This is a genomic window from Prevotella sp. HCN-7019, assembly GCF_037890215.1.
Taxonomy (GTDB): domain Bacteria; phylum Bacteroidota; class Bacteroidia; order Bacteroidales; family Bacteroidaceae; genus Prevotella.
Map to the genome: position 1 here is coordinate 57672 of NZ_JBBKBO010000001.1, position 57671 is coordinate 115342.

Sequence of the window (57671 nt, forward strand, 5' to 3'; positions counted from 1 at the left end):
GGCGCGGTGGTTCCGCTGTCCACTCTGCTGTCCAACATGATTATAAGCAAGGGGCGTTCGGGCACGTTCTTCTGGTGCACGTTCTCGCTCGGCGTGGCGCTCATAGTACTCATGCTGCTCATCTGGCCGCTGGGCATACGCGCGATGGTCATAGGCTACGTGTGCCTCAACGTGGCGTGGCTGTTCGTGTGGCTCTTCTTCGTGCGCCGGCTTTCTGGCTACGGCGTACTGATGTTCCTGCGCGACACCGTGCCTTTCGCGCTTGCGGCGGGCGGAGTGATGACGCTGGTCTATGTGGTTACGTCGCCCATAAGCACTCTGTGGCTGCTGCTCGTGGTGCGCATAGTGCTGGCTGTGGTGATATACTACGCCGTGATGAAGATTGCGAGAGTGAAGATACTAGACGAATGTATGTCGTTCGTACTGTCAAGAATAAGGAAAAAACACTGAACAACATGACTGAAGGCAAGACGGTGGCAGTGGTGATGTGCACCTATAACGGCGAGAAGTTCCTGCGCGAACAGCTCGACTCCATACTGCAACAGACCTATCCCATAAACGAGATAATAGTGCAGGACGACTGCTCGACGGACAGCACCGTGGCGATACTCCGCTCTTACGCTGCCCGCGACGGCCGTGTGAGGGTGATTGTGAACGCACATAACCTGGGGTTCAACCGCAACTTCAGGAGCGCGGTGATGAAGGCGACGGCCGATTTCGTGGCTATATCCGACCAGGACGACGTGTGGATGCCGGACAAGATAGAGCGCCAGGTAGAGGCGATAGGACAATACAACATCTGCTACTCCGACCATCTGCGCGGCACTACGATTGAGGGTGCGCACACGGTGAGCCCGCGCTGCTCGCTCGAGGCTCTGATGTTCGGCGGTTTCGCGGGCCACACCATGCTCCTTAGGCGCGACTTCGTGCAGCGCGACGATGTGTGGATGGACGGCATTTACTACGATTGGAGCCTGGGACTGAACGCTTATTTTCACGGCGACAAGGCGATAACGCACATCGGCAAACCGCTCAACTGGCACCGTTCGCATCCGCAGGAGGCGGCGCTGTTGCAGAGTCTGAGCGTGAACCCTGCTCCGAAGAGCCGGCCCACATGGCAGCCTTACGTGCTCGGATATGCTCATTTCCGCCGCCTGCAGCGCAAACCGGCGTGGCAACGGCTCTACTCGCACATTCTCGAAAACACGCGCGGCCCTCGCTTCCATCTTCATCACACCATGGCAAGACTGATGCTCAGCTGCAGTCCTCTGGCCATGCTGCGCCTCTGCACGATATGTATGAAGCACCGCCGCGACATATATCCCAACGCGACGAAGACCAACGGAATAATGGGAATGGTGCGCGGCTTCTGCTGGCCGATGATATTTGCTTACCGATGCTCGCAGTTCGACCTGTGAGGTTCGGGGCACGACATGCGGCGACAACATTGTCCGCGGCAGACATTATTGTTTCGTATTACCTTCGCAGTCACCACTTTTTCAGCATGGCGGGGCGTAAACTCGAAGTTTTTGTCTATATTTGCATTATGTTATCTGCATCCGGAAAAAACGCAGTACAAACATTTATGCAACACGGATTCTATAAACACTATTTGCTATGATTAAGAAATTACTTTTCATCTTTTTGCTGCAGATGTCATTTGCAACATGTATTTGTGCTCAGAAAGTCATAGACTGGAGAGCCACACGAGACAGCATAGCAAAGCACGCAGACAAATTTCTGGATGTGGAAGGTTTGAAACTGAAACCTGGTCTGACCATGAAAAGAACTATGGAGATATTTGAAGCCATCGGTTGGAAAACCGATCCGTTCTATGAAGTTGAAGACGATGATAGCCAAATGCATATTCTAAAAGGAGAATCTTTAGGAATAAAGAACTGCGAAATGTTCATAACACCAACAGAAAAAGACAAAAACATTGTTGGCGTCATAGGCATAGTCTATACTGAAAGTAATTCTTTTAAAAAACTGAAAGAAACGTATGACAAAGTGAAAGAATCTCTGTCTGAAAAATATCATGTGTTCTCAAGCAAGGAATATTTTAAAGACAAGGAAACGGAAAACTCGACATCGAATAAGGAAAAACTTAAAGCATTGGCTCAGAACGAAGCCGTTTTTGAAACAATATTTACCATTTCTGACAATGTGGATTACAATGTCCTGGGAAATGCTACACTTTTCATAAATCATTATGGGGACAAACTGGGAAGATTCAATAGTGTTTCCGTGATATATTCTACATCAGACCGTTTTATTGAAAACATGGAGGACGACCCTGATTTTATGTTTCTCAAATAAAAAGGCTAATGTAAATAAACATAAAAACAGCCTTGTCTGTTCACTGAAAATAAAGAAACAACAATACAAATGAAACAAAATATCGCCGTAATACTTGCCGGAGGCGTTGGCACACGACTCGGCATCTCGACACCGAAACAATTTTACAAGGTGGCAGGAAAAATGGTGGTGGAACACACCATCGACGTTTTTGAACGCAATCCGAGGATTGACGAGATTGCCATTGTGTCGAACCCGATGCTCATTTCCGACTTCGAGAACATCGTGCTGCGCAACAAATGGCGCAAGGTGAAGAAGATTCTCAAGGGCGGAAAGGAACGCTACGACTCGAGTCTCTCGGCCATCAGGGCTTACGAGAAGCAGGAGGTGAACCTCATATTCCACGACGCGGTGCGCCCGTTGCTCAGCCAGAGAGTGCTCGACGACGTGATTGATGCGCTCGGAAAGTATGAGGCGATAGACGTGGCTGTGCCGTCTGCCGACACAATAATAGAAGTGGAAGGCGACTTCATCAGCAACATACCCGACCGCTCAAGACTCCGCCGCGGACAGACTCCGCAGGCTTTCGACATCAACGTGATAAGAAAGGCGTATGAACTAGCACTGAAAGACCCGGCGTTCCGCACGACGGACGACTGCGGAGTGGTGCGCCACTACCTGCCGGACACACCTGTATATGTGGTGCGCGGCGAGGAAAGTAACATGAAACTGACCTACAAGGAGGACACATACATGCTGGACAAGCTGTTCCAACTGAAGAACACGGAGGTGGGAACGGCCATGCCCGACGCCTGTCACTTTGAAGGTAAGGTGGCCGTAGTGTTCGGCGGAAGCTACGGAATAGGTGCCGACGTGGTGCGGATGCTCGAAGAACGCGGTTCGAAAGTGTTCGCCTTCTCGCGCAGCATGGGCGGAGTGAACATAGGCGACAGGCAGTGCGTGAGCGACACTCTGGCGCGCGTGGCGGCAGAGGCGGGCAAGATAGACTTCGTGATAAGCACAGCCGGTATACTGAACAAGGAACCGCTGGCAGCGATGGACTACTCCGTGATAGAATCGGCCGTGCAGACCAACTACATGGGAACGGTGAACGTGGCCATCGAATCGTATCCTTATCTGAAACAGACGGGCGGACGTCTCATATTCTTCACATCGAGCTCATACACCCGCGGACGCGCTTTCTACAGCATATATTCGTCAACCAAGGCTGCGATAGTGAACTTCGTGCAGGCCGTTGCGCAGGAATGGGAAGGCGACGGAATAAAGATTAACTGCATAAACCCGGAACGTACGAAGACGCCTATGCGTGTGGCGAACTTCGGAACAGAGCCCGACGACACACTGCTGAAGCCGGAGAAGGTGGCGGAAGCCACACTGCGCACACTCGCATCTGACTATACGGGACAGGTGGTTGACGTGAGACGCGCCACGGCGGAAAACAAATGACAAACGGAAAAGACACATAAGCCACAATGAAAAATACTTTTCTCGAGGAATACAAACGCAGAACACTGAGACAATGTCAGCTGAAACAGCTCGGCATACTGGAAGAAATAGACCGCATATGCCGCAAGCACGACATATCTTACTGGCTCGACGGCGGCTCACTGCTTGGTGCCGTGCGCCACGGAGGGTTCATTCCGTGGGACGACGACATCGACATCGCCATGAGCCTTGCCGACCTTGAGCGGTTCAAAAGCGTCGCTCCGAAGGAACTGCCTGCCTCTCTGACGTTGCAGACACCGCAGAGCGAGGACACGAAAGAGCCGATAGTGAAGGTGCGCGACCTCAATTCGTTCTTCGTGGAACCGGGCGACGACTTCAGCGCCGACTACGAGAAGGGACTCTATGTGGACATTTTCCCGTTCATAGACTATCCGGACGTTTCAAAGAAATTCGTGAAACGATACGGTCGCGGCATATCAAAGTGCTACTCCATACTGCACAGTCCGCACAGATATTCGCTGCGCTCGGCGGCAGAACTGCCGTGGTTCGGCATGCAATACGCGCTTTACAGCCTTGCGTGGAAACTGGCTTTCATGTTCAGAAAGAAGGGAACGTATATGTCGAACACGCTCGTGAACAACGGATACGGCATAATGCACCTGAAGAAAAGCATCTTCCCGCTCGGCACGATAACATTCGAAGGCCGCACGTTCAGCGCGCCGTGCAATCCAGACGCTTACCTGCGCGACCTCTATAATAACTACATGCAGATACCGCCGAAAGAGAAACAGAAGATTCACTCGGTCTTTATCATGCCTGAACTGATAAAATAACGAGCTCGTTGCCACCTATGGTCGAGGCCATGGTTGAGAAACTGCTGCCTGCCGAACCATAGATGCAGCGTGTGAGCGAAAGCGTCCACATATCGACAAGTCCGCCGCGTATGCCGGCCGTATTGCCGCGTTCGGCGGCGTCGGAAGGCGTGATGATGCGGTCGCCGAAGACTCCGCGCATCTGCTGTTTCACATCTTCGCTGTCGGTGGCGAGAAATATGCGCAGGTCGGGATGTTCTTTCAACTCACGCTGTCCGGCCTCGATGAACAATGCAGTAGGGCTTTTCTCTATCGACTCGGCGTTGTCTGTACGGCGTATGTGCATACCTATCGTGTAATCGGAAAAACCTTCACGGAACGTCTCAACGCGCTCCATAACCTCGTCAACGGGACGGAATATCTTCTTATAAAGCGTGGTTTCCCACGTACCGAACTCCTGATAACAGCTCATGTAGCACCGTTTGCCGCGCAGCCATGCCTCAAAATCAAAGTTTTTCTGCTTCAAGGGAGTGACAAACTGCTCGTATATGCGGTCGTCGAAAACAACGCTCTGAAACGCCTTTGGTATCCAGAAGTTGCGCCGGCGCGGTCTGTCGTTGACGAGAAAATCCAGTCCGCGCGCCTCACGCAGGGCAAAGAGAGAACTGTCAACGGGTTTGAAGATGTCGCGGAACGGAGCATTCAACGCCCAGTCGCGAAACCAAACGACCTGCATTCTGCCGTCAACAGCACGGCACAAATTATATGCCGACACAACGGCACGCATTCTATTGGCCAGTCCTCCGGCCGGTACCAACATCAAACTGGTTTTGTTCATAACGGTGACTTGAGTTAAACCGGAAGGCGGAACGCGTCTTATCGCAAGTCTTCCGCAACTCTCCGAATGATTGATTATGAATGCAAAGATATGCAAAATAGCCCTCAATCGGAGATTATGCGGCCGATTATTTTGAAATGAATAAAACTTTTAGAGCAATAATAATTATCTTTGCATAAGATATACTGCACTCGGGAAACTGAGAACAAGCTCTCTTTCCACTCATTTGCACAATCGTTGCATAAGATATACTGCACTCGGGAAACTGAGAACAAGTTCTCTTTCCGCTCGTTTGCACAATCTTTGCATAAGATATGCTGCACCAGGAAGAAACAAAGCAAACTATATTTCCACATGCAGCCAATGTCTCTGCACATTATATTACTGCACCGGCACTACCGGCAGAAGCCGCCCTGCGACACACCATACAGACGCAGACACGAGGCGACGGGCCGGATCCTGACTTTCGTTTGACAAGAAGAATGAACAAAGAACAGAACATTACTACAAAATGGATGAACGGCATCGCCTACGAGGTGGCCTTCTGGAACAACGTGTACAGATGGAAATGGACCTTCAACGGCATGATGAACTGGTCGAAACACGGTGGCGTTATAACGCTTGAAGGGTTCGACGCCAACGCCTTCCTCGCCAAAACGGACAAGCCGAAGGTGCTCGACGTGGGATGCGGAATGAGCTACGCGACGGGCAACCACATCATGCGCGACGGACAGTTGACGCCGCTCGACATTCATTACGTTGACCCGTTGGCCGGCTACTTCAACAGAATACTGGCGCGCCACCGCCGCAAACTGCCGAGAATAGAATTCGGAATGGCCGAATATCTGTCGGCGTTCTATCCGACACACGACGTATCGCTCGTGATAATACAGAACGCACTCGACCACTCCGCCCACCCCATGAAAAGCATATACGAAAGCATCGACGTGCTGAAAAAAGGCGGATGCCTCTATCTCAACCACCACATAAACGAAGCGGAAACCGAACACTACAAAGGATTCCACCAGTATAACATATGCCGCGAGAACGGAAAACTGATAATATGGAACAAGAACGAGCGGCACGACGTGGCTGAGCTGACAGCCGGATTTGCCGAGCTGACCGTGGGACTGACAGAAAACGGACACGTGGCGGCTGTGATAAGGAAGACCGGCGACGTGCCGCAGAGCCTCATAGACGACAAGGGTGACAAGCGCGCACTGTGCTCAATACTTATGGACTATGCCCACACTGCCGGCAGTCCGTGGTACGGAGTGAAAAAGAGTGCGGCCTACTGGAAATACAACATACTGCAGTTCTTCATACAGGGACTGCCCTGGACACTGAAGATGAAACTGAAAAAACTCATCAAACAGGCCTGAACCGCAGAATGATAAGCATCATAATACCCGTTTACAAGACGGCGGCGACGCTCGACAGATGCGTGGAAAGCATAGCCGCACAGGAGGACGCCGACTTCGAGATAATACTCGTCGACGACGGTTCGCCGGACGATTGTCCTGCGATGTGCGACAGATGGGCCGAAAAAGACAAGCGCACGAGAGTGATACACAAGCCTAACGGCGGACTGAGCAGCGCACGCAACGCAGGCATTGAGGCGTCAAGGGGCGACCTGCTGATGTTCATTGACTCCGACGACTACATAGCCCCCGGCACGCTGCACGACCTGAACGGTCTGGCCGGAAAGCATCCCGAATATGACATTATAGAGTTTCCCATCAGCCGAGAGAGAGCAGACGGCACTGAGGAAACGCTGACCTTCGGCAACTGCGAATACCGCGACATGGACGAATACTGGCTCTCGTGCCGTGCCTATACCCACGCCTACGCCTGCAACAAGATATACCGCCGCAGGATGTTCGACGAAGTGAGATACCCGGAAAAGATGATTTTCGAAGATCTGCACACCCTGCCCCTGCTTCTGGAGAAAGCCGGTGTAACGGCCACAACGTGCGCGGGAACTTACTATTACTGCTGGAACAGCGGAGGAATATCCAACAACGCCGATGGCAACGCCTGGCGACAGCTGCTCGCTACGCACCTGAAGATGTTGGAAAAGACGCACCGCCGCACGCCAGAATGGGCCGACTACTACATGCACGTGCTCAACATCCAGATATACACCACCGAACTCACGGGCGACCGTCCGCTGCTGACAACCATCAGACAGAACTTCATGAGCGTAGATAAGAGTTTCCGTCTGAAAGCCATTCTGCTCGACATAATGGGCGTGAATGCCCTCTGCCGTGCCAACAGACTGCTGCGCATCATGTCCGGACGCGGCCGTCGGAAGTAAAAATTATTACACTACGGCCGTACAGTGTAATATTGTGTAACGAATCGTTTGGTTCGTTTTGTTTTTTCATCCTATATTTGCAGCGTCCGGACAAACGACTAACATGTCTAACGCAAAAAACCAAATGTATTATGAAAAGAATCCTTATGATGGCGCTTGCCGAGATGATGATGGTATCGACGGCGGCTGCACAGACCACAAAAGAGAATAAAGAGAAAGTGTATGAGAAGTGCGAGGTGCTGCCGGAATATCCGGGCGGCATTCAGGCCATGATGAAGTTTATTGGCGAAAACCAGAAATATCCGGCGGAAGCAGTAAAGCGCGGCGAACAGGGACGGGTGGTTGTGAGCTTCGTAGTTGAGAAAGACGGTTCGCTGACCGACATAGAGGTGACCAAGCATGCCACTCCTACGCTCGACGCAGCAGCCGTGGGGACAGTGAAGAAAATGCCGAAATGGAAACCCGGAACCCATAAAGGAAAGAAAGTCAGAGTGCAATTCGCCCTTCCTATCAGTTATAAAATAAACTAAGAATGAACCGCACCGGCACTATACTGATTATTCTCGTCACGGCCATACTCATGACAGCATGCGGACAAAGGGAGACGTACGACAGCACAATCGCGCGCGCCGAGAGCATGACCGACACCGATCCGCACGGCGCACTGTTGCTGCTCCACGGCCACAAGGACAGTCTGTGCGCCGGCCCGGCCGACAGTGCGCTCTACGAACTGGTCTATACAGAATCAGTGCACGACCTCGGGGTGAAGCTGACCAACAGCGAATACATAATCAGCAGTGTGGCATGGTTCGACCGATGCGGCGACAAACGCCGCAGGGCAAGAGCGCTAGTGCAGCTCGCACTGTGCCTCCACGACAACAGACAGCTGCACGATGCAGTGCTCAACCTGAAGATAGCGGAGGAAGCGGCAGCCGGTACAGACGACAGTTTTCTCAACTTCAGGCTGGCCGCAGCATTGGCGCAGATGAACACTATGACGGGACATCACGACCTGATTATGAAATACCGCCGCATGGAACTCGACGCAGCGCAACGCACCGGAAGCACAGACCACGTGGCACGGGCATGGAACGACATGGCGACGGAGTATATGCGGATAAACCGTACCGACAGTTTCATGGCGTGCATGAACCGTTGCCGGCCGTTACTTCCTAAGGCAGGACCGGAGGTGCAGTCGCTCATACGCACCAATCTGGGCTGTTACTACATGAACCGCGGCGACACCGCGCGTGCACTCCGACTGCTGACGATGGCTTATGTGGGATGTCCCGACCGCATGGCATCGCTCCGTCTGGGCGACATATACGCCGCTGAGAACGACATGCAGAGGGCCGAGAGCATGTGGTACGACGCTGCCGACTCCGACGTACCGGCCATAAGCAAGAGCGCACTGAAGAAACTCATAACCCTCGCACGCACAAGAGGCGACGGAAAGTCGCAACTGTTTCTGAGCGAAAGACTCAACAACGTGTACGACCACGACGTATCCACCGAAACGGCAAGCTCGCTCGTGGAGCTGCAGAAAAACTATGACAGCCGGCGCAGCGAACGCCTCTCGCATGCAAAGATGATGCGGCTGGGTGGCGCGACGGCCGTGCTGATAATAGTGATGGTGGGGTTCATGGCGTATCACCGGCGCAGAATGAGCCACTACGGACGGGTGATAAACAGACAGAAACTGACGCTCAAGGAACTGAACGCCGGCTACACGCGCGACCTTGAGAGCTACCGCGCCCTGCGCCGGAGGCTTGACGAGCTGCAGCAGGCAAGGGAGAAGGACGTCAGACTGATTGAGGAAAAGACACGCGAGATGGAGAAGATGCAGGCGCAACTGGCCGAATACCAGAACGACCGGCGCAATCCGGAACAGTGGAACATGGAGGACCGGCTGATAAACGCCGACTGTGTGTATGCCCTGCACCGCCTGGCCTCCGTAGGACGGACGGCCGAAAAACAGGCCTGGGACGCACTCCACCAACTGACAAACAGCTACGACAGCAGACTGAACGCGCTGTTCGCCGGGCACACCAACCTCTCGCCCAACGAGATAAACGTCACGATACTGACGCGCCTGCGGTTCATACCGACGGAGATTGCGGTGCTTACAGGCATGTCGTCGCAGTCGGTCACAAACACGAGGGCACGCCTGCTGCAGAAGATATTCGGCATGAAAGGTGGCGCAAAGGAGTTCGACGACCGTATAAGAAGCCTCTGACCGACAGGCACAAAACGCGGCAACGACCACGCAAGGAGCGCTCTACAGTATGAAAAGACTCACGGACAATAATAGTCTAAAGGGAATATTTCAGACAGAAAAACAAAAGCGTATATTTATGCAAAGACGCTTCCACAAGCGCATAAATATGCAATCACGATGTCGAAAAAACTCCGTCAGAATCTTCGGACGACCGTTCGGACGCAAATTTCCGACTTTCTGAATTTTCATTTAAATCTCTGATATACAGCCGCTTGCGCATAACAATACTGCAACAGCGACTTATCTCTCTTGCGAAAGAGTCCGTTTTAAGGTGCAAAAGAGCCCGTTTCACACGCTAAAACAGGCTATATCACACCCTGAAACGGGCTTTTTCGTCCCCTGAAACAGACTGTATCGTAAGCCCAAAAGCACTCTTTCGCAAATCACAATGCCGGATTACACATAAATAGCGGCACTTTCACACAGAATTACGCGTTCTTTTTCATGCCGTCGCGCTCTGTTTTTCAGCAGACATTCCGATGCCGGAAATCATCCTAAAAAGCCCCTTTTCGCTGCGAATATATATATTTAATCAATTTATATATATAATTCGCACAAATTCACTCCAATCACATCATGTTCCGCTATAGTTCCAGAAACGGACAAAACATAAAGAAACACAGTTGCAAAACGGTTTGTTCTGCTGTTTCTTTTTCCAGATTCAGATTTTAGGATGAATTGTTTTCGAACGTCTTTTCTGCATAATTATGCAGAATACGGAAGTGAAATAGTGTTCCATATTTCCCGTAAACGACAGATATTTCCTGCTCATTTACATCCTTGCAGAAACGCTGTCTGCCGTCCGACACCATGTACGGACAGACTGCGTGTGATGCTTCGGCGACGGCATACAGCGCTAACGGCGCATCATCCTGCGGACACACCGTTAACCGTACATCCTCCGTCAGAGCAGGCCGGGCAATTCAGAGATGCTTGATATCTGCTCGAGGCGGTCGTGAGGAAATTCGTCTGTGTGTTCGTATTTCCACGTAACATGGAACGGCACGTACACCGCCGAGGCACCGACCGACAACATCGGCGCTATATCGCTCTTGAAAGAGTTGCCCACCATGAGCAGATGACGCGGTTCGACACGCAGTGTGCGGCAGAGCGAAAGGCAGGCCGACTTGTTCTTGTCGTTCACTACCTCAACGTGAGAGAAATACTGCGACAGGCCCGAACGCTCGAGTTTGGCGTGCTGGTCGAGCAGTTCGCCCTTGGTGAAAACAACGAGGCGATGGCTGCCGAGGGCTTCGAGAGCTTCGCGTACGCCCGGCAGCGGAGTGGCAGGAAGGCGCAGCAGCGACTTGCCCAGGTCCACAATGCGTGCCACATCGGCCGCCGCAATGCGGTAGCCGCTGAGCCGCAGGGCGTTCTCTACAAGCGAAATGGTGAACGCCTTGCCGCCATATCCAAGCAAGGACATGTTGGCAGTCTCAACGGAAAACAGTTCGTCGGACACCGTCGTCGCGTCGGCGTATGGCGAAAGTATGTCGCAATAGCGGCGCTCCACTTCGGCAAAGTGCGACTGGCAGTCCCAAAGCGTGTCGTCAGCATCGAATGCTATGACGTCTATATCATTGAATTTTCTCATTATGCTTCTGTGTCTTGCTTTACATTATTAGCGTCGGCAGCCGACCGCATCACCACACGGCGGAGGTCATCGGCAAAGACGGCGTAAGTGGCGGAGTCTATGGCGTGCGGCCATGTCATCAGCGTAAGACTGTGGCCGGCGTATCCGCGACGGTAAGGAGGATGGACATGTGCGTGGGAGTTAAGGCAGAACCCGCAGCGGATGTAGAAATTCATGCGTCGTGTGGTCAGCTCGTCACACACCGGATCAATCTCGAGTATCACGGTGCGTGCCGCTTTCTGCTGGAACATCTTCATTATGCGGCTGCCTGTTCCCCGCCCTCTCTCGTTCTTCACGACAGCAAAATGCTCCACGTACACATAGTCACCGAACAGCCAGCATGATATGAAGCCAACGAAACGGCCGTCCTCCATGAAAGCATACAGACGGTAGCGGTCGTCAGAGAATGCCTCCTGCTGCTGGTCTTCGGTGCGCTGTTCGTGCAGAGGAAAGCTGTCGGCGTATAGCAGGGCGAATATTCCGTAAAGGCTGTGTGATGGAGAATCGATGCGTAGGATGTCCATAACGTGTAAATAATAAGAATGTATGGGTTGACGTGAGACGCCGTATCACAGGCACGTATGCAGCTTCACGGCAGATGTTTCTGCGTATGTGTCAGGAGAAACGGTAGCGCTCAGTGGAGTCGTCTCTCCGCCCAGTCGCCGCGATCGAGGTTACGGTATGATATGGCTTCGGCCAGATGTTCGGGCTTCACTTTCTCACTGCCGGCAAGGTCGGCCACGGTGCGCGCCACTTTCAATATACGGTTGTATGCGCGTGCCGACAGACTCAACCGCTCCATGGCTGTACGCAGAAGGGCAATTCCTTCGGCGTCGGGCTCGGCGAAACGGTGTATCATGCGCTCGGACATCTGTGCATTGCAGTGCACTCCCTTGTAAGGGCGAAACCGTTCTTCCTGTATCTGACGGGCAGCGATGACACGTTCGCGTATGGCGGAGCTCGGTTCGCCCTGCGCTGCCTTCGATATGTCCTTGAAAGGCACGGGCGTTATTTCGGTCTGAATGTCGATGCGGTCGAGCAGCGGACCGGATATCTTGCTCATGTATCGCTGTATCTGTCCCGGCGTGCACACGCAGTGATGGGTCGGATCGCCATAGTAACCGCACGGACAAGGGTTCATCGAGGCGACGAACATGAACGAGCATGGAAATTCTATGGTATACTTGGCGCGCGAAATGGTTATCTTGTGATCCTCCAGAGGCTGTCGGAGCACTTCGAGAGTGGATTTGTTGAACTCGGGAAGTTCGTCGGCAAAGAGCACGCCATTGTGCGCAAGAGATATCTCTCCGGGCTGCGGATTGACGCCTCCGCCTACAAGTGCCACCTCTGATATGGTGTGATGCGGTGCGCGGAACGGGCGCTGCGATATGAGCGAAGTGCCGCGTCCGAGCTTTCCTGCCACGCTGTGTATCTGCGTAGTCTCAAGACTTTCGCTGAGCGAGAGCGGCGGAAGGATGGACGGCAGACGCTTGGCCATCATGGACTTGCCGCTTCCCGGCGGGCCTACCATAATCATGTTGTGGCCTCCTGCGGCCGCTACCTCGAGGGCACGCTTCACGTTTTCCTGTCCGCGTACGTCGGCAAAATCGAGGTCAAACTTGTATTGCTGTTCGTAAAATTCGCGGCGTGTGTCGATGACGGTGGGTTCGGGATGTTCCTTTCCGGTGAGAAAGGCTATGACGTCGCGTATGTTCTCCATGCCGTAAACCTCAAGATTGTTCACCACTGCGGCCTCGCGCACGTTCTGTTTCGGAACTATCAGACCCTTGAACTTCTCGGCACGGGCACGTATTGCGATGGGCAACACTCCCTTGGCGGGCTGCAGATTGCCGTCAAGACTCAACTCACCTACCATCATATAACGGTCGAGCTCATCGGAAACAATGCTTCCCGCCGCAGCAAGAATAGCTATGGCGAGAGGCAGATCGAAGCTGCTGCCTTCCTTGCGCAGATCGGCCGGCGCCATATTGACGGTGATATCGGCATGCGGAAACTTGTATCCGTTATACTGAAGGGCGGACGCAATGCGGTCTCGTCCTTCGCGTACGGCCGTGTCGCCAAGGCCGGTGAAGTGATACATCACTCCGCGGTTGAGGTTCACCTCGATGGTGACGGTTGTCACCTCAAGGCCGTTCACGGCTGCGCAATAAGTCTTTACGAGCATCAGAATAGGATTTACTGTGTCTTTCCGGTCTTCAGCTGTTCCTTCAACTGTTCCATGGTGAGGTTGCGCGCAACCACGCGTCCGTTCTTCACCACAATATTGTCTGGCACATAACTGAATGCGAGCGATTTGAAAAGCCGTCCGTTCACCATCTCACCATCGCACACTACGTCGAGTTCGAGCATGTTGTTCTTCACCGCACGGCGGCAGTCATCAATGGACGCATCCACCGAGATACCCATCAAAGTGAAGTCGGCCCCCTCGTTCTTTTTGAGAAGCATCAGCTGGCGGAGCATGTTTATGCTCTCATAATTCCACGAAGCCCACACACATACTACGGCTGTCGGTGTGGCTGAAAGGCTGGCGGCAGTAAGAGACTTGCCGTCAATGGTCTGGGCGGAGAATGCCGGCACGGATATACCTGTCTTGGAATTGCCGCGTCCTTTTATCTGCTGCTGGAGCTGACGGAGATATCCGTACTTGGGCTGATGCTTTATCATAAGATTGATAAGGCTGTCGGCCATGACAAGATCGGGATTCTGCGACTGGATGAAATAGCGTCTTACAAGATATGAACCGACCATCGACTCGGGATGATCGAGAACGAACTGATGCGCATATTTCCTCGCTTCGGGCGGCGATGCTGACGCCACCTGCTCGCGGAAGGCGTTCATCAGCTTATTGTCGTCCGTTCCTTTCACTTCCATTTCCTTCAGATTGGACGCGCTTCCCTTTATTTCCACCGCCTTGCCCGGCTCTGCAAACACCGGCTGTTCGGTGAAATTGGGGAATATAATCATAAGAGTCATCGGACGACGGCACGGTATTTCGTAAGTGAAACGGCCCGCCTCAACCTTTATGGTGTCGAGTTTGCCATTGTCGCCGTCAGGACTGTAAACATAAAACTCACCCTGGTTGAGGTGGAGCAGACGACCGTCGATCTTGAAATGTTTATCGTCGGTCGAGCACGACACCAAAACCAGGGTGAGCAGAAAGAAATATATGAGTTTTCTCATTTACTTCAGTATAGAGAGTTCCAAGTCGTTGTCAGCGTATGCTTTCAACGAAGGATCTTTCTGAAGAGCCTCTTTCAGATAAGAAGAAGTGGCGAACTTGTTAGCCTGACGTGCAGCAACGATTGCGTGCAGATAGGCTGTCATTCCGTTCTGAGCAGGCACTTTGTCGAGTGTAGCGGCAGCTGCAGCGTAGTTCTTGTTAAGGATCTGTGCCAGAGCAGCGCTGTTTGTATTCACGTCGCCGAAGTCTTTCTCAGCCTGAGCGTAGTTGCCCTTAGCGATGTTAAGCACACCGAGAGCGTAAGAAACATTCTCAGAGCCGGCAGCCTTTGCGATGTCTGTCTCAGCCTCAGCAACGTTACCGTTGATCAGGTTGATAAGACCGCGGTTTGCATAAGCCTCAGCAGCGTTGTTATCGATGCGCAGAGCTTTCTCTACATAAGAAGCAGCAGTTTCCTTGTCACCTTTAGCCAGGCTCAGAGAAGCCAGGTTGTTGTATGCGCGATAGTCGCGGTCATAGAGTTCAGCTGTCTTCTTGTAGATTTCCTCTTTCTTAGCATTGTCTTCTACGAGAGTTGCTGCGTAGAGCAGTTCGTCAGCGCTCAGCTTTGAAGGATCCTCAGCATACTGCTGCTGTATCTGCTCGTCGCTGCGGCCGATTGTCTCATAGTTGATGATAAGACGTGCACGACGGAGTTCAGGCAGGATGCCGTCAGCCAACTCACGGAATACAGCTGACATGTTGCGGATCTGCTGTTCACGCTCCTCCGGGTCCTTATACATTGACAGAACGCGCAGAACAACTTCCTTGTCCTGAAGATCTGAAGCTTGAACGAGCTTCTGGAAACCTTCCCAGTCCTGTGCAGTATAATGAGCATCAACACCTGTGCTTACGTTGGTTTTCTTAAGCTGCTCTTTTACATACTTCTCAGAAACGTCCTGACGCTTAGAAGCCAGCTTGTCGTTGAACTTAACACCACCTTCCGGTGAAGCGTAAGCCTGTACTTCAACGTTCTGTATGTTGAGACCTTCGCGGTCGTCGTTGATCTTCTTCAACATCTTAACGAACTCAGTTACTGAGTTGTTCTTCAGCTCGCTCTTGCGCAGGTTAGCCTGGTTGATGAGGAACTTGATGTTAGCTTCCTGCTTCTGTGCTCTTACGCGCTGGAATGAATCAGGAGCTATGCAACCGCCATCGGTAAGGATGGTCTTTTTGTACAGTTCAGAAGTAGAGATGACACCAGTAGCTACTTTCACTGCCGGAACATCATACTTCTTCTTGCCTTTGCGTGCATCGAAAGTGAGATACAACTCGCTCTGCTGCATTTCCGGTACATAATCGAAGCTGGTCTTCATTGTGTAACGGCCGCCAAGACGATATGATATAGTCTGGTTGTTGCCCATAACCTTCTCTCCCTGGAATGTAGCACTCTCACCTTTGGCCACCTGACCGTTAGCGTAGCGCAACTCAGGAGTTACAGTTACGGTTGCCTTTTTCTTCATGTACTTCTCCGGGAACATACCGCTTATAGTTGCCGGAACCTCACCTGCCTGTGATTCAAGCGGATTCGGTGTCACTGTAAAGTTGTCAGCTGACAGCGGTCCCATCTTTGAGCATGACGCGAATACAAGTACGGAGCATGCTGAAAGGGTATAAATAAGTTTTTTCTGCATAATAAAAGTTTTTAGAATAAGTGCCGCGAGCGGGACTCGAACCCGCACAGCCATTTCTGGCCAAGGGATTTTAAGTCCCTCGTGTCTACCAATTCCACCATTGCGGCATCATTTTTGCAATATCGGTCATTCCTTTTACGGATTATCGCGGCATACATACCGGTTTCTCGTACGTACACCGCCGCTTATGGCCTAAAAACACATTGCGGTTGCAAAGTTAAGGTATTAAATCATAACATCCAAAACAATTTACACAATTTAATACTTCATGATGCCATAAAATTTACAATATGGCATTGCAACAGACATAAAAACGACAGACGACATGCCGTTATACACACTTCAGCACATGCCGTCTGTCACAGACATTACACCTCTTTTATTATATATAAGAATAATTCCTATTGAACGATTCTACTGCGAGCGCAAAGAATTAATCTGCTCGTCACAAGTCCGTATTCTGTTCTCCGTACTTTGTATAACACTCTTCAGATAAGCAGAGTCTGGATCCTTTATCTGTTGCGCTTTGTATTTTGCGAGCTGACTCTCGGCGTCCCGCCGCCTTGCCTCCCATTCAGCTATCTGCGAAGCTTTTCTTGATGATGAACCGGAAGACGACGATGTGCTCACCGCTGTACCTCCGCTGTAAGTCGCGGTAGCTTTTCCTGAGGAACCGGAACCACCTCCTCCCGTAACAGCATTGGCCGCGCCCTGAATGAATGCAGAGAGAATACCGCCCCAGAAAGCCGCGTTCTGCTGACGTTGCAACTCCTGTTGACGTTGCAGTTCGGCAGCCAGCGCTGCCTGACGCTGCTGATAAACCTTCATCGCAGCTTCGTAACGTGCGACGCATTTTGGAATACTGTCAAGATAAATATTTGTATAACTGAGATAAAATTCTGCCTTCTTTGCATAAGTGGTATCCCCTCCCTGCATATAAGAATTGAATAAATTTGCCGATGTCTCAAACTGTTTTGTTGCAAGATCTATATCGAACGAGATATCCTTAATAAGGAATTCATTTTCAGGTTTTTCTTCTATTATATATGAGATAGTATTCATATTAAGAAGTTGTTTCTGCGCCTTATCATGCAAAGCCATCGCCGTGAAAAACTTCGCCCAAGGCTTCTCCACTCCTTCATGGGCATAGAACGATATTACTTTGTCGTATTCCTGTTTCTCATAATATTCCTCGCCTTTGTCACGATATACATCTTCACTTGCGACATCAGGTGTATAAGTAATAAAATCTCCCAGACTCGTTTTGCGTACTTTCCACGTATCATTAAACTCTGTATAGCTTACATAATCGAATTTCGGCGGTATGCCTTGATTCTCAAATCCAATAATGAAACCGCCCTTCCTTAATATGTTATCACTTTTTACTTCATATATACACCAATTACGTTCTTTTCCGTATTTCTTTATAAATGAATCATTGTAAAAAGATGTAGTATATATACATACAGAAAAAAGATTTTCTTGTGGGATTATCAGTCGTCCTGATTGAGTAAGAACACCTGATTTTCCATAAAAATATGCAGATATATTTTTATCTACAATATCATCACTAACATTTATATCTTCTGATCCAATAAAGAAAAATCCCGGAATATACGCACACTTATCCGTCATTATGCTGTCTCGCAACACCTCGCCTGTCGTTGAATATATACGGCTTATGTTTCCCTTTGCATAAATAACGGCCGGCGCTGCCTCGTGATACACCGCCACGGAGTCGCCGGTCCTCGTCTCCTGATTATCGTAAACCCAGCTTTTCCCCTCCTCTATCGCAGGACAGAAAATAAAGTCAGAGTATTCTGCCGGAACGATTATCTTGCCCGAAAGGTCGGCAATGCCTATTCTGCCATAACCTTTATTAATAGTGAAAACCTCCATACCATCGAGCACTGTGCCTTTGTTTATACCGTAATAGACAGCAGGCAGAATCACCTTTCCGTTCATATCGGCACGGCCTATAAGTTTATCCTTCGACGTGAGAAGCATATAGTAAGTCCCGTCCCCGTCCTGTCTTATCTCCACACGTTTCAGGCCGAGCGACTTCTTCAGCTCCTTCATCTTGTCCTTATGGGCCTTTTCGAGGTCTTTAAGGTTCTGCGCCGGCGCCGCCATACACAACGCAAGCAACAATAATTGAATAAAATATCTGTTCATAACTAAATCTTTATGCCTTCCCGTAATGATTGATGAAATCCACAACCGCGTCAGACGTAAACAGTACTGACCATAGCGGTTGCAGAAATCGACACACTTCTCTATTTAAAAAACTGTATTTTATGTGGTGCAAAGATAGGAAAACGACCTCACAGTCACAACCCGTCCCCTCCGAGCAAGTGCCCGGAATGAGACATGTCGTGTCCATGCGGTTGAAGAATATGTCTGAACGGTATGTTTTTCTTATGGTAAGGTGTGTGCGAATCCTCCGTCAGTTGGTCACTGCCACCACTCCTGTCGGAGTGTAGGAGGCATGATATCGGGTGAGAGGGTCGCCCTTGTCGCCCTTCACTATGTTTCCGCCGGTGTTCATGTTGTATTCGCGATGACATGTAGAACATGTGGCGATGCCCGTGGACGCCACACTCAGCGGATGACTTCTCACCGGCACCATGTCCGGATTGAAACAGTTGGGACACTCGGCGTCGTAGGCATAGAACACAGGCGGTACGTCCAGATTGCCGTAACCGAACCAGATGGCGTTGTTCATACCGAGGAGCACGGTGGTGCGTTCGTCTTCGGCGGTGAATATTACGTCGTCGGTCATGTTCTGGTTTGTGGAAAATCTGTAATACTGCGCGCCGCCTTTTATCACGGTTGTCACCTTACAGAAAATGCCGGTGCCGCCCACTGCGCTGTTGAGCGCGGCCGAATGGCCGTGCGTGGCGGTGTTGAACACAAAGCGGCACGGATAGGTGCTGTATTCCGACATGGTGTCGCCGCACGACGGCATCATCAATGCCATGACCACGGCGCATGCAGTTGCAAACAGTCTTTTTCTCATTTCAGCAGTTCTTTTTCGGCCTCCTCGGCACGGCTGAAGCCGAAACCGTCGTACACGCCCTTCATAAACCCGGCTATGCGGTCGTTGCACAGATTGCCCATGCTGCCCTCATGCGTATGGTGGATGTTGTGGTCGGCCTTGTAGGTGCCCTCCTCTATCTCCATGCCCACCTTGCGGTAAGCGTCGCGGAAAGGCATTCCGGCTGCGGCGAGACGGTTCACCTCCTCTACGGAGAACATCGGGTCGTACATCGGATTGTCGAGTATCGAGCGGTTCACCTCCATCTTATTGATGATGTATGCGGCCATGCGCAGGCAATCCTTCAGCTCGTCGAATGCCGGAAGGAACACCTCTTTTATGATCTGAAGGTCGCGGAAGTAGCCCACAGGCAGGTTGTTCATGATGAGAGTGATCTGTGCCGGCAATCCCTGCAGCTTGTTGCACTTGGCACGTATGAGCTCGAACACGTCGGGATTCTTCTTATGCGGCATGATGGAACTGCCTGTAGTACACTCCTTCGGCAGCTTGACGAAGCCGAAGTTCTGGCAGTTAAACATGCACGCATCGAACGCCATCTTGGCCAGCGTGCCTGCCACCGAGGCCATGGCGAACGCCACGTTGCGCTCGGTCTTGCCGCGTCCCATCTGCGCGTAAACCACATTATAGTCCATCGACTCGAATCCGAGCAGACGCGTTGTCATGCTTCTGTCGAGCGGGAACGACGAACCGTAGCCCGCGGCAGAGCCGAGCGGATTGCGGTTTGCCATGCGGTAGGCGGCCTGAAGAAAGAGCATGTCGTCGGCCAACGACTCGGCATAGGCGCCGAACCACAGCCCGAACGAACTGGGCATGGCTATCTGCAGATGGGTGTAACCGGGCATGAGCACGTCCTTACACTGCTCGCTCTTCTCCAGAAGCTCGCCGAAGAGCGTCATCACCTCGTCGGCCACCTCGCGCAGTTCGTGGCGGATGAAGAGTTTCAGATCCACGAGCACCTGGTCGTTGCGCGACCGTCCGCTGTGTATCTTCTTGCCCATGTCGCCCAGACGGCGCGTGAGCATCAGCTCCACCTGCGAGTGAACGTCCTCCACGCCCTCCTCTATCTCGAACCTGCCTTCCACACAGTCGCGGTATATCAGTTTTAGTTCGGCGAGCAGAGCGTCCAGCTCGTCCTTCTCCATGAGTCCTATCGACTGGAGCATGGTGATGTGAGCCATCGATCCGAGCACGTCGTAGCGTGCCAGATACAGATCGAGTTCGCGGTCACGTCCAACGGTGAAGCGCTCTATCTCGCGGTTCACCTCAAAATTCTTTTCCCAAAGTTTTGTAGCCATCTGTCAGTTTTCTTTCTCCGGCCGTGCGCCGAAGCGGTTTGTTACTCGTAGTTTATAGCCTGCAACACGTCGGCTATCTTCTCGATGCCCTGCTGCAGCGGTTTCTGCACCATGCCCTTTATGAACGGATTGAGTTCGGCCTTGATGGTGAGTTTCATCTTGCTCGACGTCTCCGTGACGGGCAGAATCTGAATCCACAGGTTGAAAGGCACAGGGCTCGACTCCGTCTCGAACTTGATGCACTTCGGCTCGTCGCGATCGACTATACGCAGTTTCACACTGCCTGCCGGCGGCACACTGATGGATATGGAGTCGTTGTCGAAGGTCAGATCCTTTATCTTGTCCTCCGGTATGCGGTTCTTCACTCTCTCGATGTTCTCGAGATTGCTGAGCATGTCATACACCTTCTGCTGCGGAAACTGTATCTGGCGTATGCTGCTTTCGAATGTTGTCATCGACATGATATATATGTTTTAAAGTTAGGGCAGGCCACACCCGCCCCTGCCGTTATTACTTGCGCCACTCAGACGGGTTCTTGCGCCACTCAGCCAGCACCTCCACGTCGCTCTCGGCAATGTAGCCTGTTGCTACAGCCTCAGCCACAACGTAGTCGTAGTCGGTCAGAGTCTCCAGCTGCACACCGGCCTCAGCGAACGCCTCAGCGGCAACAGGGAATCCGTATGTGTATGAAGCCACCATGCCGACAACCTCGTAGCCTGCCTCGCGCAGTGCCGCAACGGCCTTCAGACTGCTGCCGCCGGTGGAGATAAGGTCCTCAACCACAACAACCTTGGCGCCTTTTTCCAGCTCGCCCTCGATGAGGTTGCCCATGCCGTGGTCCTTTGCCTTGCTGCGAACATATACGAACGGCTTGTTCAGTTCGTCGGCAACCAGCGCGCCCTGAGCTATCGCTCCCGTTGCCACACCGGCCACAGCCTCAGCCTGCGGGAAGTGTTCGAGGATGGTGTGCACCAGCTCGAGCTTCACGAAATTGCGCAGTTCGGGATAAGACAGAGTCTTGCGGTTATCGCAATAGAACGGTGATTTCCAGCCTGATGCCCATGTGAACGGGTCGTTGGGCTGCAACTTTATTGCCTTCACATTCAGAAGTTTCGATGCGAAGTCTTTCTTCAAATTAGCCATATTGTATATTTTTTAATTATTGTCGTTTATGAATGCAAAGTTAAGGTAATTAGCCCGAAAGTCAAAATAAAACGTCAGGACATTAAAAAATATTTACAAAACACCTGCGGCTCCGCCGTCCATTCTGTGAGCGCAAAGGCGTCCGAAAAAGCCCGTTCCGCAATTTTCCGGCCTCGAAAAAACGCAGCCGCAACCTGGCGGCGAACCGACGGCTGCGCGGAACAGGCTCTTTCACACTGCGAAACAGTCCATATCAGGGCATGATACAGACCAAACCATGAGCCGAAAGAGCCCGTTCCGGCACCCCAAACGGTGCATATCGCAACACGATGACAACAGTATGAAAAGTCAACCTGTTATGTATCAACAGATTACGCAAACCTCTCAAAACTCGCGAATTTGCGGCCGGACACACCGGCGGACGAAAAAACGCGAGCCTTGAGGACGAATAATGGTAAAAAATTTTGACAAAACAACATACCGGAAGAAAATCACACGCGCCCCTTAAAAATGTAATCACGCGCACAATATCCACACGCGGAGAACGTTATAATCACAAACACGACAAGCCGGCAAAACTTTTAATAAACCAAGCACCAACTTTATGAGAACAGTATTTTTCATTATATCTGTCTTTCTTCTGACCGCATGCAGCGACCTCGACCCTCGTTACATAACAACAGACGAAAACTCAAAGGAAACCGTAGAGCTGCGCGAGAAATACACAGACAAGGTGATCGGCAAATGGTATCTGAAACAAGAACCACAGGAATACTATTTCAAACGATTCGAGAAACTGTATCACATCAGTCTGGAACAATATTATGAGTTTCATGAAAACGGCGAAATAACAGGCCGTGTGATCATGAAAGCCAAAAGAGCCGACGGAAGTCCATCTATAACAGGAGGCGAATGGTTTAGCACAGACTATCGTCTGAGCGGTTCATGGGGACTTATCCACAGAGCATCCGACGACACCGACCGTCTCAGATTCGGAGTGCATCTCAGTCCGGACGATACAGACGACACAGCCATGCTGACTCTCTTCAGCAACACAAATCTCCATTTGTACCATGCTGACGACGACATTCTCAGCATTGAGTCACCCGTAACATTTCTGAACCAGACAATAGTGATGCACCGTGTAGATAGCGAACCGGCAGACATGGGAAGTGATGCGGACGCTAAAAACTTATGACAACAAATTAAATATCAGCAAATGAATAAAGCACTGACGATATTGATATTGCTCGCTACGCTGACGTTCGTCTCCTGCTACGACGAGCCGCCCAGCGACGGAGAACTGACACGGAAACTCTACGAGAAGTATCACGACAAGGCGATAGGCCAATGGTATGTGATGCAGGACAGCCTGCCATGCATCTACGAAGAGAACAATCAGGCGTATTTTCTTAATCTCGAACAATACTACAACCTGAAAGCCGACGGCAGCATGGACGGACAGCTGAGGATAAAGGCATGGCGTATAGACGGCTCGCCCACCGCCTCGGGCGATGAATGTTTCGAAGGCGACTACACGCTTAGCGGCGACTGGAGTCTGGTGCACAAAGGCTACGACTATCTCCGGCTCAAAGTGAATCCCGTTTCCGACAATCCTGACGACATACGCATGGTGGAAAGCATATACACCACCACGCTTCTCGACCTGGAATACATCACCGACGACGAGATGCGCATACGGTCGCCGCTCGTCTTCACACACTACATCTTAGAGATGCAGCGCGTGAACGGACGGCCCGACGACGCGACAATGCCGTGAGGCTGATGTTTGCGCGTATTTTATTTTGTATATTGCGAGGTTTGTGTTAACTTTGCATCCACAATCATCTTCATAAAATCATGAACATCGAAAAAGCTTTATGCAGTTCGGTCATCAAGGCCGTGAAGGAACTGTACGGACAGGATGTGCCTGAAAAAATGGTGCAGCTTCAGAAGACAAAACGTGAATTCGAGGGACACCTCACACTCGTTGTGTTCCCGTTCCTGAAAATATCTCACAAGAAACCCGAAGAAACAGCCGAAGACCTGGGCCGCTGGCTCAAGGAGAACGAGGCCTGCGTGGCATCGTACAACGTGGTGAAGGGTTTCCTCAACCTCGTCATATCCAACGGCGCATGGATAGGTCTGCTCAACGACATCAACGCCGACCCGACCTACGGCGAGCGCAAGGCGACTGAGAACTCGCCGCTGGTGATGATTGAATATTCATCGCCCAACACCAACAAGCCGCTCCACCTGGGACACGTGCGCAACAACCTGCTGGGCTGGAGCCTCGCAAAGATAATGGAGGCCAACGGCAACCGCGTGGTGAAGACCAACATCGTGAACGACCGCGGAATACACATCTGCAAGTCAATGCTGGCATGGCTGAAGTGGGGCAACGGCGAGACACCCGAGACAAGCGGCAAGAAGGGCGACCATCTCATTGGCGACTACTACGTGGCTTTCGACAAGCACTATCGTGAAGAAGTTGCTGCGCTCAAGGCACAGTACACAGCTGAGGGCATGGGCGAGGAAGAAGCCGAGAAGAAAGCCAAGGACGAGGCTCCGCTGATAAAGGAAGCCCACGAGATGCTCGTGAAGTGGGAGCAGGGCGACAAGGAAGTACGCGCTCTGTGGCAGAAGATGAACTCATGGGTATATGCAGGCTTCGACGAGACCTACAAGGCGCTCGGCGTGGGCTTCGACAAAATATATTACGAATCTGATACTTACCTCGAGGGAAAGGCAAAGGTGGAAGAGGGACTGGCTAAAGGTCTTTTCTTCAGAAAGGACGACAACAGTGTATGGGCAGACCTTACCAATGAAGGACTGGACCAGAAGCTGTTGTTACGTTCTGACGGCACCAGCGTGTACATGACGCAGGACATCGGTACGGCCGACATGCGCTTCCGCGACTTCCCCATCGACAAGATGATATACGTCGTAGGCAACGAGCAGAACTACCATTTCCAGGTACTTTCCATTCTGCTCGACCGTCTCGGATTCAAGTGGGGCAAGGAGCTTGTGCACTTCTCCTACGGTATGGTGGAACTGCCCAACGGCAAGATGAAGAGCCGTGAGGGAACAGTGGTTGATGCCGATGACCTCATTGCCGAAATGGTGAAGGACGCACGCCAGACCAGCGAGGAGCTCGGCAAGTTCAAGGACATGACCGAAGAGGAGCGCAGCGAGATTGCACGCATAGTAGGTATGGGCGCCCTGAAATACTTCATACTAAAGGTTGACGCACGCAAGAACATGCTCTTCAACCCGGAGGAAAGCATCGACTTCAACGGCAACACGGGTCCGTTCATACAGTACACCCACGCCCGCATACGCAGCATCCTGCGCAAGGCCGAGGCCGAAGGCATTACTCTGCCCGAGACTCTCGACGCCGACATGCCGCTCAACCAGAAGGAGACGGAGCTCATACAGAAGATGAACGAATACGGTGCGGCCGTTGAGCAGGCCGGTAAGGACTATTCGCCAAGCGGCATAGCCAACTACTGCTACGAGCTGACCAAGGAGTTCAACCAGTTCTATCACGACTATAGCATCCTCAGCGCCGACAGCGACAAGGAGAAGACCGTACGCCTCGTGCTCGCGGCCAACGTTGCCAAGACGCTGAAGAACGGCATGAACCTGCTCGGCATCGAGGTGCCGGAACGCATGTAAAGGTTCTGCCTGACATCATACACGAGTGCGCAATTCTTCAACATGCTACAGGCATGCCGACGGGTTGCGCACTTTTCACTACACACAGAAGCAATGAACAACCAACCGCTTAATCCTCCCGACTACCGCCACGACACCGTTCTGCCGCTGCCGCCTGAAGTTTCGGCACAGGCATGGGCCGTCGATGCGGCGTGTTCGGGCAATCCCGGACCGATGGAATACCGCTGCGTGGATCTTGCCACGGGCGCCGTGGTGTTCCACTTCGGACCTGTGCACGGCACCAACAACATAGGCGAGTTTCTCGCCATAGTGCATGCGCTGGCACTCATGGAGCGCGAAGGCATAAAGGGAAAGTGCATCTATTCCGACAGCCACAACGCCATGCTGTGGGTGAAGAAGAAACAGTGCAAGACCAAACTGGCTCGCACGCCACGCACCGAACAGCTCTACCAGATAATAGCGCGGGCCGAAAACTGGCTCCGTACCCATCAGGTCACCACGCCGATACTGAAGTGGGAGACGCAGAAATGGGGAGAGGTGCCGGCCGACTTCGGCAGAAAATGACGCACACATTATTATAATATGACTGCCGGCACCATCCGGCAGTACAACAACGGATATATACCGGCACTGCCGGACACACATAATAACATAACCTGTAACAAAACCTGAAGATATGAAAATCAGATCACTCATCGCCATCTGCGCCGCAGCCATGCTCACAGCATGCAACGGTCATTGCGACAGACAGGCCGTATGCCACGGACAGTGCGCTCCGGCCGACTCAATGAATGTGGTGCTCGACCTGCACCGCCACGTAAAACCACAGTTTGTATCAGCCTTCAAGGCTGCGTTCCTCGAGTGCAAACAGCACACCGTGAAGGAAGCGGGATGCATGGACTACGGCGTCTATCAGGCTGCCGACGACAGCACCCACCTGTTCATACACGAGGTGTGGAAGAATCAGGCCGAACTCGACAAGCACGGACAGACCGAACATCTCAAGGCGTTCCTGGAAAAAACAAAGGACATGTGCGACAGCACGGACGACCGTCGCATCACAGTGTGCCCGCACGTACAGGCAAAATGACACGGCGCGCATAACAGCGCGACATAACAAGGAACTGAAAACCAACACATAAACTTACCTGCCATGACAAGAAAAAACATACTGACCATTCTGTTGGTTCTTATGGCCGGACTCACAGCTACGGCCCAACAGAAGTCGCTGCACCAGCTGCAGCAGGAGTTTGTCGACCTGCGTTTCGGCATGTTCATCCATTTCAACATTCCTACTTTCGCACCCGACGACTGGCCGGATCCCGATCTGCCGGCATCGGTATTCAATCCAAGGAAGCTCGACTGCACGCAGTGGGCAAAGGCGGCAAAGTCTGCCAACATGTCGTACGGATGTCTCACGACCAAGCACCACAGCGGTTTCTGCATATGGGACACCAAGACCACCGACTACAACGTGATGAACTCGCCGCTCAAGCGCGACGTGGTGCGCGAGTATGTCGATGCTTTCCGTAAGGAAGGACTGAAGGTGATGCTCTATTATTCGATTCTCGACACTCACCACCGTCTGCGTCCCAACATGATAACACCCGACAAGACGGACATGATAAAAGCGCAGCTGAAGGAGCTGCTGACAAACTATGGCCCCATCACAGCGCTCATCATCGACGGTTGGGACGCTCCGTGGTCGCGCATAAGTTACGACGAAGTGTCGTTCCCGGAGATATACAGTTACATCAAATCGCTGCAGCCGGAATGTCTGGTGATGGATCTCAACGCTGCGAAATATCCGCGTGAAGCGCTGTTCTACACCGACATAAAATCCTATGAGCAGGGAGCGGGACAGAAGATATCTACATCCGAGAACCGCCTGCCGGCACTGGCATGCCTGCCTTTGCAGAAAAACTGGTTCTGGAAGGAGTCGTTCCCCACAGACAAAATGAAACGGGCGGAGGAGATGATAAACGACAACGTGGTGCCGTACAACAAGGCTTACTGTAACTTCATATTAAACGTGGCGCCCAACCGCGACGGTCTGATGGACGACAATGCGCTGGAGGAGCTGCGCAAGATGGGCAAAATGTGGAAGAACGACGGACGTGTGGCAGAGCTGCCTGAGTGTGACGCACCGATAACGGAGCGCAACATAGCCAAGAACAGACCGGCCGAATCGTCTTGGAGCTACGATTACGGCATCATGGACTTCGCCAACGACGATGACTTCGTGACCGCCTGGACATCGAATCCGAGAGTGAAGACACCGTGGTGGAGCGTTGAACTGGGTGACGGAAAGACCATTGACATGGTGACGATAACCGAAGAAGACGGCGGCGTGATGAAGGAGTACACACTCGAATACCGCTCCGGCGGTACGTGGAAGACGCTCTTCAGCGGTGAGGCAAAGACGCAGAGCCGTGTCAAGATACACCGTTTCGCACCGGTGAAGGCCGATGCCGTGAAGGTGACGGTGACACGTCATGACGGCACTGTGAAGATAGCCGAGCTGGGCGTTTACACTCCACAACAATAAAACAGCGGCGACAATGCGGCATTATCTGCATACATCCATCAGACATAACGCCGCATATCGCAAAACGAAACATAAAAAACAATAACTCCCGGAAGTCCTGAATGTAACTTCCGGGAGTTATCGTTTAATTATAATCAATAGTTTCAAAAGGTCTTGCACAAACCAAATTCTAACAGCAGAAGAAGAACGCGACAACGCGTCTTCCGTCTGGAGCCTTCGGGGCCATGAAATCCCCGTACGGAACATTTAGTCCCAGATGCTGCTATGATAGTATCTGAAGTTGTTCTCAATGTAGTAACTGTTTTCAGGATTTGATACATCCGTAAGCTCCAGTCCCACAGGTTTCATACCTGTTCCCTCGCGATGTGTAATCTTGTATGTTGTCCAGCTGTCGGTCTTGGCAAACGCATCAACAATGTATTTAAGTCCTGAATCATAGAAACTGAAATCTCTTCCGGATGTCTCCGGCCCCGTACGGCGCACGGCAATCTCATCTTCAGAAATCTTTTTCAGTTCCATAGGATAGTGCACCTCGTCCGATCCGTACCATTTATTTATCACAAGATCCATGGTTCCGTCGCCATAAGGTTCGAAGTTTATGTAGACCATGCTACCCGATGAGAACTTTCCGCTGGCATCTATCGCACTTCTTGCCTTATCCCATTCCTTCTGAGTGTAGGTGCCAAGACCGCTGTATCCAAAGAACATATTATCGTAATCGCTGTCGACGATGAAGTAATCAGTAAGCGAACGGCCCTGTATTTTCGCTCCGCTGCGCGGGTCGGTGAAGATTCCGGTTTCCCTGTCAAGTGCCATTTCCACAACTGTAGTGTTCTTATATTTCACATTCTCCATAAGATAAATGCCATCTACAAGATTGCCATAGGAGTACATGTGTTCCATAGTCAGACCACCTTCTTCATCCGGATAATAGAGAACCAGATTCTTATAACCTGAAAGGAAAGAAGCTTGCAGCGTGTCGCCTTCTATTATCATCACGCATTTGCTTGCCACATAATTATTGATATCATCAGAAAGTCTCTGATACTCTTCAGGAGTAGTCTTCATCTTCACCATGAAGAATGGCAACTGTTTTGTTTTTCCGCGACCAAAGATGGTATCTTCATTAGCAGAATAACGGTCCAGACAGAATTCAAAATCGCCCTGCAAATCTTGTGAGAAATACTCTGACTGATCGGCATAATAATGAAAAAAATCATTATATGTGTCGAATGAAAGCACTATGCCATTGTCCATCTTCAACGAATAAGTGCTCTGAACACTTTCCTTGTCGAATGCCCCGGGAATAGACACTGTAGCTGCTGACCTGTAGAACGTACACATCTCCTGGTCGAACTTCACTGCGAAAGTGGCCACAGAAGGATGACGGCCGTAAGTAGGCTGAGAAGTGTATAACGCCCATCCGTATTCATTATTGTTGAAAACACGTCTGTAATCTGCCATCCAGTTGTCCTGACGTGTCGCAGGATCAATATCGAAAAGATCGTCTTCCTTAAACTGGCATGATGTCATGAATAAGGAAACTACACATGCTGATATTATTATATAAAATGTACTTCTCATAATATTCTTTATTTTAGAGTATCAAAATTCACGTTATCAAGATTTGCCTCGCGCTCTTGTACGGCGTTTCGCAGAGCATCTATGTCAAGATTCCAATTCTCAGAAAAATATGCTTTTACAAAACTGAGTTTGGCATCTATTGCATTACGTCCTTTTGTACCAGCCTTATCCAGTATGGCCTGGAATTCGTCCTCTGTAGAACATACATAAGTTGAGAATATCTCCGCGAAATCTTCATCGGCACTATACGATGAGTATGCTGTCACGAAACCCAACGCATAAATCTGAGGATCAGTCTCGCTGACAAACGCTGTGGTCCACATGCCTCCAAGATATTCTGTTCCAGAAATCTGGTTAAATTCCGTTGAGTAAGGCACTTTCTGATGAAACACGTGCCCGAACTCATGGATGATGGTGTGGAAATAAACTTTATTCAGTTCCTCTCTTGACCTTATCACACTGTCTGTCGGTACATAATTCTCGTAAAGAACATCTCCCAAATGATTCACATACCACAGATTTATCTTGTATCCACCTTCGGAAGAACCCAAAGTATAACTGCCTTCCGACATCCAGCCTCCGTTAGAGTTCCACCCGGGATTGCCCACAAGATCGACATGCTTGGGGAAATGCGCACGTATAAAGGCGCTGCTGCCTGTAACTTCATCGAATGAATCAAAGCAGATGTACTTCAGAATACGTGCCATCCTTATCGCGTTCTGATATTTGGGAGGAACAAGGATGTAGTCCATACTTGTCTCGTTGTCTTCCCAACGGTATCTCAGTTCTATGTTGTAAGGTTCCACATAATTGTCGAGCAACCATCTGTCCAGTTCGTTCATCGGCGTCTGACTATCCTTTATCACACTATAGCTTGTGTCGACATCATCCTCAGAACATGCTGAAAAAATAAGACTCAGCCCTGCAAAAAACATTATTGCGAATCTTCTAAATATCTTCATAGCCATTTATTTTAAGTTGAATTTAATTTCTTTTCCTGTCTTGTTCCACACTGTCAGCGATGCATTGTTATCAGAATCCAGACGCGGATTGGGCTGCAGGCCGGCCGAGCTGACCTCGAAAGGAATCTGTATTGCCTGACGCGGATCACGATAATCCATCTCGTCAATAAGCTCAATAGCATTCAGAGCTGTTATTATCTTGCGGCGATATACTTTTATTCCATATCTCTTAATATCGAACCATCTCATTCCTTCGTGCAAAAATTCCAGACGGCGCATCAACAACAGACACTGAAGAAGATTCTCCTGATCGCTGCCCTCGGTCAAAGTGATCCATTCTGGATGCAGATGTTTTCTTGGACGCGGCACATCCGGTGTATAATAATCATACTTATTGGCCCATTCACGGATGCGTTCCAGCGTAAGAACCTTGTTGATCGGTTCCGTAGCATAGATGTAATTGCCTTCATCATCATATTTATATGTGTTGTACGTAACATTGTCGGCAAGGAAATTGTCGGTCCATACGTTAATGTCTTTCAATGCCTGTGTATACTGTTCTGTAAGTGCATAAGCCTCAGCACGATTAAGCAATGCCTCCTCAGACTTGAATGCTACAACCAATGTTCTTTGGAAACCGACATGTGTATTCTCGTTTATCTCTTCGAAATATATAGGTTGTTTCGGGAACATACACTTGTTGTAGGTTGCCGTATAAAACCAATAGAAATTGAATATAGCCTGCGACTGTTGTGCACTCTCGTTTTCGGGAGCCCACGGAGTGAGGAAGAACTGCTCTGCCTGTGCTATATAACTATTGTTGTTGAAACGTGAACCGGTTGAAGTTCCTGAGAAATAATATTGGTCTGTAGAGTAAACCGGCAGCAAGAGGAAGTTAGCCTTCTCAGATGATGAGGTGTATTGTATGGAGCGCGGCTGCATATCGTCGGTAGGCATAGAGACCATAGCATCGTAATCACGCATATAACTCTCCGGATTATCTCCAAAGGCCAGCGAAGCATATTTTATTGTTTCCTCAGGCTTCTGATAGAACAGATAGAAACGAGATGCAAAAGTATAGGCTGCCTTTGTGTTGAAGTGATAACGCGGAACGGTGTATATGGCATCATTCATGAGAGAAAGTCCGAGCAGCAGGTCTTCCTCTATTTTCTTGTAAACACCTTCCACAGTGCCGCGGTCATACTTTGGATCAAGGCTTGTCTCCGGCTCCGTGACATACGGTATACCAAGGTCTGTGGAGCTATATTGTTTTGAATAATTTTGGCAAAATATGTTTACGAGCATGAAATGAGCGTAGGCACGGCACAACAACGCCTCACCTTTAATGGCTTTTCGTGTCTCATCTGTCGCTCCTCCCATTTCCTCAAGAGATTTCAGGGTCTGGTTGGCAGCCCCGATAGCTGCATAATAGTCCTGCCATATCATAACCGGACTTTCATTATCGCTTTCAGTCACTTCCTTCCAATAAAAGCATTGCTCCGAGAAACGATCGTAATAACCGTTTGCCTCACCGTTCAAATCGTCGGCATTATCTGATGCCAGTTCTGTCACTCTTACATAAGAGCACTTGGGATAGGCAGAGTTCAGCAAAGCTTTTAATTCGCTTTCCGTATCGACAGTTATTCGGTTGTCGGGCATCTCATCGAGAAAGTCATTACAAGAAGTGAATGACAGAAGAGCGCATATGATTAATGAACTGTTAAACTTATTCATATTGTCGGTTTTTATTAATGTTTCAGAAACTTAATCTTACGGTGAGAGTGTACTGCTTGGGCATTGGTGATGCGATACCTCCCGAATTGAAGAACTCCGGATCCATTCCATTGAGTTTTTTGTCTGCATAGATGAGGAACAGGTTGGTTGCCTGCAACTTGAGATTTACATTCTCCAGTTTCAACGAGCTGAGCCATGCTTTCGGTAAAGTATAGTCCAACGATATCTCTTTCATTCGTATGAAATCACCCTTTGCAATACGTTCTGTACTATAGTTATATGCATTGTATGCAATTTCAAGATTCGGGTTAAGGAAGTTCTGACGTACTGATGGTATCACCGGAATTGTCGTTATGTTCTCCTCTCCGGATGAAGACCAGCGGTTGTTGAACTCACGCGGCGTAGCATCGAGGTCGGTATATGTGTTTGAGAACACCGGATCGAGACGAACTACATTGCCGAATGAGTAGACAACAAACACGCTCAATCTGAATCCTTTGTACTTGAATGTATTTTCAAGTGATCCGTAATCTGTCGGATCGCTCGAACCTTCGTACTTCAACCAGCTTATATCAGAATACTCCTGGAAGTTGATATCATCAGTTGTTATCGCGCCGTTTGCAACCTTGAACGTAGGCAGTCCCTCGTTGGTTAGCTTGTTGAACGGTATTGAGAAGATCGAACGTACAGGATAACCCTCTAATGCAAATCCGTTGCCTCGTACGAGATCGATCACACGTGCTGTATTTTTGAGGTTTGTAACCTCTGTATACTGATGCGAATAAAGGAATGTTGTATTCCACTCGAAATCCTTTGTCTTTATATTCTTTGTGCTGAGTGAAAGTTCAAAACCACCAGATTTCATATCGGCAACATTACCGAACTTGTCCACTTCACCGCCGACGCCCTGCACTGTGATAGGGCCAATCAGATCGAAGTTGCGGCGGTTGTACCAGCTGAGCTCCATGTTGATGCGATTGTTGAAGAAGCCCATATCGGCAGTAAGACTGAGTTCATGCTTCTTCTCATAGGTCAGATCAGAGTTACCGAGTTCGGTTATCTCCAGTGTTGTCTCCTGGTCGCTGCCTACAGGACGCCATCCCACGAGACTGTTGATAATGGCAACCGAGTTACTGATGTCGTAAGGACCGCGGTCTGCTGTCAGCGAGTAAGAACCTTTAAGCGTGAAGTGTGAGAACGTAGGCATGAAGTTCTTGAACCATTCTTCCTCATGAGCATTCCATGCACCCGATATGTTCCATGTGGGCAACCAGCGGCTCTTGCGATTGTTGCCAAGTGTATTCGTACCCTCATAACGCAATGTTGCGTTGCCGATGTAGCGTCCTTTATATGAGTAGGTAGCATTACCGAAGAAAGCCATTGTGCGCTCCAATGTTCCATTAAGCGTGTAATAGTCGGCCCCTTCGTTCTTAAGTTTGTCGAACATATCAGGATCGTAGTTGCCTATATCACCAAAGTTGTACATCCTTCCCCATGCACGCATCCATGAACTGTTACGTTCAACAGAGTTGGCTTCAAGTCCACCGAAGAGGTTGAGGATATGAGTGTTCTTTATGATTTTATTATATGTGGCAGTAGCACGGAAATCCCATGAGTTCATACGATAGTCGTTGCGGTCGTAGATACCTCCATACGGCAGCACACTCACCGGCACTGCATACGGATCGTTCGGGTCTGTCCACAAATACGGATTGTTGTCGCGTATTATCGTATTGCCCATGGCTCTGTAGGCATTTGCCTGGTTTGAGTCCTCGGTCACATTGTGTTCTGAAGAAGACTGCGAACGCTTTATTGCACCGATCACGTTCAGTTCAAGTCCAGCTATCGGTTTGTAAGACACCATACCCTGTATCTTGAACTCATTTGTATTAAGCTCAATGTAGTTGTTCTCCAGTTCATGGAATATGTTGAACGGATTGTAGTTGCGGGTATAGAACTCATTGGCGTCAAGTACGCGCGATGTGTTCAAAGCATAAGAATACGGATTTATGTCAAACTCTCTTGACACTTCGCCGCTGATGAGATTGACTTCCGAGCTAAGCGTTCCGGGAGCATACTGCTGGCGTGTGGACGCATTTCCAATGAGTTGGAACTTCAATTTGTCCGAGAACACGAAGGTAGAGTTGATATTTGCCGTATATCTCTTGACGCGGCTCTGCTTATACCATCCCGGGTCTTCCATCAAACTGAGCGAAGCATAGTGCTGACTTCTGTCAGTACCCGTACTTATGCTAACCGAATGGTTCTGCATGATGTTCGTGTTGAACAGCAGGTCGAACCAGTCTGTGTTTCTGTATTCCTGCTGCCGCAGCCACTCGTTGCGTCCGGCATCGGTGTTGAGCACATCGCCGGAGTTTATCAGTTCGGCCAGCTTGCCGTACACACCACTCTGGCTGGCGTTCACGACATCGGCAGGATTGAGATATCCTTTCTTCTGCAACTCCTGATATACAGACATCTGTTCCTGGGAGTTCATTATGTTGAAGTTGTTATAGCTCGGTTTCAGACGCGAAGTAAATTCGCCCGTATAACTGATGTTTGTCTTACCGGAGCGTCCGCGTTTGGTATTGATGACAATCACTCCGGCCATGGCCCTTGCTCCATATATTGACGTAGCCGAACCATCTCTCAATATCTGGAAGCTCTCGATGTCGTCGGCATTGAGTCCGGCAATGGCGCTCGACAGCAAAGTCTCGGCGTTACCCGACGACAGTTCGTCGGCATCCACCTCTATAACGTTCTCCTGTATCACGCCATCGACAACCCACAGCGGCTGACTGTTGCCGTATATAGACGTGGCGCCTCTCACCTGGATTCGCGGTGCCGTACCAAAAGTACCCGTAACATTCTGCACGCTCACACCGGCAGCGCGTCCCTCGAGCGAACGGCTTATGTCGGCCACACCGTCAAGTTTGGCGTCCGAAGCATCGATGGTTGTTGTTGAACCTGTAAAAAGTCGTCTGTCCATCTTCTGCATACCGGTCACCACTACATCGCCCAGACTGTGCACATCATCCTCCAGAATGATGTTGGCGCATTTGGAACCGGCCTTTCTCTTGTACGACTTCATGCCAATGTATGAGTATTCGAGTATGTCAGAAGGGTTCACTCCGTTTATGGAATAATATCCGTTGACATCGGTTACATCCTTCTTGTCCGTGCCTACAACCGCCACTATGGCTCCCACAACAGGTTCGCCGTTGCTGTCCATCACACGTCCACGTGCCACATTGTTATCCTGATTGCCTGCCGACTTCTTCTCAATCCGTATAGTCTTTCCATTTACGATTGACGAATAAGGCAGATTCTTCAACAGAATGTTCACCGCCTCCGGCGCACTGCTATTCTTTATTTCCAACGTCACCTTGTGTCTGCCCAGCTCCTCGCGGTCAAATACAATCTGATAATAACCACTCTGGCGCTCCACATCCGTCAGCGCTGCTGGCAAAGGAGTTTCCTTACACGTAAGAGATACTTTCTGCCCTTGGGCATTTACTTTTGCCGTGCAGACCAGAAAGAAAACGATCAGGCAAAAACAGTTTAAGCTAATTCTCATACAATTAAAATTTTAACCAAAAAATTAGAAAATATAACAATATGACTGAAAAAGCCACGTTTGGGTACCGGATTATTAAAATAATTTCAATAAAATTTATAAATCAAATAAAATATCACCTATTTTATAATAGTCCGAAAAACAAAAAACTAGAATAGCATAAGTTTTTCCGACACAATCATAGCTCAGTCTGTGGCAACCGGATATGAACAGGTTGAAATAAAACGCTACTGCTTCAGTCACGGATAAGCGTTGTATGTTTCAGTTTGGATGAGACCAACACGCGCTCTTTCAAATTCTAAGCAGGTTGTGATTTTTTCTGCTGAGTTTTCTGTTCTACCCCGAAAAATAAGTGAGAATTTGCGCTCGGACTTTTCTTCGGACGCAAATACGCGAGAAATAAGAGCTTTACATAAATTACTATATACCAACAACTTACGCTCAAGAGTAAACTTTTCATCACGCGAAATGTACCGTTTTAGCACGCGGTATGGCCCATATCGAGGCCTGATATGCACCATAACACACCCTGAAACAGACGAAAACAGAGGCTGAAACGGGCTTTATCGGAGCGCAGTACGGACAGTCCGGCACTCCACCGCGGAGTATACTGCAAAGCTGTACAGCCCGAAACGGCCTGTATAATGCACGGATTAACATTTTTTCACATCTCTTTTGCGAAAAAATTTTGTCAAAAAAAAGTCAAGAAAAACTGTAAGTCCGTCGCCTGAGTTTTCTTTAAAAACACAGACATGAGACTCTACTAAAAGCACAGGGAGCATGCACTTGTCTTGCGGTGATTATTCATCGGTGTGGCAATGTAAATCAGTCTGCATGGCCTTCAGCACCACACGATGGTGACGACCGATACAATATAAACGGCCGTACGCGGCATGGAGATATGCGACGGATACGCATACAACAAAGCACAGCAGGCCTAACATTCCTGACACAAGCAAAAGTTTAAATCAGGAACGGCAGTGGAAAATATTGCCTGCGGCCATAACCAGCCCGCCACATTTGCTACAGAGCACAACTAAGCGGCACCGCTTACCTTTCCACGCAATATGGACATGCCTTTCACAATATGCTTCTTCACACCGTTGGTGCTTATGCCGAGCATCTGTGCCACTTCCTTGTAAGTGAAGTGTTCAATATAACACTTCTGCAGGACAAAACGTGTGCGCGGTGACAGAGTTTCCATCACCTGTTCCACCATGCAATAACGCATCTCACGCTCTTTCCAGTTCTCATCACTGTCTGCCACCACAAGTCTGCTGCTGTACTTGTTTATGTCATCGCGATGTCTGAACTTAGCAAGATAGGTGATGCTCTTATTCCTTGCACACGAGAACAGATAAGCAATAATTTTCTCCTTTTTCACATTGTCCCGGTTTCTCCATACATCTCCAAAACAATCGCTCACGATGTCTCGTGCCACCTCATTGTCTTGAACCATATGTACAGTAAAATAGTACAGTTTATTATAAAAGCCCAAAAAGAGCCTCTCAAATTCAGTGTTTCTCATATTGTAATTCATCTCTCAATTTTTCACTCACAAAAGTAAATAAAAATAAAAAATATCCAAAACTTTTGTTTTATTTTTTCTATTTTTACTTACATACAGTACATACAACACCTTATTAAATGACAAATATACATCTGAGTGCCACAGAAAACTGCCTACAAAAAACATTCATCTGTTTTTGTAATCAGAGCAGCATCACGCATCTGGGCCATAACAAAAACATTGTCATGCCAACAGACATATACAGAGAAACATAAAAATTAATATTCCACACCTAGTGCGGAACTAAGCAGAAAACAATTATCAAAAACATTTCAGACTCCCGCATAACGCGAAGGCAGTAGCGAGAAGAGGAACGCCAGCGACATGTGATGTTCCGGCACGACAGTCGCGGCACGTTCTATGCGCGACATCATACGCACACTGCAGCAGCTCACCCAGTGGCGGAACTCCGGGTCGGGAGTATATTCTGCTGAAAAATCGAGCAGACGGCCCAGGTCGAAATCGCGACAGACGATGCCCGCTCCGCAACGGCTCGCGTCGTAGGCGTTGCAGTCCTGCTCTATGTGTGCCGGCACCATGAGTATGGGTTTGCCCAGATACATGGCCTCACAGACAGATTCGAACCCTGCGGTCGTGGCATAGGCGCGACATCCGGCGAGCGACTTGAGGAAGGCTTTGTCGTCTATCTGATTGAACGTGAGGTTGCGGTCCACCTTATAAACCTTGCCCACGCCCTTCTTGTCCCAGAAGAAGTTGAGCGGCACGTCGGGGTGGTTGCGGTGCCAACGGTTGATGCTCTCGCCGAAACCGGCGTTCACCATGTAGCCGTGCAGATAGTCGCCGGCCACCGCCTTGGTGTCGAGCACGTCGCGTCGGAGCAGCGGCGGCACCACGCTTACGCCCGATTCTCTGTCGTCGGGCATGTTTCTGAACGACAGGGCGAGCTTGTCCTGCGCGCCGATGCAGGTGATGCGGGTGAACATGCGGAGGAAGAACAGACTCACGGGGCTGCCCTTCGGAAACTCGAAACCGTCGTGCAGGAACAGGTATTGGTGGCCTATGCTCACCTGAGGCACCTGCGGACGGAACAGCAGATAGGTCAGTCCGGTGAGCAGTTCGTAGAAGTTGATGACAAGGTCGGCCTTGGTCTGCATTATCCGACGGCGGATGAAAAGAATGCTCTTCAGATAAGTCGGAGTCTTGAATATGTTATACGCCACGCTGCGCGTTAGGTTGCTGCGCTTGTTGGAGGGCGTCGGCAGGAAGTTTGGACTGTCAAACAGCTTTATCTCAGTGTTCATGCTGCGGCTAAAGAAGTCGGGCAGACTGCGCGCTCCGCTCTTTCCCACGAGCACCTCGACCACCTCATGGCCGTTGCGGCGCAACATGGCTTCCATTGTTATGGCCTGCGTGAGATGTCCGCGGCCCTCGCCCTGCACGATAAAGAGAATTCTCATAGATTGTCGTGATATAGTTAATGTTCCATTTTACACAATGTAAAATTATTCCTTGCTTATTACGCCGGCGTTTAATAAGTGTTACATTTATATTAAATGTCCTTGTGCCGTGCGTGTCCATAGGTTACGATCGTGTTGCCGTCGTAGGTCTTCGAGCCCGTCACCTCTATGTCCTGCGGCAGTTGCGGAGCCTTTGTTCCGCCACCCACTACTACAGGCGCCGTCTCCACACGTATTTCGTCCCACATGCCTGACTCAATGAACGTGCCATGGGTGAACGCTCCGCCCTCCACCAGCAGCGACTGCACACCGCGACGATAGAGCTCGTCGAGTATCTGCGGAACAACAGGCCGGTCGAAGTCGAGGCCCGGGAAGAAGGGCCGTTCGCGGTCTATCACGATGCGCAGAGGGTCTGGCCCGGCCCAGTGGCGCACGTTGAGCTGTGCGTTGTCGCGCTCGGCGGTCACACGTCCGATGAGTATGGCGTCGTGCTCGGCGCGCAACTTGTGTACAAGCATCCGTGTGAACGGTGTCGAAAGAGCCACGGGACGGCAGTGGTCGTCGATAAATCCGTCGGCCGTCTGCGCCCATTTAAGGGTGACGAAAGGCCGTTTCCGGCTGTTGAAGGTGAAGAACACACGGTTGAGTTCGCGGCACTCGCGCTCCAACACACCCACCGTGACGTCGATGCCGGCGTCGCGCAGCTTCTGAATGCCACGCCCGCTCACCTTGGCAAAGGTGTCTACACACCCCACAACCACACGCCGCACACCTTTTCTGACAATGAGATCGGCACACGGAGGAGTCTTTCCATAGTGGGCGCATGGTTCCAGACTCACATACATCACGGCTTCCGGCAGCAACCGTTCGTCCTCCGGCGCCACCGAAGCAAAGGCATTCACCTCTGCATGACCTTCGCCGCAGCGCACGTGATAGCCCTCACCAATGATGCGTCCACCGGCAACTATCACCGCCCCAACCATCGGATTGGGACTAGCATTGCGGCGTCCGCAGGCTGCGAGTTGCAGGCAGCGGCGCATGTACATTTCGTCTGTTGTGCTCTGGTTCATATCAAAATTATTAAGTATCTTTGTGCAGGCAAGCCCTTGCGGCCCGCCCGTTTGGCCGGAAAGCGGCGGTAAGCGCGCGGCAAATCCGGTAAAGACAAACCATATCAAAACATCAAAACCACTGATAAAGACATCATGACGTACAGAGAACTTTGGCAGACTCTCATTCCTACATACGACGAACGCGAGGCGAAAAGCATCGCACGCATGGTCTTCGAACAGCGTTTCGGTCTGAGTCTGACCGACATTTGTATGGGCAAAGATAAACAATTATCCGAAAAAACGCACAGTGAAACGGAAAAAATTGCGGAGCGCCTGCTGCAAAACGAGCCAGTACAGTATGTCCTGGGATGCGAAACCTTCTGCGGACGCACGTTCAAGGTGCGCCCCGGAGTGCTCATTCCGCGACCGGAGACAGCCGGTCTCATAGAGCTTATGGCAGCGCTGCGCGACCCGAAAAGGCCTTCGGCCAACATTCTCGACATAGGGACGGGCAGCGGATGTATTGCTGTCACGGCGGCGCTCGACATACCGGGGGCCGACGTCACGGCGTGGGACATAGCCGACGAAGCACTTGCCACGGCTGCAGAGAACGCCAAGGAGCTCGGCGCACAAGTGAGAATAGTGCGCCAGGACGCGCTCTGTCCACCTGAGGACAACGGACTGTGGGACTTCGTTGTGAGCAATCCGCCATACATCTGCGACAGGGAACGGGCGGAGATGAGCCGCAACGTACTCGACCACGAACCGGCCACAGCTCTGTTCGTACCCGACGACGACCCGCTCAAATTCTATCGTGCCATTGCCCGTTACTCGCGTCTGGCACTGCGGCCGGGAGGATGGCTTCTATTCGAAATAAACCCGCTGTATGCAGACGAGATGCTGACAATGCTCACAGATGAGCATTTTGACCGTATAAGCATATCCGACGACATGTTCGGCCGCAAGCGATTCGCCATGGCGCAACGGCCCGACCGTCCCACAACTACTGCATAACAGAATCAGACAAACAACACTGACAATGACAGAACGCAAGACAATAACCGAAGAACAGGCCCTGCGCCGGCTGTCGGCCCTCTGCTCCAAGGCTGAGCACTCCACGGGCGAGATGGCCGCAAAGCTGCGCACATGGCAGGTGGACGAAGACGCGCAGCAGCGCATAATCGACCGTCTGAAAAGCGCGAGATACGTGGACGACGAACGTTTCTGCCGCTCGTTCGTACACGACAAGATACAGTTCGACAAATGGGGGCGACGCAAGATTGAGATGGCACTATACAAGAAAGGTGTAGGACGCGATATCTATGCACCCGTACTCGACAGCATCGACGACAGTGAATATGCCGAAGCTTTGCGTCCGATGCTCGAAGCCAAGCGCCGGAGCATAAAGGCACGCAACGACTACGAGCTGAACTCGAAACTCATAAAATATGCTCTCTCGCGCGGATTCGGTATGAACATCATACGCATGTGTCTCGATGCGGCCGGCGACTTCGATGTAGACGAAAGCGATGAACCTGATTTTTAAAATAATACGCCACCTCACCGACATCATGGCCCCGCGGTCATGCGCCGTATGCGACCGCCGTATGTCGCCGGACGAAAGCGCCATCTGTGCACGCTGCGACATGCGTCTGCCGCGTACCGGCCACGAGACCGACATGACGGGCAACGAGATGGCGCGCCTGTTCTGGGCACGCATAGCCGTAGAACGCGCCGCTGCCATGTGGCTATATCAGCCCCATTCGGAGGTGAGCGCCTTGATATACCGGCTGAAATACGGCAACCGCCCTGAGCAGGGACGGCAGATGGGTATCGCTGCGGCACGCGAACTGAAGGCCGCCGGATTCTTCGACGGCATCGACCTTATTATCCCCGTGCCGCTGGCCAGGGAGAAAATGATGCAGCGCGGCTACAACCAGAGCGAGGAAATAGCACGCGGCGTGGCTGCCGTGACGGGACTGCCGGTGGTGACCGGAGCCGTAACACGCATACGCAACACCGAGAGCCAGACAAGCAAGACGGGTGTGCAGCGCGTGGACAACGTGGAAGGAGCCTTCCGGCTGATGCGTCCCGACAGGGTGGCAGGCCGCCATGTACTCATAGTTGACGACGTGGTGACAACCGGTTCCACTGTATGTGCCTGCGGCAAGGAGCTGATGAAGGCAGGCGGAGTGAGCATCAGCGTGATGTCACTCGGATTCACCCACCAGTAGAACCATCTGCAAACATCCTCTCCTCCGAAACTCTCAACCTCCGCACGGCCTCATACGCAACCTCCACACACCACTGCAGAACACTTTCCGTAAGGAATAACGAAAAACACAAATTGGCTTTGAAAATGAATATTTATACATTTTTCAAAGTAAAAAATTTTGACAATTATTTTTTGCAAAATAGAAAAGCGACAGCCCTCAAACAGCATATTTCAAAGTACTGCAACCTTGGCCACAACATCAGAAAAAGTCTTTCTGCCGACCACTGCACTCACATCACTTTACAGAAAAGGCCATTCGGCATTACGATATGCACTGTTTCGGAGTGTGATAAATACTCTATCAGCACGCGAAAAAGCCTGTTTCGCACCCTAAAAAAGCCCATTTCGCAGCACGGTTTCTTCTTACCAATAACACAGAAACACATAAACCACTGTGACACAACTACTTGCCTTAACCTCTCAAAAATCGTGTATTTGCACCCGAATGGACTGATGAACGCAACGAGCGCACTCTCGTGAAGTTACCGGTGAATATTTATTCATGTCCGATGACGCAACTGCATAAATATGCAAAAAACTCTTCTGCTCCGCTTCCGGTGCATTACCGGCATTCGTAAATACGAAAAACATTATGCGGCAGGCCTTTAGCTGCAGGTTGAATAAATAATTGAAAGCATAACAAGTCGCTTTTTTCAGTTTTTGCAAAAAACGCGCATATATATTAAAAAACTATTATCAAAATCGGCATAAAATATAAATATCTGTATTATTTATAGCAAAAAATACATTATTTTATTAATTTTGCACGGCTGTTTTCAGAATAACAACATTTCAGGATGCTGTTTTTACACAATTTGGATGGCTTACACTTATTATTCATTACATAATTTTACATTTTTAATCTCTTAATTCAGCATTATGCGGAAAACTTTACTTTATCTCGCACTGCTTCTGTGTGCCGTGGCATACAGTCCGCAGTCGGCTGCGCAGTCGCAGTCGTCGGAGACATTGTCTGGCGTAGTGCGTGTGAAACTTCAGCGCGAAGTGGCATCACGCATAGCGCAGCGCGCTCTTCCGATGAACAACGGCGTCGTGGCTACAGGTGTGACACAGCTTGACCGTGTCAACCAGAAAGTTAAGGCTGTCAGCATGAAGCGGCTCATCCCCTACTCCCCGAAGTTCGAGGAAAGGCACAAAGCCGCCGGGCTCGACCTGTGGTATGAAATACGCTTTGAGGACGCAGGCGTAACCCCGATGCAGGCCAAGAATCTCTACAAAACCGTTCCTGGCATACAGATTGCCGAGAACGTACGCCCCATGAAGATGGTAGGTGGCGAAACATTCAGACCGATATCGCCCAACGATATCGCAAAGGCTGCCAAGGCAGCAGCCACTCCTCCATTCAACGATCCCCTGCTCTCACAGCAGTGGCACTACCACAACGACGGCTCGCTGCCGGGCAGTGTGGTCGGCGCCGACGCAAATGTGTGGGAAGGATGGAAGACAGAGACCGGAAAGAGCGATGTGCTCGTGGCCATCATCGACGGCGGTTATCAGTATGATCACCCCGACCTCCAGCAGAATGTGCTGGTGAATGAGGCCGAGCTCAACGGTCAACCCGGTGTCGATGACGATAAAAACGGATATGTAGACGACATCTACGGCTACAACTTCGTGATAAACTCAGGCGACGTGAGTGCACACAGCCATGGTACACACGTGGCAGGTACAGTGGGCGCCGTGAACAACAACGGTGTCGGAGTGGCCGGTGTGGCCGGAGGTAACGGCAACGGTGGTGTGAAGATGATCTCATGCCAGATATTCGACAACCGTTCCGGAGCAGACGCCAACTACGCAGGAGCACTGATTTATGCCGCCGATATGGGAGCAAGCATAGCACAGTGTTCGTGGGGATGGGACGCTGACGGATACTACGAGCAGGCTGTGCTCGATGCCATCGACTACTTCACCCAGTTTGGCGGAGGCGAGAAGATGCACGGCGGTCTGTGTATATTCGCCAACGGTAACACAGGCGACGAAGGCGAATACTATCCCGGTTGCTACGAGAAAGTAGTGGCAGTAGGAGCCATGGACCCACTGAAGCAGCCGGCATCATATTCTTCGTACGGTGACTGGTGTGATATCACCGCACCTGGAGGAAACGAAGACTACGGTGAGAAATACGGTGTGCTGAGCACCCTGCCCAACAGCACCTATGGATATAACGAGGGTACGTCAATGGCAACACCGCACGTTTCAGGTATCGCCGCACTCATACTCTCAAAATACGGAAGCACCGAATTCACAAACGAAAACCTCAGACAGCAGCTCGTTGCGTCTGTAAACGACTTCTATACAGACAACCCCGAAGTAGCGGGCAAGTTCGGAAGCGGATACATCGACGCATTCAAAGCTCTCCAGATGGGAAGCGGCGCGGCACCACAGCCGGTGGCTGACTTCACACTCACCCCGTCACAGGACAATGTTCTCATCGAATGGATCATACCTGATGCCGAGGAGAAGAGCGTAGACCATCACGTTATATACTACAGCACCGAACCGTTCACTCCGGAAAGCGACCTGTCGCAGCCGCAGATAAAGTCGGTTACGGTAGATACGAAATTCCACCTCTCCGGCGACAGCATGCAGTATGAACTCGGCGGACTCACACCGCTGACAACATATTACATAGGTATAAAGTCAGTAAACAGATATGGCAACTCAGCAGAAATGACCGAAGTGAAGAGCGCTACAACAAATGCCGGACCAGAGGTGAGCCTCAACAAGTCGGAGCTTTCGCTCGATGTGGACGCTTCGAAAGGCCAGACCGCAACCGACGAATTTGTTATCGACAACGTAGGAAAGGGTATTCTCAAATACACTATGTCGGCAGCGACACAGTCGGCAACTATATCAGCAAGTGCTGCCAACAACGTTGTACCGGGCAAACTTGTGCCGGCACGCAACTCTATCACAGCTCTCTCGCTGAGCTCTAACCCTATAGTAACCGCCGACTATCAGAAAGAGGACTATCCGAAAACCATCACCTACACAGACCTGACAGGTGTGTATATCGGTGACAACGACCTCTCTGTGCCGAACGCAGAAGCTCAGTATTTCTACGTAGATCCGAAATTGTATCCGGACGGATTCAATCTCACACATCTTAACATCGGAGGAACATACGGAAGTGACCCTGTAATAGAAGTTTACAACGGCGCATCCACCATCTCTAAGGCTTCTCTGCTGCAGACAGTAGAATACGACTGGTTCATGTACAACTACGATCTGAGCCTCAAGGAGCAGATCTACTTCAAACCGGGCAGCAGCTTCTGGGTTGTTGTAAAATTCCCGGCCGGACAGGATCAGCCGCTCGGTGCCGGATACATAGCAAACCAGCAGCAGGTTAAGCAGTACAGTTTCTACAGCAGCGACAACGGTGAGACATGGACACAGCTCAGCGAAGTGCTGCGCGAAGGCAACCTTGCCGAAATAGCAGACTCGCTCACATGGGGCATCAAGGCCATAAGCAAGAACCCGGACTGGAGCTCTGTGCTCAACCCGCAACCGGCAGAAGGCACTGTGAGACCAGGCGAGAACCAGACCGTCAAGGTGATGAACGACGGCCAGAAGATGGTGAACGGTACTTACAAATACAACCTCTACCTCAACACCAACGAGACAGAGAACCCAAACAAGAAGATTAGCGTCAACATGACAGTGACCGGAAACAAACCGGAACTGACAAGCGCCAAGGTAGTAGACTTCGGTGATCTGCTCGTAGGACAGGAAAAGAAACTGCTTGTAGAGATAGCCAACGTAGGCTACGGAGCCTTCACGGGCAGCTACGGATTGCAGGGCGACGACATGAAATGCTCGTCCGACCAGTTCGTCATGCCGTCATACATACAGGGAGGATTCCCAGCACGCTCTACAAACAACATTGAAATAACATTCAAACCGACTAAGAGCGGCAGCCACAGCGGTACTGTCACACTTACCGACAAGAACGGCATAAAGCACACCTTCGTGGTACGCGGAGTGGCAGCAATGCCTGCAAAGGTAAGCATTGACAAGAAAGAATTCGACCTGGGCGACCTCACTGTAGGCGGTGAAGCAAAGACTGCGACATTCACCATCAAGAACGAAGGCGAATATCCGCTGCAGTACGTATTCCCGAAATACAGCGACGAGACAATAGAAGACGCCGGAACAGTGCACAAGTTCGGTTATTCGTACATATCGAACCTCAACGGAAGCGACGAGTTTGAGTACGACAACAATCCTGAACTGAACAACGAAACCGACATAACATCACAGTTCAACAACAACGTATGGCAGTCGGAAGCACTCGATCTCGGATTCCTCTTCCCGTTCTATGGCAAGACATACTCCAAGGCTTACGTCACATCGCACGGAAGCATAGAGATGCAGACCACTGACGGAAACATACAGTGCATCGTGCCGACAGCCACCTGCGTAGGCGGACTCGGCTATATCTCTGCGTTCGCAAACTCAGGCAAGCTCTCTCTCGGAGCCAACAGCAAGATAACATACGGACGTCAAGACGGCAAATTCACAGTGAAATTCAAGGATGTACTCACAGGAAGCCTTGCCGGAAACGGTGAATATTTACCTGTAAGCTTCCACTTCTCACTCTGCTCTGACGGCAGCATCGAGTTCTTCTACGACAACTATGATCCGGAGACAGTGTTCGGTGCGGGAGAGAACATCTTCGTAGGTGTGAGCGACATTGAGTGCGCCGATCCGTTCGTTGTGACCGATGCCGACGCTGTACATGCAGAGAACACCACTCTGTACAAGAACATAAAGACCGGCAGCGCCATCAAGATTGTGGCTCCGTCGCAGTCGATGATCGACGGTCTTTCGAGCACAAACGGTGTGATAAACATCGGCGAGAGCAAACAGATCACCGTAACAGCATCAGCTGCCGAAGGCACTTATGCAGGCGAACTGAAGAACAACCTCATGCTCATGACCAACGATCCTGAGCAGCCGGGCACCAACATCGTGATAAAGGCCAACATCGTAGGCGACAACCTCAAGCCGGTTGCAGCACTCGACTCCACCTCTGTGAACTTCGGAGATGTATTCCGTACATCGAAGGCAGTGCGCACAGTACTGCTCCACAACAACGGAACAGACGTGCTCACAGTGAAGAGCGTGAAGGCTGAGAACGGCAAGATAACCGTGGCAGAAGATGTTACCAAAGAATTCACCATCGCTCCGGGCAACGGCAAGGACCTCGCGTTCACACTGCCGACAGAAACCGAAGGCGAAGTGAGCGACAACATCATCGTCACCTACGGCGACGAAACAACAGTCACACTGCCTGTGAGGGGTAAGGTGATAGGCGTGCCGGAATGGAGCCTCTCGCCCGAAAGCATCGACGAGTCCACACCTTACGGCGTGAACATCAACAAGGATCTCACCATAACCAACAACGGTAACGAGACTCTGAAATTCTCTGTCGAGCCGTCACTCTGGGTTGATATGACCGACCTGACAAGCAACGATAATTCGTCTATCGAATACATCTGCAAGTCGGCTTCCGATTACAGCGACATCGAATACAACTGGATCGATCTGACATCAGATCCGGAAGCTACTCATCAGGACATGTCTTACTATCTCGACAAGACCGACTACTACAAAGTAGAACTTCCGTTCGAGTTCCCGTTCTTCGGAAAGAAATACAAGACGATGTATATCTACAACACCGGATTCGTTTCATTCTCCGAGCACACCGACTACAAGGAATTCCCGGAACCACCGGCAGAGATTCCTACAACGGAAACATTCTACACCAACATCATCGCACCGTTCTGGGGCAACCACACCATGGGTACAGCCGAGGACGACGGTACTTACTACAAGGTTGAGGACGACCACGTGGTTGTTTCGTTCGTGAACTACGGCAACTCCGTAATGATCGGAATGGACTATCAGCTGCTGCTCTACAAGGACGGACACTACAAGTTCCAGTATCATCTGCAGGACAACGGTATGATGATCGGCGTATACGGTCTGGCCGGTATGCAGGACGAGACCGGAACACGCGGTATGCAGCTCCCCGACCAGTACATCAATACAGGCAATGCCGTAGAGATTTATCCGGTGAAGAGCTTCAGCGTGGCTGCCGGAGAGAACGTGACAATACCTGTGGAGATAAAGGCCGACAGCCTTGCAAATGTATACAACACCGAACTCACGTTCAACACCAACGTTCCGACACAGCCTGTTGTCAAGCTGCCTATAACACTTAACATCACAGGCGAGGCTGAACCGGTATTCCCGGCCAAGGTAGGTGGAGAAGCTGTTGCCAACAGCTACACTTATCCGGAACTTGTTTACGACTTCGAGGTGAAGAACAACGGCTCAAAGGCATTCAAGCTCACCAACGCCGAATTCAACGCAGACGGCTCTCTGCCGGCAATGCTCTCGGTTTACACCACATACACCGATCCTTGGTTCGGCACAACAACGACAGGATGGATGCAGTGGGCTCCGGGCATGCAGATTGAGGTTGGCAAGGAACCGGTGAAGTTCCAGATCCACTATTTCGATGATGGAACACCGGTAACCGTAAACTCTCCGATCACATTCACTACCGAAGGACTGAGCGAAAGCACTCACACAGTGCCGTTCGAACTGAACCTCACAGAGGCTCCTGCCATCACATTCGACAAGCCGGAGATTGTCATCAACAATGTATCCGACAACTACACAGGCCAGGAGACAATGACTATAAAGAACGAAGGCAAGTACAAGCTGACCTACTCGCTGCGCATGGACCCGAACGGTGTGGGCGAAACAATACCTGACACCGAGAACCCGGGCGGAGGCATCATGCCGGGATTCATGAACATTCTGGCCGACAGCCTCACACAGGCACAGCGCAACAGCTTCATAAAGGAGAAGGCTACATCCATCACTCCGTTCGAGAAGTTCGACGGATTCATCTACGATGTGCCTGATGTAGACTGCAGCAACCTGCTCTACTATCCGATAATGCCGATAGAGAACCCGCAGACTCTGCTCGTAGGAACAGGCTCTGACGACCTCAGCAACAACTTCCGCGCAGCCACACGCTACACAGCACCGGCCGAAGGATTCAGCCTGACACACCTCTACTTTGTAGGAACAATCGGCGATCTGGAGAATGTTGACATCGAGGCTTCAGTTATAGGAAGCAGCGACGTTACGTCCGACCGCGTGATAGGTCACGGCAAACTGCGCGTGGAGAAGGAAGAGCCTTACAGCGGAACATACTTCGGCGAGCCGCGTATGCTCGAGTTCGACAAACCGGTATACATCAACCCGAACGACACATTCTACGTTGTTCTGAAATATCCGGCCGGATATCCTCACTCTGCGATAATCTCAGCCAAGGCCGAACGTGTACGCGAAGGACGCTACATGGCATGGTTCAAGGATCTGGGATGGATAGACCTGGGCGAAGAGCTCTACAACTCTTACTCTTCATCTATGGGTTACTTCATGACATGTGTTGAGATGCAACCGGGCAAACCGTGGATCAAGCTGCTCAACGACAAGACCGAAGGCGAGATTGCCGTAGGCGAATCGCTCCCTGTAAACGTCGAGATAAACGCTGAAAGCACTTACTTCGACCGCGACAACAAGGCAGTGATCGTCATCAAGAGCAACGACCCGGCACAGCCTGTTGTGAACTATCCTATCACACTCAACAAGAACTCGGCTCCTGTCGTTACAGGTCCGGAAGGCACAACTACCGTTCCTGAGGCATCGACAGCCGACATGAACATCACAGTGGAAGACCTCGACGGCGACGCATTCAGCGTGACTCTGGCCGACGAAAGCGGCATTTCATCGGTAGCCGGCTGCACAATAACCGACGGCAACGAGACAACCAACGCTGAGGTGACCGACAACAAGGTGAGCGTTCCGGCAGGAAAGAAGCTCAACGTGACAATGAAGCTGGCACCTGAGTACGGCTCGGCCGGTCTGCACAATGTCACTGTGACTGCAACCGACGCACAGGGCAACATCGTGACAAAGAACGTGCCGTACAACGTAGAGTTCACCAACAGAGCGCCGGTTTACGAAGGCGAGCAGGAACTCAACGTCTACATAGGCAAGAACACGGGCATCATTGCATACGAAAGCGTGTTCAGCGATCCGGACGGCGACGCCATGACGTTCACGGCTTCAATGCCTGACAACAAGTTCGCCGAGCTCATGACCAACAGCAACGGATATCTCCTCTCAGGCGTGGCAGGCGGCAAGACCGAGCTCACACTCACAGCCACCGACGCTGCCGGAGCCAAGACCACAGTCAAACTGCCTGTAAGCGTGACAGACGCAACGGGCATCGGCTCTGTGACAACAGACAAGGAGGTGAGCGTTTATCCGAACCCTGTGATAGACAACGCCAACGTGACAATGGCCGAGAGCGCCACTAACGTGAACTATTATGTATACGACAACGCCGGCCAGCTCGTCAAGACGGCACACGCCGACAACAAGGCGGCAGGCGAGGCACAGGCTATCGACATGAGCGGATGCGCCAAGGGTGTATACCGCATCAAGGTGGCCGCTGCCGACAGAAGCTACGTCGTGACAGTGATAAAGAAATAAACGGTCGGCGGCTCAGGCCACGACATAACGCGCAAAGAGCGCACCGGAGTTTTTCCGGTGCGCTCTTCTTTTTATGCACAGTCCGAAGCCGTGCCGCAGATGCGCTTTGCTGTCCGGACATCTCCGCCACACACTGACGGACATTCCGACGTAACAACATCCGCACGTCCGTCGCGTTCCGCAGCGGACGCAGGTCTCCCATGTTTCTACTCACGCCTCATGTCAGCGTTTTTAAAGAAAACCCGGGCGGCATACTTACAGTTTTTCTTGACTTTTTTTTGACAAAATTTTTTCGCAAAAGAGATGTAAAGAAATGTTAAGACGTGCATGATACAGGTCGTTTCGGGCCGTACGGCTTTGCAGTATACTCCGCAGTGGAGTGCCGGACAGTACGTACTGCGCTCCGATAAAGCCTGTTTCAGCCTCTGCTTTCGCCTGTTTCAGGGTGTATTATGGTGCATATCAGGCCCTGATATGGGCCATATCACGTGCCGATATGGTGTTTTTCGTGTGTCAGAAAAATCTCTCTTGTATATAAGCCTTTGACATTCAGTATTTTATAAAGCTCTCTCATTTCTCGCGAATTTGCGTCCGAAGGAGAACCGACGCGCAAATTCTCGCTTATTTTTTGGGGTAGAACAGAAAACTCGGGCGGAAAAACCGCGTGATACTGAAAATCTGAAAGTGCACCATATTGCCCATTACGGCAGACGTCGACAACGCCTGCACGGGATTGAAACCACCGTTGCCCCATCATAACCTGCCGCGGCTGCATTTCGGCCTGTTCCGTTCCCCATCGCCGTCCACCGCCTGCGCAACCGCCATAAAGCAAAAAAGGCAGTCCGAAGACTGCCTTAAAATACTGTAAAGAAATAATCGTCAGATATTATTTCAGTTTTGTGTAACCGTACTTAGAAGCGGCACCCAGTTCTTCCTCGATGCGGATGAGCTGGTTGTACTTAGCCATACGGTCTGTGCGGCTCATAGAACCAGTCTTGATCTGGCCAGAGTTTGTAGCCACAGCGATGTCTGCTATAGTTGTATCCTCTGTCTCGCCAGAACGGTGAGAAGTTACGGTTGTGTAGCCGTGACGGTGAGCCATTTCGATTGCGTCGAGAGTTTCTGTGAGCGAACCGATCTGGTTAACCTTGATAAGGATTGAGTTAGCAGCACCCATCTGGATACCCTTCTGGAGGAATTTAACGTTTGTAACGAACAGGTCATCACCAACGAGCTGGCAACGGTCGCCGATAGCAGCTGTCAGTTTTACCCAGTTCTCCCAGTCGTTCTCGTCGAGACCGTCCTCGATAGAGTCGATAGGATATTTTGTGATGAGTTCCTCGAGATACTGGATCTGCTCAGCAGCAGTCAGTTTCTTACCGTTAGGATCTTTCTTCTTGCCGTTCTTCAGCTGGCTGTAGTCATAGAACCACTCGCCGTTCTCGCATACTGCGAACTCGCTGGCAGCGCAGTCCATAGCAATCTTAACGTCCTTACCCGGCTCGTAGCCAGCGTCCTTGATTGCCTGTATGATGCTGTCAAGAGCATCCTCAATGCCGTTGAAGTTAGGAGCGAAACCACCTTCGTCACCAACAGCTGTAGAAAGTCCGCGGCCTTTGAGCAGTTTTGCCAGAGCGTGGAATACTTCAGCACCCATGCGGATAGACTCCTTGATTGACGGAGCGCCTACCGGACGGATCATGAACTCCTGGAATGCGATAGGAGCATCAGAGTGAGCACCACCGTTGATGATGTTCATCATAGGTACCGGCATTGTGTAAGCGTTGCATCCGCCGATATAGCGATAGAGCGGCATGTTCAGTGCTTTGGCAGCTGCCTGAGCTGTTGCCAGAGATACGCCGAGGATGGCATTTGCACCGAGGTTGCTCTTTGTAGGAGTTCCGTCGAGCTCGAGCATCTTCATATCGATAGCGCGCTGGTTGAACACGCAGTCACCCTTGAGAGCCGGAGCGATGATGTTGTTGACGTTGTCAACAGCCTTCTGAACGCCCTTGCCGCAGTAACGGTTCTTGTCACCGTCGCGAAGCTCGAGTGCTTCGTTCTCACCTGTAGATGCTCCAGACGGAACAGCTGCACGGCCCATAACACCATTGTCGAGAGTTACTTCAACTTCTACTGTCGGATTTCCTCTTGAGTCGAGGATTTCTCTTGCATGAACTTTTTCAATTACCATAATTGTATATTTATATTTGTGAATAATTATTCACATGCAAAGTTAATACCAATTATTAAAATAAAGGCACTGTCGGGGCTTATTTTTTCGTTTAGTGAAGTTAAAAAAAACGAAGTTACGCGGCTTGCCACGGCCTTTGCCATGTGGAGTATGCAAAACGCCGTGCCGACAGGCTCTGATGTCCTGTTCACGGCACGGCGCATACTGGTTTCATTTCAGTTTGTTATAGTCTTCGTCGGTCACTTCTTCAAGCCATGTGTTCGATGCTCCTTCGGCCGGAACCGATATGGCGATGTGCTGGAACCATGAGTCGCGTGTGGCTCCGTGCCAGTGTTTCACCTCGGCAGGAATGTCCACCACGTCGCCGGCTTTCAGCTTTCTCGCGGGCTTGCCCCACTCCTGATACCATCCTTCTCCGTCCACACAGATGAGTATCTGGCCGCCCTTGTGGTGTATGTGCCAGTTGTTCCGGCATCCGGGTTCGAAGGTCACGTTGCTCACAGGCAGCTTTCCTTCGCCGTTGGCAAGCGGTGCCAGGTAGCTGTTGCCTATGAAGTAGCGGGCATAAGCGGTGTTGGGCTCGCCCTTTGCGAACAGGAGTTCCGGTTCATCAGTGCTTTCTCCGGCCGGCTGTCCGAGCGCCGTGCTTACGGCTTTGCGTGCACGTGATGCCTCAGCCTTGCCCACATTGCTTTCCAGACAGGCCGGAACGGCGGCAAGATCGTCGCGTGTCACGCCCATGTTCAGGGCTCCGCGTGCATGCGAAAGCAGCTGCGACTCGCATCCGGGGAGTGCCGATATGGCTCCGAGCGTCACCAGTTCGCGCTCAGCGTAGCTCAGAACGTCGCTTGAGAAGATGTCGCCGAACAGGTGGGCTTTCAGATAATAATCGGTGGCGGGCACGAAACTGTAGTTGAACGGTGCGCCGCTCAACTGCGTCTGCACCCTTGTGCCCTCGGCCAGTGCGTTATAACCATCGGGCAGAGAGGTGGCCTCACGTCCTGTTTCGTACTCTCTGTGCTCGGCGTCGCGGCGTTTCATCACCGTCTGAAGCGTGGAGAGAGCGTTCAGCGAGCGCGGAAATCCGGCGTAGGCATAAAGCTGCGAGAGTGCTTCCTTTATTTCGTTCACGGTCAGGACGTTGTCCAGAGCCGCGTCAATGGCACCGTCCAATGCGGCGATGTCGCCTTTTGCACCTTGTGCTCCTATGGTTACAAGGCACTGTTGTCTGGTTTTCATGTTCATATTTTCTTGTGATTTAATGTTTCCTGCAATAAATATCAGCATTGCGATGATAATAAGTCTGGACATAATAATATTCATTTTGTTACGATGCAAAAGTAGAAACAAAAAGCCATACCCACCATATCGCCATTACAGATTAAAATACCCGAATTACGGTTTTGCCTCCGTCGCCGGATGCCGGTCGGCACACATGAGGACAACATGCTCTACAAACGAAGACAGCGGCACCGCACACCCGTTACGGGCAGAGCAGTGCCGCTGTCACACATTTATATTCCGTTATGCTTATTCCTTATCCCATCCGGCCGCGTCGGCTATCTTTCCGGCAATGAAGGTGTTGTCCATCTTGCCTGTGAAAGCCTCAGCTCCGGCACCGATGGCAAACACCGGCACATAACCGTTGGAGTGACCGCCGCTCTGCCAGCCCACCATTGCAGCCTCAGCCATGGTGCGTCGTGCAGCGTCGGATATTCCGTTGAGTGTGGAATAGAGGTTTTCGCTTCCCTCGTCGTGGCCTTCGGTCAGGTTCTTGTATGCTTTCTTGAGTCTGTCGGTCTGATGATCGGTCAGCTTGAACTTGTCCCAGAAGCCCCAGTTTGCCTTCAGGTCCTTCTCCACCTGCTCCCAGGTGAGTTTCTTTCCATACTTCTTGTAGAGCTGTTCCAGATGTTTTGAATATCTCTCTGCGCTCATTTTCTGATACTTCAGCAGGTCGGTGTGCAGTTCGTATTTGCCGCGTCCGAGCACTATACCGCCCGTTTCGTGGTCTGCCGTAACGACGATGAGTGTCTCGTCCGGGTGCTGCTCATAGAACTCATAAGCCACACGGATGGCCTTATCAAAGTCGTATGTCTCCTTGAATGCTGCAGCTGCGTCGTTGGCATGGCATGCATAGTCTATCTTTCCGCCCTCTATCATGAGGAAGAAACCGTCCTTGTTCTGCTTTGTCAGTGCGCTTATTCCGGCTCTTGTGATATCCTGCAGTGTCATGTCCGAGCCCGTACGGTCTATCGCGTAAGCCAGAGATGAGTGGTCACCGGCGTTGTCCTTCTCCTGCTGGAAAAGGATTATGCGGTCCGATTTCTTCAGTTTCTTCTGGAAATCCTTATATCCGCGTGCTATGGTATAGCCAGCAGCGGCACACTGATCGTAGAGCGAGCCGGTGGCAGCAGCGTCGTCCTTGTTCTCAGGATTGGCGAAATCGCTGCCTGCATAGAAGTCGAATCCGGCAGTGATGAGGTCTTTTCCTATCTCATAATACATGTTGCGGTCTGGACGGTGAGCGTAGAACGATGCCGGAGTGGCATGGTTCACCGTAACGCTTGTGCCCACACCTACAGCCGCGCCGGCCTTTTTCGCCCACACAGCCACACTGTTCACGGCTGTCTGCTGGTCGGCAAGCATGCCTATAACGCCGTTCTTCGTCTTGTTGCCTGTAGCCAGTGCCGTACCGGAAGCGGCCGAATCGGTCACGCCGTTAGTGGCAGAGAATGTTGTCACAAAACCTGTATAAGGAAACTGTGCGAACTGTAAAGGCACAGTGCCGATGTATCCTTCTACTGCGGCAAGATAGGTTTCGGTGCCGTTCACTTGGTTGACACCCATACCGTCGCCAATGAAATAGAACACATACTTGGCGCGCCCTTCGGCAAACGCCGTCACCGCCATCACGAACAAAGCGACCGCGGTCAAAAAAAACTTCTTCATATTATTATTCTTATATCCTTTTATTGTTTCCGATAATTCTAAGAAAAGCAATACGCCAGCCATACGTCACGGATGCGTAATTGCGCTCCGGACGTCACAGTATTCAGTATGTCAGTCAGGCATCTTCACCTCCAGTTCTGCCGAAAAGACGAGTCTCGGATCCTGCCGCTCACACAACGAGCGTGCTATTATGTCGGCCGAACGCCTCACACGCTTCTTCAGCAGCCTGCGACCATTGTATTCCACAATGACAGGTTTGTCCAGATCGGCCACATCATCGTTCAGACACAGCGTAAAGGACGGATAGTCGCAACGCTCCACTATGATGCGGTTGCCCTTTCTGTTTGCCACTATCTGCATGCCGGGACGCGCTTCCGAGGCATCCACTTTCAGCCAGTACATAGACGGACGCACTGTTTCCTCCTGCCGCCACACGACACGTTCGGGCACGGCGTTGCGTCTGTATTTCGCCATCCATGCTATGGCTGCCGTATCGACACGCTCCATCCAGTGTCCCTTTCCGCTGATGATGTGAGTCTCGTGAACGTATCCCTCAGGGTCGGCAGCCTGCAAACTGTCCATCACTGCGCCCTTCTCCACAGCCAGACGGTTGCGGTTGTAGGCGCCGTCGTTCTCGCCCATCCATATCATATAGGGCACATTGCGCAGGTTAAGCTGCGAAGCCTCACCGGGATGACCTGCCATCATCGAGGCCGCGGCCCATCGGTCGGCCAAACGCGGAGCCATACGCCACACACCGTCACCGCCTGCCGAATAACCAAGCAGATAAACCTTGTCGGGGCTGACACCCATCTCCGCCACCGCGGCAGCAATGAGCTGCTGGAAGAAAGCGTCCATCTGAGGACGGAACCACATGTTCCAGTCGTCGAAAGGAGCACGCGGAGCCACATACACTCCTTCCTTAGGAGCATACAACACAATCTGGTTGCGCCACTGCTGGTCGTTCACTTCGGTAGGAGCGCTGCCTCCACCGTGCATTGATATGTAAAGACTGCGTCCGTCGGAAGGCTTCTCTCCGAACACTTTATACATGAAAGGCATGCGCAGCGAGTCGAGCGTGAACACCCCGGCACGCCACATCGCGCCGTAACCATTCCTCACATCGCCCATCCATTTGTCCACCTGCACACGCTCCTCCTGCCGTGCCTCCGCGGCCGACAGGCGTTTCTGAGCCGACACACTCTGCGAAAGTGCCGACAGACCGCATGCAAGAATAAAAAAGACAAAAGCGTTTTTCCGTTTCATTATATCAGCAATAGTGTCTTGACTGCGCAAATTTAGCAATAAAATGCCTGAAATCCAACGGCGTAACAAGCTTTTTTCATTTAGTTAACGGCAATGTAATCAGGCCGTCGGGAACATTTTTATGGAAAAAAGACAATACTGTTTTGGCTGTTTCGGTAAATTATCGTAACTTTGAGCCAAACGAAACCCAAAGCTATGAACGATAAGATCACACCTGACAATTTTGAATCGACATACGTTGATCCT

General features: G+C 51.0%; 42 protein-coding genes and 1 tRNA gene (2 of these 43 cut by a window edge). 20 read left to right on the plus strand and 23 right to left on the minus strand.

Annotated elements, in window-relative coordinates; translation table 11 throughout:
• The 5 genes from WKT13_RS00210 to WKT13_RS00230 form a co-directional block, all read left to right on the plus strand.
• Positions 1-450, plus strand: partial view of a lipopolysaccharide biosynthesis protein gene (locus WKT13_RS00210; RefSeq protein WP_340322365.1) — the 3' end only. The gene continues 999 nt to the left of window position 1, outside the view; the window shows 450 of its 1449 coding nt (coding positions 1000-1449); the start codon falls outside the window, past its left edge; it ends in the stop codon at positions 448-450.
• 5 nt (positions 451-455) lie between these two features.
• Complete coding sequence (locus WKT13_RS00215) at positions 456-1418, plus strand: glycosyltransferase (RefSeq protein ID WP_340322366.1); 963 nt, start codon at positions 456-458, stop codon at positions 1416-1418.
• A 199-nt stretch (positions 1419-1617) separates the two neighbouring features.
• A complete protein-coding gene (locus WKT13_RS00220; RefSeq protein WP_340322367.1) occupies positions 1618-2319 on the plus strand; it encodes a hypothetical protein in 702 nt (233 codons plus the stop codon).
• A gap of 69 nt (positions 2320-2388) precedes the next feature.
• On the plus strand, positions 2389-3765 hold the full coding sequence (locus WKT13_RS00225; RefSeq protein ID WP_340322368.1) for a bifunctional cytidylyltransferase/SDR family oxidoreductase: 1377 nt from the start codon (positions 2389-2391) through the stop codon (positions 3763-3765).
• Positions 3766-3791: 26 nt separating this feature from the next.
• On the plus strand, positions 3792-4598 hold the full coding sequence (locus WKT13_RS00230; RefSeq protein WP_340322369.1) for a LicD family protein: 807 nt from the start codon (positions 3792-3794) through the stop codon (positions 4596-4598).
• Here WKT13_RS00230 and WKT13_RS00235 read toward each other — a convergent pair.
• Positions 4576-5415 (minus strand): hypothetical protein, encoded by an 840-nt coding sequence (locus tag WKT13_RS00235; protein ID WP_340322370.1) that lies wholly within the window; start codon positions 5413-5415, stop codon positions 4576-4578. The two genes, WKT13_RS00230 and WKT13_RS00235, sit on opposite strands and share 23 nt — an antisense overlap.
• A 482-nt stretch (positions 5416-5897) precedes the next feature.
• On the opposite strand from WKT13_RS00235, the gene WKT13_RS00240 reads away from it, so the two are divergent.
• The 4 genes from WKT13_RS00240 (at position 5898) to WKT13_RS00255 (ending at position 9968) form a co-directional block, all read left to right on the plus strand.
• On the plus strand, positions 5898-6797 hold the full coding sequence (locus WKT13_RS00240) for a class I SAM-dependent methyltransferase (protein WP_340322371.1): 900 nt from the start codon (positions 5898-5900) through the stop codon (positions 6795-6797).
• Between the two features lie 8 nt (positions 6798-6805).
• A complete protein-coding gene (locus WKT13_RS00245) occupies positions 6806-7732 on the plus strand; it encodes a glycosyltransferase family 2 protein (protein ID WP_340322372.1) in 927 nt (308 codons plus the stop codon).
• 131 nt (positions 7733-7863) lie between these two features.
• Entirely contained in the window at positions 7864-8262 is a 399-nt protein-coding gene (locus WKT13_RS00250) for an energy transducer TonB (protein WP_340322373.1), read from the plus strand.
• A 2-nt stretch (positions 8263-8264) separates the two neighbouring features.
• Positions 8265-9968 carry a tetratricopeptide repeat protein gene (locus WKT13_RS00255; RefSeq protein ID WP_340322374.1) on the plus strand — a complete coding sequence of 568 codons (1704 nt, stop codon included), beginning with the start codon at positions 8265-8267 and terminating at the stop codon, positions 9966-9968.
• 946 nt (positions 9969-10914) lie between these two features.
• Here the strand turns inward: WKT13_RS00255 and WKT13_RS00260 are convergent.
• From WKT13_RS00260 to pyrE, 11 genes are all read right to left on the minus strand, one after another.
• Positions 10915-11604: an HAD family hydrolase gene (locus tag WKT13_RS00260; protein ID WP_340322375.1), complete on the minus strand. Its 690-nt coding sequence runs from the start codon at positions 11602-11604 to the stop codon at positions 10915-10917.
• Positions 11604-12167 (minus strand): GNAT family N-acetyltransferase, encoded by a 564-nt coding sequence (locus WKT13_RS00265; protein ID WP_340322376.1) that lies wholly within the window; start codon positions 12165-12167, stop codon positions 11604-11606. The genes WKT13_RS00260 and WKT13_RS00265 overlap by 1 nt, the downstream gene beginning before the upstream one ends.
• Positions 12168-12277: 110 nt before the next feature.
• Positions 12278-13828, minus strand: coding sequence for a YifB family Mg chelatase-like AAA ATPase (locus tag WKT13_RS00270; protein ID WP_298620317.1), 1551 nt, complete (start codon positions 13826-13828; stop codon positions 12278-12280).
• A gap of 11 nt (positions 13829-13839) precedes the next feature.
• Positions 13840-14844, minus strand: coding sequence for a DUF4369 domain-containing protein (locus WKT13_RS00275; protein WP_340322377.1), 1005 nt, complete (start codon positions 14842-14844; stop codon positions 13840-13842).
• A complete protein-coding gene (locus WKT13_RS00280; RefSeq protein WP_298620314.1) occupies positions 14845-16518 on the minus strand; it encodes a tetratricopeptide repeat protein in 1674 nt (557 codons plus the stop codon).
• A 21-nt stretch (positions 16519-16539) separates the two neighbouring features.
• Positions 16540-16625: transfer RNA gene (locus tag WKT13_RS00285), tRNA-Leu, on the minus strand.
• Between the two features lie 307 nt (positions 16626-16932).
• Entirely contained in the window at positions 16933-18693 is a 1761-nt protein-coding gene (locus WKT13_RS00290) for a hypothetical protein (RefSeq protein WP_340322378.1), read from the minus strand.
• Between the two features lie 271 nt (positions 18694-18964).
• Positions 18965-19537: a hypothetical protein gene (locus WKT13_RS00295; protein ID WP_298620312.1), complete on the minus strand. Its 573-nt coding sequence runs from the start codon at positions 19535-19537 to the stop codon at positions 18965-18967.
• A complete protein-coding gene (gene argH, locus WKT13_RS00300; protein WP_340322379.1) occupies positions 19534-20871 on the minus strand; it encodes an argininosuccinate lyase in 1338 nt (445 codons plus the stop codon). The genes WKT13_RS00295 and argH overlap by 4 nt, the downstream gene beginning before the upstream one ends.
• 41 nt (positions 20872-20912) lie before the next feature.
• A complete protein-coding gene (locus WKT13_RS00305) occupies positions 20913-21326 on the minus strand; it encodes an SRPBCC family protein (RefSeq protein ID WP_298620492.1) in 414 nt (137 codons plus the stop codon).
• 55 nt (positions 21327-21381) lie between these two features.
• Positions 21382-22014 (minus strand): orotate phosphoribosyltransferase, encoded by a 633-nt coding sequence (gene pyrE / locus WKT13_RS00310; RefSeq protein ID WP_340322380.1) that lies wholly within the window; start codon positions 22012-22014, stop codon positions 21382-21384.
• A 604-nt stretch (positions 22015-22618) separates the two neighbouring features.
• Between pyrE and WKT13_RS00315 the strand changes: the two genes are divergently transcribed.
• From WKT13_RS00315 to WKT13_RS00340, 6 genes are all read left to right on the plus strand, one after another.
• Positions 22619-23212, plus strand: coding sequence for a hypothetical protein (locus tag WKT13_RS00315; protein WP_340322381.1), 594 nt, complete (start codon positions 22619-22621; stop codon positions 23210-23212).
• Between the two features lie 21 nt (positions 23213-23233).
• Positions 23234-23794, plus strand: a complete 561-nt coding sequence (locus WKT13_RS00320) for a hypothetical protein (protein WP_340322382.1) — start codon at positions 23234-23236, stop codon at positions 23792-23794.
• Positions 23795-23874: 80 nt separating this feature from the next.
• Complete coding sequence (argS, locus tag WKT13_RS00325) at positions 23875-25692, plus strand: arginine--tRNA ligase (protein WP_340322383.1); 1818 nt, start codon at positions 23875-23877, stop codon at positions 25690-25692.
• Positions 25693-25785: 93 nt separating this feature from the next.
• Positions 25786-26256 carry an RNase H family protein gene (locus WKT13_RS00330; RefSeq protein WP_298620302.1) on the plus strand — a complete coding sequence of 157 codons (471 nt, stop codon included), beginning with the start codon at positions 25786-25788 and terminating at the stop codon, positions 26254-26256.
• 112 nt (positions 26257-26368) lie between these two features.
• A complete protein-coding gene (locus WKT13_RS00335) occupies positions 26369-26782 on the plus strand; it encodes a putative quinol monooxygenase (protein WP_340322384.1) in 414 nt (137 codons plus the stop codon).
• A 63-nt stretch (positions 26783-26845) separates the two neighbouring features.
• Positions 26846-28240 (plus strand): alpha-L-fucosidase, encoded by a 1395-nt coding sequence (locus tag WKT13_RS00340; RefSeq protein WP_340322385.1) that lies wholly within the window; start codon positions 26846-26848, stop codon positions 28238-28240.
• A gap of 246 nt (positions 28241-28486) precedes the next feature.
• On the opposite strand, the gene WKT13_RS00345 is transcribed toward WKT13_RS00340, so the two are convergent.
• The 7 genes from WKT13_RS00345 to ribD form a co-directional block, all read right to left on the minus strand.
• The gene (locus WKT13_RS00345; protein WP_340322386.1) at positions 28487-29824 is read right to left on the minus strand and encodes a DUF4302 domain-containing protein; all 1338 of its coding nucleotides are present in this window, start codon (positions 29822-29824) and stop codon (positions 28487-28489) included.
• An 8-nt stretch (positions 29825-29832) separates the two neighbouring features.
• Positions 29833-30786: a zinc-binding metallopeptidase gene (locus WKT13_RS00350; protein WP_340322387.1), complete on the minus strand. Its 954-nt coding sequence runs from the start codon at positions 30784-30786 to the stop codon at positions 29833-29835.
• 6 nt (positions 30787-30792) lie between these two features.
• Entirely contained in the window at positions 30793-32520 is a 1728-nt protein-coding gene (locus WKT13_RS00355) for a RagB/SusD family nutrient uptake outer membrane protein (protein WP_340322388.1), read from the minus strand.
• Between the two features lie 22 nt (positions 32521-32542).
• Positions 32543-36097 carry a SusC/RagA family TonB-linked outer membrane protein gene (locus WKT13_RS00360; protein WP_340322389.1) on the minus strand — a complete coding sequence of 1185 codons (3555 nt, stop codon included), beginning with the start codon at positions 36095-36097 and terminating at the stop codon, positions 32543-32545.
• 1036 nt (positions 36098-37133) lie between these two features.
• Positions 37134-37637: a sigma-70 family RNA polymerase sigma factor gene (locus WKT13_RS00365; protein ID WP_340322390.1), complete on the minus strand. Its 504-nt coding sequence runs from the start codon at positions 37635-37637 to the stop codon at positions 37134-37136.
• 302 nt (positions 37638-37939) lie between these two features.
• A complete protein-coding gene (locus WKT13_RS00370; RefSeq protein ID WP_340322391.1) occupies positions 37940-39085 on the minus strand; it encodes a glycosyltransferase family protein in 1146 nt (381 codons plus the stop codon).
• Between the two features lie 92 nt (positions 39086-39177).
• Positions 39178-40155, minus strand: coding sequence for a bifunctional diaminohydroxyphosphoribosylaminopyrimidine deaminase/5-amino-6-(5-phosphoribosylamino)uracil reductase RibD (ribD, locus tag WKT13_RS00375; protein ID WP_340322392.1), 978 nt, complete (start codon positions 40153-40155; stop codon positions 39178-39180).
• 135 nt (positions 40156-40290) lie between these two features.
• Here ribD and prmC point away from each other — a divergent pair, with 135 nt between their 5' ends.
• The 4 genes from prmC (at position 40291) to WKT13_RS00395 (ending at position 51013) form a co-directional block, all read left to right on the plus strand.
• Positions 40291-41151, plus strand: coding sequence for a peptide chain release factor N(5)-glutamine methyltransferase (gene prmC / locus WKT13_RS00380; RefSeq protein ID WP_340322393.1), 861 nt, complete (start codon positions 40291-40293; stop codon positions 41149-41151).
• Positions 41152-41176: 25 nt separating this feature from the next.
• On the plus strand, positions 41177-41683 hold the full coding sequence (locus WKT13_RS00385) for a regulatory protein RecX (RefSeq protein WP_340322394.1): 507 nt from the start codon (positions 41177-41179) through the stop codon (positions 41681-41683).
• Entirely contained in the window at positions 41667-42371 is a 705-nt protein-coding gene (locus WKT13_RS00390) for a ComF family protein (RefSeq protein WP_298620290.1), read from the plus strand. Before WKT13_RS00385 ends, WKT13_RS00390 begins: the two co-directional genes overlap by 17 nt.
• Positions 42372-43291: 920 nt before the next feature.
• Positions 43292-51013, plus strand: a complete 7722-nt coding sequence (locus WKT13_RS00395) for a S8 family serine peptidase (RefSeq protein ID WP_340322395.1) — start codon at positions 43292-43294, stop codon at positions 51011-51013.
• 886 nt (positions 51014-51899) lie between these two features.
• On the opposite strand, the gene eno is transcribed toward WKT13_RS00395, so the two are convergent.
• The 4 genes from eno to WKT13_RS00415 all read right to left on the minus strand — a co-directional run bounded on the left by eno (position 51900) and on the right by WKT13_RS00415 (position 57425).
• On the minus strand, positions 51900-53207 hold the full coding sequence (gene eno, locus WKT13_RS00400; RefSeq protein WP_298620286.1) for a phosphopyruvate hydratase: 1308 nt from the start codon (positions 53205-53207) through the stop codon (positions 51900-51902).
• 210 nt (positions 53208-53417) lie between these two features.
• Positions 53418-54446 carry a carboxymuconolactone decarboxylase family protein gene (locus WKT13_RS00405; protein WP_340322396.1) on the minus strand — a complete coding sequence of 343 codons (1029 nt, stop codon included), beginning with the start codon at positions 54444-54446 and terminating at the stop codon, positions 53418-53420.
• A gap of 291 nt (positions 54447-54737) precedes the next feature.
• Complete coding sequence (locus WKT13_RS00410; protein WP_340322397.1) at positions 54738-56159, minus strand: alkaline phosphatase; 1422 nt, start codon at positions 56157-56159, stop codon at positions 54738-54740.
• Between the two features lie 111 nt (positions 56160-56270).
• Entirely contained in the window at positions 56271-57425 is a 1155-nt protein-coding gene (locus tag WKT13_RS00415) for an alpha/beta hydrolase (protein ID WP_340322398.1), read from the minus strand.
• A 195-nt stretch (positions 57426-57620) separates the two neighbouring features.
• Between WKT13_RS00415 and WKT13_RS00420 the strand changes: the two genes are divergently transcribed.
• On the plus strand, positions 57621-57671 hold the beginning of the coding sequence (locus WKT13_RS00420) for a hypothetical protein (protein ID WP_340322399.1). The gene runs 627 nt beyond the window's last position; only the first 51 of its 678 coding nucleotides appear in the window; the start codon lies at positions 57621-57623; its stop codon lies beyond the right edge, outside the window.

What these genes read in the sequence shown, in the direction of transcription:
- WKT13_RS00385 (WP_340322394.1), top strand. Translation starts at nt 41,177, where the DNA reads ATGACAGAACGCAAGACAATAACCGAAGAACAGGCCCTGCGCCGGCTG.
- WKT13_RS00230 (WP_340322369.1), top strand. Translation starts at nt 3,792, where the DNA reads ATGAAAAATACTTTTCTCGAGGAATACAAACGCAGAACACTGAGACAA.
- WKT13_RS00355 (WP_340322388.1), bottom strand. Translation starts at nt 32,520, where the DNA reads ATGAATAAGTTTAACAGTTCATTAATCATATGCGCTCTTCTGTCATTC.
- WKT13_RS00255 (WP_340322374.1), top strand. Translation starts at nt 8,265, where the DNA reads ATGAACCGCACCGGCACTATACTGATTATTCTCGTCACGGCCATACTC.
- WKT13_RS00245 (WP_340322372.1), top strand. Translation starts at nt 6,806, where the DNA reads ATGATAAGCATCATAATACCCGTTTACAAGACGGCGGCGACGCTCGAC.
- WKT13_RS00315 (WP_340322381.1), top strand. Translation starts at nt 22,619, where the DNA reads ATGAGAACAGTATTTTTCATTATATCTGTCTTTCTTCTGACCGCATGC.
- WKT13_RS00410 (WP_340322397.1), bottom strand. Translation starts at nt 56,159, where the DNA reads ATGAAGAAGTTTTTTTTGACCGCGGTCGCTTTGTTCGTGATGGCGGTG.
- prmC (WP_340322393.1), top strand. Translation starts at nt 40,291, where the DNA reads ATGACGTACAGAGAACTTTGGCAGACTCTCATTCCTACATACGACGAA.
- WKT13_RS00395 (WP_340322395.1), top strand. Translation starts at nt 43,292, where the DNA reads ATGCGGAAAACTTTACTTTATCTCGCACTGCTTCTGTGTGCCGTGGCA.
- WKT13_RS00330 (WP_298620302.1), top strand. Translation starts at nt 25,786, where the DNA reads ATGAACAACCAACCGCTTAATCCTCCCGACTACCGCCACGACACCGTT.
- pyrE (WP_340322380.1), bottom strand. Translation starts at nt 22,014, where the DNA reads ATGGCTAATTTGAAGAAAGACTTCGCATCGAAACTTCTGAATGTGAAG.
- WKT13_RS00350 (WP_340322387.1), bottom strand. Translation starts at nt 30,786, where the DNA reads ATGAAGATATTTAGAAGATTCGCAATAATGTTTTTTGCAGGGCTGAGT.
- WKT13_RS00370 (WP_340322391.1), bottom strand. Translation starts at nt 39,085, where the DNA reads ATGAGAATTCTCTTTATCGTGCAGGGCGAGGGCCGCGGACATCTCACG.
- WKT13_RS00345 (WP_340322386.1), bottom strand. Translation starts at nt 29,824, where the DNA reads ATGAGAAGTACATTTTATATAATAATATCAGCATGTGTAGTTTCCTTA.
- WKT13_RS00265 (WP_340322376.1), bottom strand. Translation starts at nt 12,167, where the DNA reads ATGGACATCCTACGCATCGATTCTCCATCACACAGCCTTTACGGAATA.
- WKT13_RS00320 (WP_340322382.1), top strand. Translation starts at nt 23,234, where the DNA reads ATGAATAAAGCACTGACGATATTGATATTGCTCGCTACGCTGACGTTC.
- WKT13_RS00290 (WP_340322378.1), bottom strand. Translation starts at nt 18,693, where the DNA reads ATGAACAGATATTTTATTCAATTATTGTTGCTTGCGTTGTGTATGGCG.
- argH (WP_340322379.1), bottom strand. Translation starts at nt 20,871, where the DNA reads ATGGCTACAAAACTTTGGGAAAAGAATTTTGAGGTGAACCGCGAGATA.
- ribD (WP_340322392.1), bottom strand. Translation starts at nt 40,155, where the DNA reads ATGAACCAGAGCACAACAGACGAAATGTACATGCGCCGCTGCCTGCAA.
- WKT13_RS00340 (WP_340322385.1), top strand. Translation starts at nt 26,846, where the DNA reads ATGACAAGAAAAAACATACTGACCATTCTGTTGGTTCTTATGGCCGGA.
- WKT13_RS00220 (WP_340322367.1), top strand. Translation starts at nt 1,618, where the DNA reads ATGATTAAGAAATTACTTTTCATCTTTTTGCTGCAGATGTCATTTGCA.
- WKT13_RS00360 (WP_340322389.1), bottom strand. Translation starts at nt 36,097, where the DNA reads ATGAGAATTAGCTTAAACTGTTTTTGCCTGATCGTTTTCTTTCTGGTC.
- WKT13_RS00405 (WP_340322396.1), bottom strand. Translation starts at nt 54,446, where the DNA reads ATGAAAACCAGACAACAGTGCCTTGTAACCATAGGAGCACAAGGTGCA.
- WKT13_RS00240 (WP_340322371.1), top strand. Translation starts at nt 5,898, where the DNA reads ATGAACAAAGAACAGAACATTACTACAAAATGGATGAACGGCATCGCC.
- WKT13_RS00235 (WP_340322370.1), bottom strand. Translation starts at nt 5,415, where the DNA reads ATGAACAAAACCAGTTTGATGTTGGTACCGGCCGGAGGACTGGCCAAT.
- WKT13_RS00415 (WP_340322398.1), bottom strand. Translation starts at nt 57,425, where the DNA reads ATGAAACGGAAAAACGCTTTTGTCTTTTTTATTCTTGCATGCGGTCTG.
- WKT13_RS00270 (WP_298620317.1), bottom strand. Translation starts at nt 13,828, where the DNA reads ATGCTCGTAAAGACTTATTGCGCAGCCGTGAACGGCCTTGAGGTGACA.
- eno (WP_298620286.1), bottom strand. Translation starts at nt 53,207, where the DNA reads ATGGTAATTGAAAAAGTTCATGCAAGAGAAATCCTCGACTCAAGAGGA.
- WKT13_RS00365 (WP_340322390.1), bottom strand. Translation starts at nt 37,637, where the DNA reads ATGAATTACAATATGAGAAACACTGAATTTGAGAGGCTCTTTTTGGGC.
- WKT13_RS00250 (WP_340322373.1), top strand. Translation starts at nt 7,864, where the DNA reads ATGAAAAGAATCCTTATGATGGCGCTTGCCGAGATGATGATGGTATCG.
- argS (WP_340322383.1), top strand. Translation starts at nt 23,875, where the DNA reads ATGAACATCGAAAAAGCTTTATGCAGTTCGGTCATCAAGGCCGTGAAG.
- WKT13_RS00215 (WP_340322366.1), top strand. Translation starts at nt 456, where the DNA reads ATGACTGAAGGCAAGACGGTGGCAGTGGTGATGTGCACCTATAACGGC.
- WKT13_RS00280 (WP_298620314.1), bottom strand. Translation starts at nt 16,518, where the DNA reads ATGCAGAAAAAACTTATTTATACCCTTTCAGCATGCTCCGTACTTGTA.
- WKT13_RS00305 (WP_298620492.1), bottom strand. Translation starts at nt 21,326, where the DNA reads ATGACAACATTCGAAAGCAGCATACGCCAGATACAGTTTCCGCAGCAG.
- WKT13_RS00390 (WP_298620290.1), top strand. Translation starts at nt 41,667, where the DNA reads ATGAACCTGATTTTTAAAATAATACGCCACCTCACCGACATCATGGCC.
- WKT13_RS00275 (WP_340322377.1), bottom strand. Translation starts at nt 14,844, where the DNA reads ATGAGAAAACTCATATATTTCTTTCTGCTCACCCTGGTTTTGGTGTCG.
- WKT13_RS00260 (WP_340322375.1), bottom strand. Translation starts at nt 11,604, where the DNA reads ATGAGAAAATTCAATGATATAGACGTCATAGCATTCGATGCTGACGAC.
- WKT13_RS00335 (WP_340322384.1), top strand. Translation starts at nt 26,369, where the DNA reads ATGAAAATCAGATCACTCATCGCCATCTGCGCCGCAGCCATGCTCACA.
- WKT13_RS00225 (WP_340322368.1), top strand. Translation starts at nt 2,389, where the DNA reads ATGAAACAAAATATCGCCGTAATACTTGCCGGAGGCGTTGGCACACGA.
- WKT13_RS00295 (WP_298620312.1), bottom strand. Translation starts at nt 19,537, where the DNA reads ATGAGAAAAAGACTGTTTGCAACTGCATGCGCCGTGGTCATGGCATTG.